The 56,808-nt window shown below is 57.8% G+C and carries 54 protein-coding genes, 1 pseudogene and 1 riboswitch (1 of these 56 only partly in view); of the genes and pseudogenes, 19 read left to right on the forward strand and 36 right to left on the reverse strand.

What is annotated here, in order from left to right:
- The coding region (locus tag PVA01S_RS02995; protein ID WP_164751716.1) for a DEAD/DEAH box helicase at positions 1-2,170 on the forward strand (2,170 nt) is incomplete at its 5' end.
- A 48-nt stretch (positions 2,171-2,218) separates the two neighbouring features.
- On the opposite strand, the gene PVA01S_RS03000 is transcribed toward PVA01S_RS02995, so the two are convergent.
- Positions 2,219-3,415, reverse strand: coding sequence for an EAL domain-containing protein (locus tag PVA01S_RS03000; RefSeq protein WP_164751717.1), 1,197 nt, complete (start codon positions 3,413-3,415; stop codon positions 2,219-2,221).
- A gap of 229 nt (positions 3,416-3,644) precedes the next feature.
- On the opposite strand from PVA01S_RS03000, the gene PVA01S_RS03005 reads away from it, so the two are divergent.
- Positions 3,645-6,581, forward strand: coding sequence for an ATP-binding protein (locus PVA01S_RS03005; RefSeq protein ID WP_127605076.1), 2,937 nt, complete (start codon positions 3,645-3,647; stop codon positions 6,579-6,581).
- A gap of 38 nt (positions 6,582-6,619) precedes the next feature.
- Here the strand turns inward: PVA01S_RS03005 and PVA01S_RS03010 are convergent, their stop codons facing one another.
- Positions 6,620-7,708, reverse strand: coding sequence for a metallophosphoesterase family protein (locus PVA01S_RS03010; RefSeq protein WP_127605078.1), 1,089 nt, complete (start codon positions 7,706-7,708; stop codon positions 6,620-6,622).
- A gap of 179 nt (positions 7,709-7,887) precedes the next feature.
- Between PVA01S_RS03010 and PVA01S_RS03015 the strand changes: the two genes are divergently transcribed.
- Positions 7,888-7,977: a sporulation protein YjcZ gene (locus PVA01S_RS03015; protein WP_127605080.1), complete on the forward strand. Its 90-nt coding sequence runs from the start codon at positions 7,888-7,890 to the stop codon at positions 7,975-7,977.
- A gap of 177 nt (positions 7,978-8,154) precedes the next feature.
- Here PVA01S_RS03015 and PVA01S_RS03020 read toward each other — a convergent pair whose 3' ends face one another.
- From PVA01S_RS03020 to PVA01S_RS03035, 4 genes are all read right to left on the reverse strand, one after another.
- Entirely contained in the window at positions 8,155-10,383 is a 2,229-nt protein-coding gene (locus PVA01S_RS03020; RefSeq protein ID WP_127605082.1) for a methyl-accepting chemotaxis protein, read from the reverse strand.
- 262 nt (positions 10,384-10,645) lie between these two features.
- The gene (locus PVA01S_RS03025) at positions 10,646-12,238 is read right to left on the reverse strand and encodes a UDP-glucose--hexose-1-phosphate uridylyltransferase (protein ID WP_127605084.1); all 1,593 of its coding nucleotides are present in this window, start codon (positions 12,236-12,238) and stop codon (positions 10,646-10,648) included.
- 157 nt (positions 12,239-12,395) lie between these two features.
- A complete protein-coding gene (gene galE, locus PVA01S_RS03030) occupies positions 12,396-13,382 on the reverse strand; it encodes a UDP-glucose 4-epimerase GalE (RefSeq protein WP_127605086.1) in 987 nt (328 codons plus the stop codon).
- A gap of 19 nt (positions 13,383-13,401) precedes the next feature.
- Entirely contained in the window at positions 13,402-14,574 is a 1,173-nt protein-coding gene (locus PVA01S_RS03035) for a galactokinase (RefSeq protein WP_127605088.1), read from the reverse strand.
- Between the two features lie 218 nt (positions 14,575-14,792).
- Here PVA01S_RS03035 and PVA01S_RS03040 point away from each other — a divergent pair, with 218 nt between their 5' ends.
- Complete coding sequence (locus PVA01S_RS03040; RefSeq protein ID WP_054800279.1) at positions 14,793-15,659, forward strand: AraC family transcriptional regulator; 867 nt, start codon at positions 14,793-14,795, stop codon at positions 15,657-15,659.
- A gap of 89 nt (positions 15,660-15,748) precedes the next feature.
- Here PVA01S_RS03040 and PVA01S_RS27695 read toward each other — a convergent pair whose 3' ends face one another.
- Entirely contained in the window at positions 15,749-16,240 is a 492-nt protein-coding gene (locus tag PVA01S_RS27695) for a sensor histidine kinase (RefSeq protein ID WP_372814200.1), read from the reverse strand.
- A gap of 18 nt (positions 16,241-16,258) precedes the next feature.
- A pseudogene (locus PVA01S_RS03045) lies at positions 16,259-17,749 on the reverse strand (7TM diverse intracellular signaling domain-containing protein); the annotation flags it as partial.
- Between the two features lie 209 nt (positions 17,750-17,958).
- Between PVA01S_RS03045 and PVA01S_RS03050 the strand changes: the two are divergent.
- Positions 17,959-18,651, forward strand: coding sequence for a response regulator transcription factor (locus tag PVA01S_RS03050; RefSeq protein ID WP_054800277.1), 693 nt, complete (start codon positions 17,959-17,961; stop codon positions 18,649-18,651).
- A 48-nt stretch (positions 18,652-18,699) separates the two neighbouring features.
- Here the strand turns inward: PVA01S_RS03050 and rluF are convergent, their stop codons facing one another.
- A complete protein-coding gene (gene rluF / locus PVA01S_RS03055) occupies positions 18,700-19,404 on the reverse strand; it encodes a 23S rRNA pseudouridine(2604) synthase RluF (RefSeq protein ID WP_127605092.1) in 705 nt (234 codons plus the stop codon).
- Positions 19,405-19,478: 74 nt separating this feature from the next.
- On the opposite strand from rluF, the gene PVA01S_RS03060 reads away from it, so the two are divergent.
- Positions 19,479-19,883: a hypothetical protein gene (locus PVA01S_RS03060; protein WP_054798122.1), complete on the forward strand. Its 405-nt coding sequence runs from the start codon at positions 19,479-19,481 to the stop codon at positions 19,881-19,883.
- Positions 19,884-20,293: 410 nt separating this feature from the next.
- Entirely contained in the window at positions 20,294-21,067 is a 774-nt protein-coding gene (locus PVA01S_RS03070; RefSeq protein WP_054800276.1) for a Cof-type HAD-IIB family hydrolase, read from the forward strand.
- Between the two features lie 155 nt (positions 21,068-21,222).
- Here PVA01S_RS03070 and PVA01S_RS03075 read toward each other — a convergent pair whose 3' ends face one another.
- Together PVA01S_RS03075 and PVA01S_RS03080 are read right to left on the reverse strand one after the other, a co-directional pair.
- Positions 21,223-21,711 (reverse strand): CBO0543 family protein, encoded by a 489-nt coding sequence (locus PVA01S_RS03075; protein WP_127605094.1) that lies wholly within the window; start codon positions 21,709-21,711, stop codon positions 21,223-21,225.
- 152 nt (positions 21,712-21,863) lie between these two features.
- The gene (locus PVA01S_RS03080; protein WP_127605096.1) at positions 21,864-22,205 is read right to left on the reverse strand and encodes a CBO0543 family protein; all 342 of its coding nucleotides are present in this window, start codon (positions 22,203-22,205) and stop codon (positions 21,864-21,866) included.
- Positions 22,206-22,484: 279 nt separating this feature from the next.
- Here PVA01S_RS03080 and PVA01S_RS03085 point away from each other — a divergent pair, with 279 nt between their 5' ends.
- The 4 genes from PVA01S_RS03085 (at position 22,485) to PVA01S_RS26435 (ending at position 25,914) form a co-directional block, all read left to right on the forward strand.
- Complete coding sequence (locus PVA01S_RS03085; protein WP_127605098.1) at positions 22,485-22,949, forward strand: hypothetical protein; 465 nt, start codon at positions 22,485-22,487, stop codon at positions 22,947-22,949.
- A 189-nt stretch (positions 22,950-23,138) separates the two neighbouring features.
- Positions 23,139-25,463 (forward strand): transglycosylase domain-containing protein, encoded by a 2,325-nt coding sequence (locus PVA01S_RS03090; protein ID WP_244932883.1) that lies wholly within the window; start codon positions 23,139-23,141, stop codon positions 25,461-25,463.
- A gap of 132 nt (positions 25,464-25,595) precedes the next feature.
- Positions 25,596-25,760, forward strand: a complete 165-nt coding sequence (locus PVA01S_RS26430; protein ID WP_164751718.1) for a hypothetical protein — start codon at positions 25,596-25,598, stop codon at positions 25,758-25,760.
- Positions 25,750-25,914 carry a hypothetical protein gene (locus PVA01S_RS26435; RefSeq protein ID WP_164751719.1) on the forward strand — a complete coding sequence of 55 codons (165 nt, stop codon included), beginning with the start codon at positions 25,750-25,752 and terminating at the stop codon, positions 25,912-25,914. Before PVA01S_RS26430 ends, PVA01S_RS26435 begins: the two co-directional genes overlap by 11 nt.
- Positions 25,915-26,215: 301 nt before the next feature.
- Here the strand turns inward: PVA01S_RS26435 and PVA01S_RS03095 are convergent, their stop codons facing one another.
- The gene (locus PVA01S_RS03095) at positions 26,216-26,752 is read right to left on the reverse strand and encodes a hypothetical protein (protein WP_127605102.1); all 537 of its coding nucleotides are present in this window, start codon (positions 26,750-26,752) and stop codon (positions 26,216-26,218) included.
- Positions 26,753-26,944: 192 nt separating this feature from the next.
- On the opposite strand from PVA01S_RS03095, the gene PVA01S_RS26440 reads away from it, so the two are divergent.
- On the forward strand, positions 26,945-27,094 hold the full coding sequence (locus PVA01S_RS26440) for a hypothetical protein (RefSeq protein WP_164751720.1): 150 nt from the start codon (positions 26,945-26,947) through the stop codon (positions 27,092-27,094).
- A 144-nt stretch (positions 27,095-27,238) separates the two neighbouring features.
- On the opposite strand, the gene PVA01S_RS03100 is transcribed toward PVA01S_RS26440, so the two are convergent.
- From PVA01S_RS03100 to PVA01S_RS03135, 8 genes are all read right to left on the reverse strand, one after another.
- Positions 27,239-27,916 carry a DNA-deoxyinosine glycosylase gene (locus PVA01S_RS03100; RefSeq protein WP_244932884.1) on the reverse strand — a complete coding sequence of 226 codons (678 nt, stop codon included), beginning with the start codon at positions 27,914-27,916 and terminating at the stop codon, positions 27,239-27,241.
- 74 nt (positions 27,917-27,990) lie between these two features.
- The gene (locus PVA01S_RS03105; RefSeq protein WP_127605104.1) at positions 27,991-28,893 is read right to left on the reverse strand and encodes a DMT family transporter; all 903 of its coding nucleotides are present in this window, start codon (positions 28,891-28,893) and stop codon (positions 27,991-27,993) included.
- A gap of 216 nt (positions 28,894-29,109) precedes the next feature.
- Complete coding sequence (locus tag PVA01S_RS03110; RefSeq protein ID WP_127605106.1) at positions 29,110-30,327, reverse strand: class I SAM-dependent methyltransferase; 1,218 nt, start codon at positions 30,325-30,327, stop codon at positions 29,110-29,112.
- A 267-nt stretch (positions 30,328-30,594) separates the two neighbouring features.
- On the reverse strand, positions 30,595-31,368 hold the full coding sequence (locus tag PVA01S_RS03115) for a sporulation protein (RefSeq protein ID WP_127605108.1): 774 nt from the start codon (positions 31,366-31,368) through the stop codon (positions 30,595-30,597).
- A 96-nt stretch (positions 31,369-31,464) separates the two neighbouring features.
- Complete coding sequence (locus PVA01S_RS03120; RefSeq protein WP_373423860.1) at positions 31,465-32,163, reverse strand: serine/threonine protein kinase; 699 nt, start codon at positions 32,161-32,163, stop codon at positions 31,465-31,467.
- Positions 32,164-32,457: 294 nt separating this feature from the next.
- Positions 32,458-32,727 (reverse strand): hypothetical protein, encoded by a 270-nt coding sequence (locus PVA01S_RS03125; RefSeq protein ID WP_054798306.1) that lies wholly within the window; start codon positions 32,725-32,727, stop codon positions 32,458-32,460.
- An 82-nt stretch (positions 32,728-32,809) separates the two neighbouring features.
- Entirely contained in the window at positions 32,810-33,856 is a 1,047-nt protein-coding gene (locus PVA01S_RS03130; RefSeq protein WP_127605110.1) for a flavin-containing monooxygenase, read from the reverse strand.
- A gap of 28 nt (positions 33,857-33,884) precedes the next feature.
- Positions 33,885-35,057 carry a cation diffusion facilitator family transporter gene (locus PVA01S_RS03135; protein WP_127605112.1) on the reverse strand — a complete coding sequence of 391 codons (1,173 nt, stop codon included), beginning with the start codon at positions 35,055-35,057 and terminating at the stop codon, positions 33,885-33,887.
- Positions 35,058-35,266: 209 nt separating this feature from the next.
- Between PVA01S_RS03135 and PVA01S_RS03140 the strand changes: the two genes are divergently transcribed.
- The gene (locus PVA01S_RS03140) at positions 35,267-35,623 is read left to right on the forward strand and encodes a DUF3889 domain-containing protein (RefSeq protein ID WP_054798307.1); all 357 of its coding nucleotides are present in this window, start codon (positions 35,267-35,269) and stop codon (positions 35,621-35,623) included.
- A gap of 87 nt (positions 35,624-35,710) precedes the next feature.
- On the opposite strand, the gene PVA01S_RS03145 is transcribed toward PVA01S_RS03140, so the two are convergent.
- Positions 35,711-36,556 carry a DUF72 domain-containing protein gene (locus PVA01S_RS03145; RefSeq protein ID WP_127605114.1) on the reverse strand — a complete coding sequence of 282 codons (846 nt, stop codon included), beginning with the start codon at positions 36,554-36,556 and terminating at the stop codon, positions 35,711-35,713.
- Positions 36,557-36,738: 182 nt separating this feature from the next.
- Here PVA01S_RS03145 and PVA01S_RS03150 point away from each other — a divergent pair, with 182 nt between their 5' ends.
- On the forward strand, positions 36,739-37,602 hold the full coding sequence (locus PVA01S_RS03150; RefSeq protein ID WP_164751721.1) for an EcsC family protein: 864 nt from the start codon (positions 36,739-36,741) through the stop codon (positions 37,600-37,602).
- 191 nt (positions 37,603-37,793) lie between these two features.
- Here the strand turns inward: PVA01S_RS03150 and PVA01S_RS03155 are convergent, their stop codons facing one another.
- Together PVA01S_RS03155 and PVA01S_RS03160 are read right to left on the reverse strand one after the other, a co-directional pair.
- On the reverse strand, positions 37,794-39,149 hold the full coding sequence (locus PVA01S_RS03155; RefSeq protein WP_127605116.1) for a DUF2252 domain-containing protein: 1,356 nt from the start codon (positions 39,147-39,149) through the stop codon (positions 37,794-37,796).
- Between the two features lie 173 nt (positions 39,150-39,322).
- Positions 39,323-39,730, reverse strand: coding sequence for a hypothetical protein (locus tag PVA01S_RS03160; protein WP_127605118.1), 408 nt, complete (start codon positions 39,728-39,730; stop codon positions 39,323-39,325).
- 277 nt (positions 39,731-40,007) lie between these two features.
- On the opposite strand from PVA01S_RS03160, the gene PVA01S_RS03165 reads away from it, so the two are divergent.
- Together PVA01S_RS03165 and PVA01S_RS03170 are read left to right on the forward strand one after the other, a co-directional pair.
- Positions 40,008-41,681 carry a glutamine--tRNA ligase/YqeY domain fusion protein gene (locus tag PVA01S_RS03165; RefSeq protein ID WP_127605120.1) on the forward strand — a complete coding sequence of 558 codons (1,674 nt, stop codon included), beginning with the start codon at positions 40,008-40,010 and terminating at the stop codon, positions 41,679-41,681.
- Positions 41,682-41,800: 119 nt separating this feature from the next.
- Positions 41,801-42,292, forward strand: coding sequence for a DinB family protein (locus PVA01S_RS03170; RefSeq protein WP_127605122.1), 492 nt, complete (start codon positions 41,801-41,803; stop codon positions 42,290-42,292).
- A 197-nt stretch (positions 42,293-42,489) separates the two neighbouring features.
- Here PVA01S_RS03170 and PVA01S_RS03180 read toward each other — a convergent pair whose 3' ends face one another.
- From PVA01S_RS03180 to PVA01S_RS03195, 4 genes are all read right to left on the reverse strand, one after another.
- Positions 42,490-43,755 (reverse strand): MFS transporter, encoded by a 1,266-nt coding sequence (locus PVA01S_RS03180; protein ID WP_127605126.1) that lies wholly within the window; start codon positions 43,753-43,755, stop codon positions 42,490-42,492.
- Between the two features lie 121 nt (positions 43,756-43,876).
- Positions 43,877-44,386 (reverse strand): SRPBCC family protein, encoded by a 510-nt coding sequence (locus tag PVA01S_RS03185; protein WP_127605128.1) that lies wholly within the window; start codon positions 44,384-44,386, stop codon positions 43,877-43,879.
- 156 nt (positions 44,387-44,542) lie between these two features.
- Positions 44,543-45,133, reverse strand: coding sequence for a TVP38/TMEM64 family protein (locus tag PVA01S_RS03190; protein ID WP_127605130.1), 591 nt, complete (start codon positions 45,131-45,133; stop codon positions 44,543-44,545).
- A gap of 343 nt (positions 45,134-45,476) precedes the next feature.
- The gene (locus PVA01S_RS03195; protein WP_127605132.1) at positions 45,477-47,231 is read right to left on the reverse strand and encodes an ABC transporter ATP-binding protein; all 1,755 of its coding nucleotides are present in this window, start codon (positions 47,229-47,231) and stop codon (positions 45,477-45,479) included.
- A gap of 310 nt (positions 47,232-47,541) precedes the next feature.
- Here PVA01S_RS03195 and PVA01S_RS03200 point away from each other — a divergent pair, with 310 nt between their 5' ends.
- Positions 47,542-48,177 (forward strand): DsbA family oxidoreductase, encoded by a 636-nt coding sequence (locus tag PVA01S_RS03200; RefSeq protein WP_054798311.1) that lies wholly within the window; start codon positions 47,542-47,544, stop codon positions 48,175-48,177.
- A 108-nt stretch (positions 48,178-48,285) separates the two neighbouring features.
- Here PVA01S_RS03200 and PVA01S_RS03205 read toward each other — a convergent pair whose 3' ends face one another.
- The 3 genes from PVA01S_RS03205 to PVA01S_RS03215 all read right to left on the reverse strand — a co-directional run bounded on the left by PVA01S_RS03205 (position 48,286) and on the right by PVA01S_RS03215 (position 51,646).
- The gene (locus tag PVA01S_RS03205; RefSeq protein ID WP_054798312.1) at positions 48,286-48,645 is read right to left on the reverse strand and encodes a response regulator; all 360 of its coding nucleotides are present in this window, start codon (positions 48,643-48,645) and stop codon (positions 48,286-48,288) included.
- Positions 48,646-48,683: 38 nt separating this feature from the next.
- The gene (locus PVA01S_RS03210) at positions 48,684-49,658 is read right to left on the reverse strand and encodes an HD-GYP domain-containing protein (protein WP_127605134.1); all 975 of its coding nucleotides are present in this window, start codon (positions 49,656-49,658) and stop codon (positions 48,684-48,686) included.
- 145 nt (positions 49,659-49,803) lie between these two features.
- Positions 49,804-49,886: riboswitch (cyclic di-GMP riboswitch) on the reverse strand.
- A 200-nt stretch (positions 49,887-50,086) separates the two neighbouring features.
- The gene (locus PVA01S_RS03215) at positions 50,087-51,646 is read right to left on the reverse strand and encodes an AraC family transcriptional regulator (RefSeq protein WP_164751722.1); all 1,560 of its coding nucleotides are present in this window, start codon (positions 51,644-51,646) and stop codon (positions 50,087-50,089) included.
- 302 nt (positions 51,647-51,948) lie between these two features.
- Here PVA01S_RS03215 and PVA01S_RS03220 point away from each other — a divergent pair, with 302 nt between their 5' ends.
- Positions 51,949-52,341: a hypothetical protein gene (locus PVA01S_RS03220; RefSeq protein WP_127605138.1), complete on the forward strand. Its 393-nt coding sequence runs from the start codon at positions 51,949-51,951 to the stop codon at positions 52,339-52,341.
- Between the two features lie 68 nt (positions 52,342-52,409).
- Here the strand turns inward: PVA01S_RS03220 and PVA01S_RS03225 are convergent, their stop codons facing one another.
- The 6 genes from PVA01S_RS03225 to PVA01S_RS03250 form a co-directional block, all read right to left on the reverse strand.
- Positions 52,410-52,850, reverse strand: coding sequence for a Dps family protein (locus tag PVA01S_RS03225; protein ID WP_127605140.1), 441 nt, complete (start codon positions 52,848-52,850; stop codon positions 52,410-52,412).
- Between the two features lie 35 nt (positions 52,851-52,885).
- A complete protein-coding gene (locus tag PVA01S_RS03230; RefSeq protein WP_164751723.1) occupies positions 52,886-53,335 on the reverse strand; it encodes a Fur family transcriptional regulator in 450 nt (149 codons plus the stop codon).
- A 322-nt stretch (positions 53,336-53,657) separates the two neighbouring features.
- Positions 53,658-54,488, reverse strand: a complete 831-nt coding sequence (locus tag PVA01S_RS03235; RefSeq protein WP_127605144.1) for a winged helix-turn-helix domain-containing protein — start codon at positions 54,486-54,488, stop codon at positions 53,658-53,660.
- Positions 54,461-54,859 (reverse strand): Fur family transcriptional regulator, encoded by a 399-nt coding sequence (locus tag PVA01S_RS03240; protein ID WP_054798516.1) that lies wholly within the window; start codon positions 54,857-54,859, stop codon positions 54,461-54,463. The genes PVA01S_RS03235 and PVA01S_RS03240 overlap by 28 nt, the downstream gene beginning before the upstream one ends.
- 272 nt (positions 54,860-55,131) lie before the next feature.
- Positions 55,132-55,767 carry an SdpI family protein gene (locus tag PVA01S_RS03245; protein WP_054798515.1) on the reverse strand — a complete coding sequence of 212 codons (636 nt, stop codon included), beginning with the start codon at positions 55,765-55,767 and terminating at the stop codon, positions 55,132-55,134.
- Positions 55,760-56,041 (reverse strand): autorepressor SdpR family transcription factor, encoded by a 282-nt coding sequence (locus PVA01S_RS03250; protein ID WP_174817556.1) that lies wholly within the window; start codon positions 56,039-56,041, stop codon positions 55,760-55,762. The genes PVA01S_RS03245 and PVA01S_RS03250 overlap by 8 nt, the downstream gene beginning before the upstream one ends.
- A 249-nt stretch (positions 56,042-56,290) precedes the next feature.
- On the opposite strand from PVA01S_RS03250, the gene PVA01S_RS03255 reads away from it, so the two are divergent.
- Positions 56,291-56,808: the 5' end (the start) of a stalk domain-containing protein gene (locus tag PVA01S_RS03255; protein WP_054798513.1), read on the forward strand. 1,123 nt of this gene lie beyond the right edge of the window; only the first 518 of its 1,641 coding nucleotides appear in the window; the start codon lies at positions 56,291-56,293; its stop codon lies off the right edge, out of view.

Here is a 56,808-nt window from a genome sequence, read left to right on the forward strand (position 1 = left end):
TGCGTGGCCGCCAACCGATGCGGCGGCAAGCGCGCTGCCGGAGGCGTGGCGGCCGCATATCGGCCGCGCCGTGCGCGATGCGTCCAAGTGGACGCGGATGGTGCCGTGGCTGGCCGCAGAAGGCCAGACGCTGCGCAGCACGCTGACGCCGGACGAGGCGTGGGAGCTGCTGTCACAAGGCAGCCTGCGCTTGATGGAAGCCGGTTATTCCGTCTTCCTGCCGGCCTGGTGGGACCGGATTCGCAAATGGCGTCCGCGCCTCAAGGCGAAGATCAAATCGTCGGTCGGCAGCGGCCCGCAATCGATGCTCGGGTTGAACCAGCTCATGCAGTTCGACTGGAAAATCGCGCTGGGGGATCTCGAACTGACCGAGGACGAATTCCGCGAGCTGCTCGCTCAAAACCGCAAGCTCGTGCAAATTAACGGGCAATGGGTGCAGCTTGACCCGGTTCATCTGGCGCAGCTGCAGCAGGTCATGAATCAGGTGCAGAAGAAGCAGGGCCTCTCTCTGCGGGACGTGCTGGAACTGCATCTGCTAGGGTCCTCCGAAGGCGAAGAGGACCTCGATTTTCATCGCTCGCTAAATATGGAAGTGGAGCTCAACGAGCAGCTGCAGGAGCTGGTCGATCTGCTGAATCATACGAAGCGCCCGCCGCTGCAAGAACCGCCGCTTTCGTTTCGCGGCACGCTGCGGCCTTATCAGATCGAAGGCATCTCCTGGCTGCTCTTCCTGCGGCAATGCGGCCTTGGCGGCTGCCTGGCCGACGATATGGGGCTCGGGAAAACGATCCAAATGATCACGTACCTGCTCCATCTGCGCGAGCAGCGCATCGCCGCCGAAGCGAACGGCCATGCGCCGGCCGCGGCCACGACGCCCACCCTGCTCATCTGTCCTACCTCGGTGCTCGGGAATTGGCAGAAAGAGCTGCAGCGCTTTGCGCCGGACCTGCGGGTTCACCTGCACTACGGTCCGAACCGCGCCAAGGGCGACGCGTTCATGGAGGCGTGCCTGGATTGCGACATCGTGCTGACGACGTATACCTTGTCACACCTGGATGAAACAGAGCTTGCCGCCATCGAATGGGAATCGATTTGCCTGGATGAAGCCCAGAACATCAAGAACGCCTACACGAAGCAGGCGTCCTCCATCCGTACGCTGCAAGGGCGGCACCGGATCGCGTTAACCGGGACGCCGATCGAGAACCGGTTGACCGAGCTGTGGTCGATATTCGACTTTTTGAACCCCGGTTATCTCGGCACGCTTCGGGAATTCACCCATCGGTACGTGAACGCCATCGAGCGGACGCAGGACGCCGAGCTGATCGCTAAAGTGCAGCGGCTTATTCGTCCGTTCCTGCTGCGCAGGGTCAAGAAGGATCCGTCCATCCAGCTCGATCTGCCGGATAAATACGAATACAAGTCGTACGTATCGTTGACGACGGAGCAAGCGAGCGTTTACGAGAACTACATCCGCGACATGTTCGAGCGGCTCGACAAGCTGACGGCCATGGAACGCCGGGGGCTGATCCTGGCCGCCTTGACGAAGCTGAAGCAAATTTGCAACCATCCCGGGCTGATCGAATCGGGGAAAGCGGCCCGCTTGTCATGGAGACACCGTTCGAACAAGGTCGAGCGGTTGATCGAGATGGTGCACGAGCTGAGGCAGGAAGGCGATAAATGTTTGATTTTTACACAGTTTGTCGAAACGGGGTACTTGCTGCAGCAGGCGCTTGGGGAAGAATTCGGGCGGCCGATTCCGTTCCTGCACGGCGGTACCGCCAAAGCCGACCGTGACCGGATGATCGAGGCGTTCCAAGAGAGCGAGGCGGACCATCCGGACGACGCGGGAATCTTCCTGCTTTCGCTGAAGGCGGGAGGGACGGGGCTGAACTTGACTGCAGCCAATCACGTCTTTCATTTTGACCGGTGGTGGAACCCCGCCGTCGAGAATCAGGCGACCGACCGGGCGTTCCGGATTGGCCAAACCCGCCACGTGCAGGTGCACAAATTTGTAACGCTGGGCACGCTGGAGGAGCGGATCGACGAGATGATCGACAAGAAGCTCGGGTTAAGCCAGCAAATCGTAGGCACCGGCGAGCAGTGGATTACCGAGCTGTCGACGGATGATCTGAAGGAGCTGTTCGCTTTGCGGAGCGAATGGGTCGATTAAAATGGCAGCGACCGGGCACGGGACTGTACCTTCGCCTGGTGCGCCCAGTTAAATCGTCAAATCAAAAAACAAATAACAGGCTCCGCCCAGCGGACACGAATAGGTCTGCATGGTCAGAGAGCTGTCAAGATCGGTATAAGGCTGTGACAGACATCCCTGCCGTTGGTGTTTCATTTGCAGCACGGTAGGGATGAAGTACGGCCGCCAGATCCAGTTGGATTCTTGATAACGAACGTCTCGGCTCCAGCTCCCGTCCGCTTCGCGCGAGAAGTTCGAGGACACCTGAAACCCCTCTTCCTTGCAGATGTATATACGGACCACGTTCGCACCGACGTGCGGCAGCAGCTTGCCGATCAGCGCATCGGCGTCTGCCGATGAACGGATTTCTACGGAAGACGGCACCAGGCCGCTCAACCTTTCCGTTGCCGCGAACAAGCGGTGCTGGCGGTCCAGCTCGCTATGCGTAAACACGGCGATACTCTCCCGAAGCAGCCCTTCGTAAGCATCTTCCTGCTGCAGGTCCGCCTCAGCCTGCGAGAACAGATACCCTTGCACGTAGCGCGCCCCCACCTGCAGGGCATGATTCAAATCTCCCTTCGTTTCCACCCCCTCCACGAGCAGCGAAGCGCCCATTTGCGCGGCCAGAATGGAGAATGAGTTCAAGACGGCGTTGTATCCGTGGTCTACGGCGCTTTTTTTCAACAATTTTAAATCGATTTTCAGAATGTGCGGCTTCACACTGGCGATCCGATCATAATTGCTGTAACCGCTGCCGATGTCATCGACTGCAATCAGACAGCCGGCCTCGCGGTACTGCCCGATCATCTCCGACAGCTCGTCGAGTCCGCCCGTGAAATCCTCCTCCGTAATTTCGATCACGATGCGCGAAGGATCCAGCCCGTGACGCCTCATCATCTGCAAGGTCGGCAGCTCTCGCTTCTCCCGGTATATGCGATGGATCCAGGACGGCTTAAGATTGATAAACAGCTTGGCATCGGAATCCGCATTCGCCATGCGCCCGATAGCCCGCGACCGAATAATCCGATCGATCCGCAAATGCTCGGCTTCACTGTACGACGTGTTCTGAAAAAAGGGGCCCAGGCTGCGTACTATGCCGGGACTGACCCGGCGCCCGAGCGCCTCATATCCGATAATGCGCTGCGTCTGCAAAGACAAGACCGGCTGGAAATAAGGAAACGTTTCGGCAGCAGGAGGTAACGGTGCTCGCAGATCCGGATCGATCATACTCTTCATCCTCCATCACCCTCTGAATGTGTTATTTTATTTCACCAAATTATGATAGAGAATATAACATGCAATGATGATTACTAATTCTAAAGCAGCGGCGGCCGTCGTGCAATCAGGAGCTGCGCGTTGCTCCAAAATGAAGCAATCGCTACCCGAGAGGAATTCGCTGTACAATTGTCGAATAATGGGAGATGACTTTTTATTTTACCTCAGGGGTGGTTATGCAATGAATATACTCCGCTCCAAGATGCCTATTGTTTATTCGGCTATCATCGTCTGCCTCGTTACGGTGGTCAGCGTATCCAGCTTCATTGCCTCCGCCAATACCGAAGCCAAGCTGGAGAACCTCGTCAGCGGAGTCATTCCCCTGAACAATCTGGCTGAACATCTGCTGGTCGACTTCATTCATATGGAGACGGGCTTGCGCGGGTACGAAATATCGGGCGACGACAAGTTCCTGGAGCCTTATCATGCCGGTAAGGCGCAACTTGAGCTCGATCTCCGCGCGCTGTCCGATTATCAACAACAATACGATCGTCTCGATACTGTGATGACCGTCGAGGCGCTTCCGTCGATCCGGCAGTTGCAAGATTATTACGCCGGGCAACTTGATTTGATAAGAGACGGCCGGAGAGACACCGCTCTACAGAGCGTATCGATCGGCAAGACGTATATGGACCGGTTTCGGGCCGCACATGGTAAGGTGATGGACGAAATCGATCAAATCGCCCTCGACGCGCATCAATCGGCCCATAACGCCAAACGTCTGGCGCGCATTATCCTTGTGATCGGAGGCGCGGCCGACGCTATTGCCGTCATCCTCTCCGTCATTATCTTCAGACGCGCCGCCCGGGCCGAGAAGGCGCTGCGCCACAGCGAGGAGACGTACCGCTTCATGGCGGAGAGCCTGGAGACGCAGAACGAGGAAATCATCGCGCAGCAGGAAGAGCAAGAGTCGACGCTGGAGAAGCTGTCCGAGCGCGAACGCGAGCTGGAAGCCATTACCGGATATCAGGAAAAGCTGACCGGAGCTACACATTTGGACGCGTTCCTGAACACCTCCGTGCCCGCCCTGCTCGAAACGCTGCAGCTCGATGCCGCCATGCTCGTCGTCAATAAAGCGGCTTTGGACGAAGCTCGAGGCGGCCACAGCGACAGCGATAATCCTAGCGATACGGCGGGCAATCCTTTATTTGAAACGATTTACGCCATCGGCTATCCGTCCAGCCTTCCCGCTTCGCGTCAAAGCGAATTATACGGCACCGCTCGGCGCGTTCTGCTGGAGAAGCGGATGCTGGAATCGGTCCGCAACGTGTCCGAGCAGGAACGCGGGTTCCACCTGGGCATTCGGCAAGCTGCCGATTATTATTTCCCGCTCCTGAACGACCGGCAGGAAAGCATCGGATTTCTGCTGTTGACCGGCTACCTTACGTCCTCCTCCAACCAGAAGGTACGCCTCGCTCAGGGCTTAATCCGCCAGTTCGGGCTCGCCTTTATGGCGCAGCAAACGAATGAGGCGCGCCGGCGGCAGAGTGTGAAGCTGGAGCAATTAAACGAACAGCTGCAGCAAGAGAAGCGGATGATCGAGGAGCAGCGCGACTTGATCGAGAACATTTTGGAATCCGCGCACGAAGGCATGATCATGTGCGACAGGCATGGTCATATCCTATTTCTTAATCAGCGCATGAAAAACTTCCTCGACATCTCGCATGAGGTCGGGGAATCCATCGTCACGGCCATTCGAATTTGGAACGACACCCCGACGAGCGGCCAAATCTTGTCTTCCGTGGAAGGATTGCTGAGGGGCAGAACGGAAAATATTACAGAACGCTTCTTCTATACGACCGACGATGGCCAGATGCGCCACGTCGAATTGTACGCCACGAAGATGGGCGATTCGTCCAAACGGCCCGACTCCGGCTTCCTCTTCGTCGTACGCGATCGTACGGAGGAAGAGAAAATCGACGAGATGAAGAACGAATTTATAAGCACCGTCTCGCATGAACTGCGAACGCCGCTTTCCAGCGTGCTGGGCTTCATCGAAATTATGCTGCATCGCCAGCTGACGCCGGAGAAGCAGCGCAAATATTTGCAAACCGTGTACAAGGAAGCGGGCCGTTTGTCCACGCTTATTAACGACTTCCTGGATTTGCAGCGGATGGAATCCGGCAAACAGGCCTATCATTTCGTTCCCGTCGAATTGGGCGCGCTGCTGCGGGAGGTCGCCGAGCCATGGAAGGCGGAGCAAACGCATGAAATCCGGCTGCACAGACCCGAACGGGAGGTGTGGGTGCGGGGCGACGCCGACCGGCTGATGCAGGTGGCGCACAATCTGATCAGCAACGCCGTCAAGTATTCTCCCCAAGCGAACCGTGTTGACATCACGATACGCGAGAACGGGAGTACCGTCAGCTTCGAGGTACAGGACTACGGGCTTGGCATACCGGAAGAAGCGAAGGGCAGCATGTTCACCAAATTTTTCCGCGTAGATAACTCCGACCGGCGGCAGATCGGCGGTACCGGCCTCGGTCTGTCTATCGTCCGCGAGATTATGGACGCCCATCAAGGCTCCATCCATTTCGAGTCGACGATGGGAGAGGGCAGCGTGTTCACCGTTACCTTGAACGCTTATCAGGTCGGAAATGCCGAAGGCAGTATTCTGCTGCTGGAAGACGATGACAATGCCGCCAAGCTGATTCAAGTCGCTTTGATGAAGCTGCAAATCCCGACGATTCACGTGCGCTCCGCCGAAGAAGGGCTTCTTGCACTGGAACGCGTCGATCAATATCCGCCGCGGCTGTGCATCGTGGACATTCATTTAAAGGGGCCCCAATCGGGGTGGGATTTCCTGACCGAGCTGTACAGGCATCCCAAGTTTCACCGCACGCCGGTTATCGTCTCCACGGCGCTCGAGCCGCCGCACGACTATTACGAGAAGGATTCGGAGAAATATTTGCGCAAGCCGTTTACCGTAAATAAACTGCTTCAGGTCGCCGAGCATCTCATGTTTCATAACGATCGCCGCCCGGCATATATTTTCCCGCCGCAGGACGAAAGCCTTATTCGCAGCCGGCTGGCCCAGAGCGGCATCGAGATTGAATCGATTACGACAGGCAGCGATCATATCCAGATTGAACCGACGCTGAAGCAAGGCACGGTTTGACGCGCAGGTCAAATAGACGGTACGCATGTTCGTACCGTCTATTTGGGCATGTCCGGTGCGGCGGCTCGCCACATGCCTCGCTCAAAGCGGCACTCCGTCCGGGTTATCCAACGCCCCTGCCGGAAATCGCGGCCGCGAATGACAACGTGGTCCTGCTCCACACGTACGACCAGCCCCTCGCTTCGGTCGTCGGCGCTTCCGGAAGCTTCAGCCGGTCCCTCATATTCCGGGCGGCTGACCGATGACCCGGCTACGGACAATAGCCGGTCCGCGACGACAGTCCCGGACTGCCCCAGCCCCGCATGCGTATGGCCGGAGAACACAATCACCCGCGGATGCCGCGACAGTATGTCCCGAAGCTCGCGGTGCTGCACGACACCGCGCCCGCGTCCGCTTCCGGCTACCGTATTCGGCAGCGGTTGATGCAGAAACACGAAGATCGGCTGTCCGGAAGGCTCCTCCGCCTGCAGCCGCCGCTCCAGCCAACGAAGCTGCTCCTCGCTAAGGAACGCATCTTCACCGTAAGACGGATCGGATAGCCGGTATCGCTCCGAACCCAGGAATAGAAACAAGCGATCGTGCAGGCTCCGTTCCCGGCACACCTTCGGTTGGCCGGTGAAGCGCAGAAACCGTCCGATGGCCGCCTCTTCCGTCTCTCCGTTCGGGAATCCTTTCGGCCGCCATTGCCGATTGGCCCCGTGCCACATCCGGTAAAACTCGTGATTGCCGAGCGTGAAGTGAATTTCGCCCGGATGCGGACGTTCGGATAACAGCCGCTGCAGCGTCCTATAGTCCTCCGGGTCGCCGTCGCCCAAATCGCCGTTCAGCACGAGCGCCTCCGCTTCAGGCGCCGCACCGTGCAAGTCGTCGAGCGCCCGCTCAAATTTCCGGATCGCCTGGCGATCCCAGCTCTGCACGTGAATGTCGCTTAGCACCGCGAAGGTCAGCGGCGATGAGCGGCCGGCCGCGGGCGGCGTGAGAGATCCGGGTGCAGCAGAATGCGCATTCGGGCCCGCAGCCTCCCAAAGCTCGCCTGAGCGGCCGGCCGCCATGCTTCCGGCTGCGGGCTGTGCGCCCAACAGCCAGACGCAGACGGCCGCGCGAAGCAAGCTTCCAAGAAAACTCACAGCTCATCCCTCCCTTTCATCGATATGCCTCTAATATGCGATATTTCCCCAGTTTTTAGAACCGCTATAGGCATCCGCTGAAAAATCAGGGACGGTGACATTGGCCCAATCCGCTCCTGCACCCCCGACATAAGATGTATGGTGTGAAAGCACAAAACCACCTTAAGGAGGAAACAACAATGTCACATGTAGGTCACGGTTTCACTTCCACGGGCGTAATTCTGGTACTCTTCATTCTGCTGGTCATCGTCAGCCGCGCGTTTTTATAATTGATAAATGCGGTTCGGGCCGTCACAGGCCTCGGGCCTTCTACCTAATCGGCCACAACAACGGTCAGGAAGATGTACGGAGCTCTACTGCGCAGCGCTCGATTGACCCCCCAAAAAAGGCGTCCGGCTCATAAGAGCCGGACGCCTTTGCCTAGCGCTGCCGTAAATGTCTTCGCGCTAGCGGATGCGCGTATCGTTAAGCCGGAACTGATTGACGAGGTGCTCCAAGAACGCCGTAATCGCTTCGACACGTTTGGACGTCAGCTTCACCTGCACCGTGTCCGTAATCAGCTCCTGGACATTCCCCTCGACTTCCCGGGAGATGACGCGGTTGTCTTTACTGATTTCGGCGATCCGCTCCATCAGCTTCACCACTTCGTCGATAACCTGCGTTTTCAACGAATCGTTGCTGGAGGCGCTGTTCAGCAGCTCGGAAGCGGCCGCTACGAGCAGACTCCCTTCTTCCACCACCTTGGTGCCTTCCCCCATCGAAATAAACGCCTGCTCCGCATTGGTGTAAATATGCTGTACCGTCTCATGGATTTCTTCCGTTGAACGCCGGGTCAAGTCGGCCAGCTTGCGGATCTCGGTAGCGACGACGGCAAAACCTTTGCCGTGCTCGCCGACGCGGGCGGCTTCAATGGCGGCGTTCAACGCCAGCAGGTTCGTCCTGGATGAAATTTCCTCAATAACCTGCAGTACGTTTTTAATTTGCTGGGTCGTTTCCATGAACGTCGAGATCGTCCGATTCGTCTCTTCGACCTTGGCGGAAATGTGCGCCATCTTGTCCCCGATCCGCTCGACCTCGTTCTGCGCGACGGCGATTTGACCCGAAGCGTTAGCCTCGATGACGCGCAGCGTCTCCTTCATCTCTTCAACCGCATCTTTTGCTTGGTCGATATCGCGCAGCTGCTTGCGAAGGCTGCCGATCATATCATTAATCTTGCCGCTCATTCGATCCGTCGATTCCGCCGTCGTATCCGTCGATTCGTTCAGCAGCCGCTGGCTCGACAGCACGTCGGCCGCCGCCCGTTTCACTTGAAGCATGACCCCCTCGAGCGAGTCGATCATGTTGTTGATCCACTTGGCCAGCTCCCGGGATTCGTCGCCTTGGAACATCTCCGGCTTCAGACGCTGCGTCAAGTCGCCCTTCCCTTCGGCGTTCATGCGGATAAACCGCTGAATCTGATGTAAATGCCTCGCAAGCGGCGCGCTTCCTTTGCCATAGATCACCCAGGCCGTCACCAAACCGATCGCCAGCTGCAGAAGCCCTGCGGCCGCTCCCGCAAGCCAGAACGGGACGTCCGCGCTTGCCGCCAGCCAACCGATCAGCCCTGCGGCGGCCACACAGCCCGACACGATCCAAGGCAGTTGAAGACGGAACATCCGCCAGTTCGTGCCCCGAACCCGGTATACTTCCTCCAAATCGCCTTCGCACATCATCCCCCAGAGGTCCGGGCAATGCGGCAGCCGGAACGTGACGCCTTTACCGATAACCGGAATGTGCCGATAGTCCGAATAACCGGGAAATTCAACGAATAAATTGCTGCCGTTCTTAATCGTGTTCGCTACGCCGGGATGAAGATCGCCGGTCGCCGGATCGGTAAACCGCAGCTCCAGCTCGGTATGCTCCTTCACCGTCACTTGGCCCCAATCCGTGGTGACGCCGTCCTTCAAATTTTCCCCGTGCGTAAACGTCCGGTCCTCGAACCGGCTGCGCGAAAGCGCCGTGCCGGGAGCGATGTGCGTCTGCAGCCCGGCGGAAGCCATGAACAAATAGTTATCGCCCGAGTCGGGGTACACGTGCCCGGATTCGCGTTGAATCAAATCGCCGATCACGTCGTTAGGCACGCGTCCGCACAAGGCGCCTCGCCATACGCCCGACTCGACGATCGGCACGATAAACAGCAGGGTCATGGCATCGTGAAACGACGAGGTGCTCGGTCCGATCTTCAGCGTCGTCGGGTCGCTGTAAGGGCCGAATAAGCATTTGCGCCCTTCCACTCCGGATCCGGCATAACTGAGCCCCAGACCAATCACGCTTTGCTCGCCATAGACCGTGGTACGATGTGCCGGATACGTGGAGAAGACCACTTCATTTTGTTCATTTAACAGAAAAATTTCAGAAAAATCCGGAGCCCGCTGACGCATCGAGGTGCAGTGACCTTCCCATTGCTCCGGCTCCGGCTGCCGCCACAGCGGCGTCTCCGACGCTGCGGAACCCTGCAGCAAAGCAAGCAAGCGGTCCAAATGTCCCCAATATTCATTAGCCCAATCAATCAACAACTCTTTGCGGGTAGAAGCGATGCCCTCGAAAATGTCCTCGACATCTTTCTTTAACCCGCGATTCAGACGATACGACCACCAAAGCGGAAGCCCTTTTTGAAAACCAAGCCAATCAAACATATGCACCCTCCAAATCCTCAACTAGAATGCTTTTCTCTGTATGTCATATATCATAACATAAATAATATAACTTTCGTCGCATTATATGTGAAATTTATACATAAAATTTTGTGTTTTCTTCCCCCCTACCCAGACCTTTGACTCTGCCGCCCCTACACGCATAGTGCCTTGGAACCAAGAGCCCGCTGCATGCAAAGAACAGGACCCGGCGGTGCATGTTGCCGTGCACGACCAAGTCCTGTTCCCTGTTTGTTTTCGCTGTTTAAGCCTCAAAGCCGAGGTGCCGAATAAATCGTCGGAACCCTTCCCGGCCCCGTTCGCCGTACTTGTACACGCCCGCGTCGCGAAGCACAGCCTCGAACTTGCGGCCGACTTCCTCGCGCAGCGCCTGCTCCGCTTGCCCGCGGGACAGGCCTTTCCCGTATTTCGCCGCCAATTCGGCCAGCCACGGCGCATGCTTATGCAGCGGATGGCTTTCATCCCCCTGGATCCGCTCATCCAGCTCCGCTTCGCCGGTGAATAGAGCCGCCGCTTGCTCAAGCTCGTCCTTGAGGCGTCCCGGCAGTACGGCGAGCCCCATCACTTCGATCAGCCCGATGTTCTCCTTCTTGATATGGTGCAGCTCCCGATGCGGATGGAAAATGCCGTCAGGATGCGCTTCGCTGGTCCGGTTATTGCGAAGCACCAAGTCCAGCTCGTACTCCCCCGCTTCGTTGTTGCGCGCGATCGGCGTAATCGTGTTGTGCGGCACCCGCGTCCCGTCCGGCGCATCGCTGAAAGCGAGAATGTCACAGTCCGGATCGCTGTAAACGCGCCATGCGTCCAGAATCGCACCGGCCAGTTCCAGCAGCTGCACCCGGTCACGGCTTGATATGCGGAGGACCGACATCGGCCACTTCACCACGCCAAGCTTCACCCCGCCGTAGGACGGATGCCGGAACCGCTCTTCCACCGGGGCCAACTCCATCGGAAACCGGTGCCGCCCGCCCTGAAAGTGATCGTGGCTCAAGATCGACCCGCCGACGATCGGCAAATCCGCATTGGACCCGACAAAATAATGCGGGAACCGCTCCACGAAATCGAGCAGCCGCTCGAACGTATGCCTCGAGATGATCATCGGACGATGCTCTTTATCGAAAATGATGCTGTGTTCGTTGTAGTAGACGTAAGGCGAATATTGAAAACACCATGGTTCCCCGGTCAGCTCAAGCGGAATGACGCGCAGGTTTTGCCGAGCGGGGTGATTGAGCCGGCCGGCATACCCGATGTTCTCGACACAGAGCAAGCACTTCGGATAGCGGCTTTGCTTCGCATTTTTGAGCATTGCGATTTCCTTCGGGTCCTTCTCCGGCTTGGACAAGTTTACCGTAATTTCCAGGCTGCCGAAATCGGTCGAGGCGAGCCAGTACAGATTCCTGCGAATGCGGTCCATACGAATATAGTTCGAGTCGATGCTCAGCCGGTAGAAATCGGCCGTCGCGCGCTCGATTCCGTCCCGCTCGGCCGTTGCCCAGAAGCGATGAATCAGCTCGGACGGGCGCGGCATGATAACGCCCATGATGCGGGCGTCCAGCAAATCGCGCAGCGTCGTGTTGTCGTCCTCGAGCATACCGGCTGCGGCTGCGTAGTCGAGCAGCGGCTCCAGCAGCTCGCTGACGTCTTCGCCGGGCGCAGCCGGCAGCTCCCCCGCATACGGCTCGTCAAGACGCAGCAAGTCGAGCAGCCCGTTGCGCGCCGCATACAAGTCCGGCGGCTCCAGCAGCTTGCGCCGGAGGCCGAACTGCAGAAGCCGTTCCACATCGCAGGATGCCTTCCGGCGCAGCGCTTCGATCTCTTGTTCGCGTTCGTTTTGCATGTGCTCTACACCCCTAGGTAAAGTCTTAAAGCCCATCGCTTCACGGCCTCCTGGCGAAATAGCGGAGCTCCGATTAACTCCGGCACGGCACGGTATTTCCGGGTTTACAGCTTGCCCGCCCCCGGGCGCATTTCCAGCACTCCCCGCGTCCGGACGTCTACGCCTCGTAGCCGGTCGGGCGGCTTTGGTGCCATGCCCACGCCGAAGCGATGATGCGCTCCAGCCGGTCGCGCTTTGGCCGCCAGCCGAGCTCCTCGCGCGTCCGTTCGGACGAGGCCACAAGCACCGCCGGATCTCCGGCGCGGCGCGCCTCCACGACCGCCGGGATCGGATGGCCGGTCACCTGCCGGGCAATCTCAATCACTTCCTTGACCGAGAAGCCTATGCCGTTGCCGAGGTTGTATATGCGGCTCTCGCCGCCCCTGAGCAGCTTCTTCACCGCCAAGATATGCGCGTCTGCAAGATCGGACACGTGGATATAATCACGGATGCACGTGCCGTCCGGCGTCGCGTAATCTTCGCCGAACACCGAGATGTGCGGGCGCTGGCCGAGCGCCACCTGAAGGATGATCGGCACCAGATGCGTCTCGGGATCGTGATCTTCCCCGATCCGCCCGCTTTCATGCGCGCCGGCCGCGTTAAAATAACGCAGCGATACGTACTTGATGCCGTGTGCGGCGTCAAACCACTTCATCATGTTCTCCATCGCCAGCTTCGTTTCGCCGTAAGCGTTCGTCGGCAGCGTGCGGTCCGTCTCGAGAATCGGAATGTTCTCCGGCTCGCCGTAGGCCGCCGCCGTAGAGGAGAAAACGATTTTGTTCACGCCGTGCTCGTTCATCTTCTCCAGCAGACACAAAGTGCCGTATACGTTATTGTGATAATACTTGGCCGGGTTCTGCATACTTTCCCCAACGAGCGAGTTCGCCGCAAAATGAATGACCGCGTCGATCGCGTTCTCCCGGAACACCGTGTCCAAGAAGTCCTTATCCCGGATATCCCCGACGTACAGCTTACCTCCGAGCACCGCCTCGCGATGGCCCTGTTCCAGGTTGTCGACGATTACAACCTCCTCGTTCTTCGCCAGCAGCTCTGCCACCGTATGCGAACCGATGTAGCCCGCGCCGCCTGTCACCAATACAGCCATGGTCCTCTTTGCCTCCTGCTTATTCGATTTCTTTCACGCCGTCCCCGATGTCACCTACGTAAAAGCTGGCTTTCAAACCGGTCTTGTCTTCATACAAACGGCCTACTTCATCGATAAACCGGTCAATGCTGTCCTCGTGGACCAGCGATACCGTGCAGCCGCCGAAGCCCGCGCCGGTCATCCGTGCGCCAAGCACGCCGGGCACCTGCCAAGCCGCCTCGACCATCGAGTCGAGCTCGAAGCCTGTCACTTCATACAAATCGCGCAGCGATTCGTGGGAACCGTTCATCAGTCGGCCGAACGCCGCCAAATCCCCACGCTCCAGCACTTCGATCGATTGCAGCACGCGATCGATCTCTTCCGCCACGTGGCGGGCGCGCCTCTTCACAACTTTGTCCGCAATCAAGTGCTGCGCTTCGTTGAACTGCGCGAGCGTGAGCTGTCCGAGCAGCGTGAGCTCGGGATACCTCGCCTGCAGGTCGCGCACCGCTTGCTCGCACTGCGAACGGCGCTCGTTGTAGGCCGAATCGACCAACCCGCGCTTTTTATTCGTATTGCCGATCACCAGCCTATACGCACCGCTTTGGAAAGGAACGTGCTTATATTCCAGCGTATCGCACATCAACAGCACCGCATGATCCTTCTTCCCCATCGCTACCGCGAATTGGTCCATAATGCCGCACTTCACGCCGATGAAGTCGTTCTCCGCCTTCTGAGCGAGCCGGGCGATCTGTACCTGATCCGTCGGCTGCCCCTCCATCGTCAGCAGACCGAAAGCCGTGACGACCTCGATCGAAGCCGAGGAGGAAAGACCGGCCCCGTTCGGAATCGCTCCGCTGAACAGGATGTCGTAGCCGCCGACCGCAACGCCGCGCTGCTGCAGCTCCCGGATCACGCCTTTCGGGTAGTTCATCCAGCCGTCCTCCGGGTTGTTCTCCAGCGATTGAATGGAAATATGTTGGTGTCGTTCAAAGTTGGTCGAGGCGAATCCGACAAGCTCGTCGTCCCGTTTGCGGAGCAGCATCGTCGTGCCGAACGTCAGCGCCGCCGGAAACACGTACCCTCCGTTATAATCGGTGTGCTCCCCGATCAAATTAACGCGCCCCGGCGCGTGAAACACACGGATCGGATGCGGATTTTCCGCCCCGTATAAAGCTACAAACCGTTCTTTTAACGCTTCAATATCGGCCATCGCGGCTCACCTCAGGCGATTAGAATAGGGTTGCTGTGCAAATTTCGCCGAATCGCGGCATACAATCTTGCATTCATTGCTTTTAGTATAGCCAGGCCGGACGCGGGAAACTATGGAATGATGTCAGCTGGATATGGAAAAATGTTAGATTCCCATGGTATACTTACGGCGACATCGGAAGTCGGCCCTTGTCCGACTACCCTGAAGGAGGGATCGCGGTGGCCGCTTACGACAAACGCGCCGATAGCTACTACGTCGTATCCAACCCGAATGCGTCTCAGGAACATGGCGGTCTCGTCGTCCTATTCGCCGGCAACAGCCAGACAAAGCCCGGGCACAGGCCCGGGCCGAAGGTCGTCGATTACTATTTGTTTCATCACGTGCTGTCCGGGCGCGGAACATATATGTGCGCGGGGCAAACACATGAACTCGGCGCAGGCGACACGTTCCTGATCGAGCCCGGGACACTGATCCAATATATGGCAGACTACGATCGCCCGTGGCATTATCGCTGGATGGCCTTCGATGGCCCGGAAGCGGCGCGGATGCTTGCCGGGATCGGCCTCAGCTCGCTGCAGCCGATTGTGCGGACGGGCGGCAACCGCGGCATCGCGGCCTTGTTCCAGCAAGCGCAGGAAGCGTTCCAGGCGCGGACCCCCGGGGCTGGACTGAAAGCCACGGGCTGCCTGCATCTGCTGCTGGCCGAATTCGCCGAGACGCTGCAGCCCGCGGAGCCGCGTCTCCCGGACACGGCGACAGGCGGCGAACGAACGGTGCGGCAGGCGCTGCAGTACTTGTCGGCCCAATACGCGGAGCCGATTACCATCGAGCTGATGGCCGAGACGCTCGGCTACAATCGGGCCTACTTGTCCACCTTGTTCAAGGAGCATACCGGCGTCAGCCCCGTCACGTTCCTGCTCCGTCTGCGGCTTGACAAAGCGCGCCGCCTGCTGCGCGAGCGGCCCGAGCTCACCGTAGAGCAAATCGCCTCCTCGGTAGGCTTCCAAGATCCGCTTCACTTCTCTAAACAGTTCAAGCGCCAGTACCAGACGTCTCCTTCCGAGTACCGCCGCTCGCTCCTTTAGTCGGCGGCCCGGATCATCGCGGACATCTGCGCTTCCTGCCGATCAGCGCGCCCGGGGCCTCCGCGCGAAGCAGCCGCCGATCAAGCGGTTCACTTGACCAGCGGCAGCATGAAAGCGATGCACGCCCCTTGACCGAGCCGGCTTTGAGCCCAGATGCGGCCGCCGTGGAAATCGACGATTTCCTTGGCGATCGCAAGACCGAGACCGCTGCCGCCGCCGGACGTATTGCGCGACTTGTCCTTTTTATAGAAACGGTCGAAGATGTACGGCAAATCCTCGGGCGCAATGCCCGTTCCGTTATCCTGCACCTGCACCACGAGCGAATGCTCGTCCACGATAAAATGCAACTGGATCAGCCCGCCCTGCGGCGTATGCTTCACCGCGTTGTAGATGATGTTGGTCAGCACCTGATCGATCCGGTTGGTGTCGACCTTGACAAGTGCCGGCCGGCCGTCTCCCGGGTGCAGGATATACGAAGCGGTCTCGAAGCGAAGCCCGCCTCCGGCCAACTCCAGCTCGTACCGCTCGTCGAAAAAGCGGAACAGCTCGTCCGTGCTGACCGTATGAATGTCGAATTCCATCTGACGCGCTTCAAGCTTCGACAGCTGGAACAAATCCTGGATCAGCCGATTCAATCCGGTAATGCGGTTGTGGATCAGCTTCAAATATTTCTGCTGCTGCTCCTGCTGTACGACACCGTCCATCAACGCTTCGACATATCCTTGAATGAGCGTCATCGGAGTGCCGAGGTCGTGCGAGATGTTGCTGAGCAGATGCCGCCGGGATGTCTCCATCCGGGCCAAATCCTCGTTCACCTGCCCCAGGCTGCGGTTGATCCGTTCCAGCTCAGCCGTGCGGTCGCGAATCTTCTGCTCCAGGCCCGCGTTCATCTCGCGCATCTGCCGGGACAACGACTCCACCGAGGCGATAGCCTTCGTCGACCGGACGCTAAGCACGAACGAAGCCAGCATCGCGCCGGCGAATAAGCCGATGAACGCCACTTCCCCGGTATGGAGGTATTGAGGATCGAACCACTTTTTGACGGACACCGCCGCGATATATGCGGCGGTACCGAGGATAACGAAGGTCGCCCCTTCCCGCCCGCGATAGAGCGCTACAGCTAAGCAGAAGACGATATACACGCCGGAGACCATCGTCGCCAACTCGAAATACGGCACCATATAGGTCATCCAAGGGACGGGCAGTACGATGACAAGTACCGTGCACGTCATGCCGAGTCCGAACATCAGCCGAACGGCGGCGCGTTTCACTTCCTGCGGATAGAGCAGGTGCACGAACATGACGATCGCCGGAATGCTGAGGAAAAAGCAAACCGATTCGATCTTCTTCCCGACGAGCCAATCCAGATTCGGCATCCAGTAATAAATGACGCCTGCCTCCAGGAATGGCGCTCGAATGCCTACAAGCAGGCAAAACAATCCGAAATAAAACGATTCCCTTTCCTTCCTTCGCAGCAGATACAACACCATGTAGTGAATGCCCATGGCGAGCAGCCCGCCGACCATGATCGTCTCAATCGACAAATTCGTCTGCAGCTCCGCATCGATCCGCTCAGGAAGCCCTAATATAGGGGAATCCTGCATGCCCCCGCTGAAGCAATGGAAATTGGACACCTGTACGACCAGCTCCAGCGTCGGACCCGGGGAGCCGATCAGCAGCGTCCGCGGCGAAAACTTTGGCTGCGAGCCGTTCGCATCCTTGCCGACCTGACCGACCTGCCCCAACAGCTCGCCGTTCACCCATACGGTATAGGCCGTTTCGACATAAGGCATTTTCAACGCATACGTTCTCGGTTGCCCATCCAGTGCGACCATCAGCCTATACGTGCCGTACCCGCTGCCGCTTGCTTTCCCTCCGTTCACGGCTGCACCGTTCCAGGCGCCAGGCACCCGGATATAAGAAGACTCCGGCCGTTCCCCGGCGTGAAGCTGATCAGGCGTCAGCAGAGCCCCCCAATAGAACTCCCACTCGCCCTCCAGCCGAACGTACGGCCCGCCTGCCCAGTCGTAGCCGCTCAGCGATAATTCGCCGCGATTCGCCTGTCCCGCATACTCGTTGGACGCGGCCATAGGCCGATAGCCGGATACCGACGTGAGCAGGGCAAACAAAAGTATGGAAATAAACACCCGAAACCATTTATAATAAAAGATGTTTCTGGAAATCGATACCACTTTCTTTCTTGTTGGTTATTGCCAATTCTGTCTATTATCGTATATGAAACCACAAGTTTTGGGAATGGGGAATTCAACAGCGGACGGCTATTTGGAGGAGAAACTCGATGTCTGGAGAAAAAATATTAATCGTAGACGACGAAACGGAAATTGTCGAATTAATTACACTTTATTTGGAAAAAGAGGGCTACGAAGTATTAAGCTCTTCGAACGGAGCGGAAGCGGTCGAGATGGTGCAGGAGCACCGGCCCGATCTGGTCATCCTCGACATCTTGCTGCCCGAGCTGGACGGCATTGAAGTATGCCGGCAAATCCGGAAGCACTACACGACGCCGATTTTGTTCCTGAGCTGCAAGAGCGAAGACATGGACATCATTCTCGGCTTCAGCATCGGCGGCGACGATTACATGACGAAGCCGTTCAGCCCGGGTCAATTGGTCGCCCGGGTGAAGGCGCACCTGCGCCGCAGCCATCTGTTAGAGCAGCACAAGGAAGAAGCCCAATTTCTCTCGTTCCCCGGCCTTGAGATGGACTTGCTCAGCCGGACGGTCCGCGTGAACGGCCAGCTTGCGCCGCTCTCGTCGAAGGAGTTCGACCTGCTCCTGCATCTGGCCCGCACGCCGGGCAAAGTGCTGTCGCTGGAGCAGCTGTACAAAATGACCTGGGGCGTCGACAGCAACGGCGATACGCGCACCCTGCTTGTCCATATCAGCAACCTGCGCAAGAAGATCGAGCCGAATCCGGCCGATCCCCAATATATTTTGACCGTTCGCGGGATCGGCTACAAATTCAACCACTGATGCGGAATGCCCGGCAGTCGGGGATTACGGCGACCGGCTTGCCGCCAATCACCGCGAAGGCTCATGATCAATGCGGCGCAGCAATTCGGCCAATTCGTCCGGCGCCAGATCGCGCCACTTGCCTACCGGCAGGCCGCCAAGTTTAATGTTCATGATGCGCGTCCGCTTCAACCGGCGCACCTCGTACCCGAAGGCGGCGCACATGCGGCGAATTTGGCGGTTGAGCCCCTGCGTCAAGATGATGCGGAACGTCCGCTCGTCCATCCGGTGAACGACGCACGGCTTGGTAACGGCGCCTAAGATATGGACCCCGCCGGCCATCCCTTGCAGGAACGAAGCCGTAATCGGCCGATCGACCGTGACGATGTATTCCTTCTCGTGCTCGTTCTCCGCGCGCAAAATTTTGTTGACGATGTCGCCGTCGTTCGTCATCAAGATCAGACCTTCCGAGTCCTTGTCCAGACGGCCGATCGGGAAGATCCGTTCGCGGTGTCCGACAAAATCGACGATATTGCCGCGTACGTGGCGCTCCGTCGTACTCGTGATGCCTACCGGCTTGTGCAGCGCTATATACACGGCCGGCTTCTTCGCACGGATCGGCCTGCCGTCGATGCGCACATCGTCGCCCTCGCCCACCTGGCTGCCCAGCTCCGCCTTAACGCCGTTGATCGTGATGCGCCCGGCCTCGACCAGCTTGTCCACTTCTCGTCTGGAACAAAGCCCGGTTTCGCTAATATATTTATTGATTCGCATACCGTACTCTCGCTTTCCGTTTTCGATCGATGATCTATTTATCTATCATACCATGGTTGTGGGGGAATGCTGGAATGACGTATCCGGCCAAAACCGTATTTTACTTCAGCTTTTACATGTTTGCGCTCAGCTTGACGCTGCTCTTGGCCCCGGGCCTGTTGTCCGGTCTGCTCGGCTATACGGCGGAGAGCTATATTTGGCTCCGGCTGATCGGCCTGTTCCTGCTGTACCTGGCGTTCGATTATTTCCAGGCGGCGCGGGAGAACATGCGCGGCTTCTTCTACCTGACCGTGTACACGCGGGCTTCGATCCTGTTGTTCATGATCGTCTTCGTGTCATTCGGCTGGCTGAAGCCGATTTTCGTTGCGCTTAGCCTGATCGACTTCAGCGGAGCGGTCTGGACGTGGAGAGCCTTGAAACGAACGGAACGTCATCGCTCTCGCCCGTCTGAACCCGTCAGGACCGCAGATGGCGCATAAGGCGAGCTCGCTGGCGGCCGCCCGCTACACCGTCCTCCGCTCCATCAGCCGGTAAGAAGCCCGTGTGTTTCGGCTTGGTCCGTGCGGCCGGTGACGCGATCGTGCAGCAGCCGCGGGTACGGTCGTGACGGACACGCCGGCCGTGCGGGCGATCTGTTTGATGTTGGCCATAGCCAAGCCCCATGTAGAGCCGTTCTGCGAAAAAATCGCTTGACATGAAATGCATTTCACAAGATAAGCTGATTTTCGAAGCGCAAAGCGGCCAGGCTCGCGGATGCGCTTCGCCAGGCGGCGGGACAGCGGGACAACGCTCGGCCTATAGACGATGGGGGAGCATTTTCAGGATGCCCGCTTCCGAGGCCAGGCGGGACGGCTGCCGCACAATGCCATCACCCGGAGGTGTATAAACCATGAACGAGACCATCGTATTTTTCGATATCGACGGCACGCTGCTTGACGAGCGCAACCGTCTGCCCCAAACGACCAAACAGGCCATCGGGCTGCTGCAGCGCAGCGGTATCCGAACCGCTATCGCAACCGGCCGGACGCCCAGTCAATTCGAGTGGATCCGCGAGGAGCTGAACATCGACACCTACGTGTCGGCCAACGGCCAATACGTCGTGTACGAAGGCCGTGAGATATACGCCCACCGGTTGCCGCCGGATCGGCTTCGCGACATGTGCGAATTCGCGGAGGAACGCGGACACTGTCTGGCGTTCAGCAGTCATGCGATGCTGTGCGCATCCCATGCGGCTCATCCGCTGATCGACGCCAGCTTCGGGGCGCTCAGCTTGGAATACCCGCCTGTCGATCCGCTCTTTTATACCCATTCGCCCGTATATCAAGCGTACCTGTTCTGCCCGGTGGAGGAAGAGCCGCTTTATACGGCCCGCTTCCCCGAATACCGGTATCACCGCTGGCACCGGTTAGCAGCCGACGTCATGCCCGCAGGCGGCTCGAAAGCAGTGGGCATTCAGAAGCTGCTGGAAGCGGTCGGCGCTGCGCCAGCCCAATGTTACGCCTTCGGCGACGGCTTGAACGATAAAGAAATGCTTGCTTGGGTAGGCACCGGCATCGCCATGGGCAACGCCTCCGACGAAGTGAAGGCCGTCGCCGACCGTGTCACCGCTACCAGTTCCGAAGACGGCATTTGGCACGGGTTAAAGCAAGTCGGTTTAATCTGATTGTTCATCATCATTATACCTGCTGTCCGGGCCGCCGTTCAATCGTACGCGACCGCAGGACCGACGGCCGGTCGGTTGACCGAAAGAGGCCGCTGCAGCAGCAACCGAACCATCGGGCTGACGCAGCGGCCTTACCTGTACCTGTACATCCAAGCTTATTTCACCGGTTTGACCGGTTTCCTGTCTTTGAAAAAAAGAACGGCGGCCCGTCGCGTAAGCCAGAACACGAACGCTTCGGAGACAAAGGTCCAATACCAGTCCCACAGACGGACGTACCGAATCAACAGCGTATATTTTTGGATCATATATTCGGCTATCGTCAATGCGGAACAGAACAGCACATAGTAGCCGATTCGCTTCCAGACCGGTGCGCCTTCCGGATACCGCGCAGTAAACAACGCGCACAGGACCGGCAGCGCCAAGTATTCGAAGATAAGGCTCGTTCGGTTAACTTGATGCAATTCCCGCACCGGGTATTCGATGAGCCCGAGCTCAACCACCAGCAGCCCCAAAATCCAAGCCGGCAGACCCGCAAATAGAAATACGAAATTCGCCTTTAATCGCTGTTCCTTCGGAATAAGCCAAATGATGCCAAATGAGATCATGACGACGGTAATTAATATTAAACGTTCCAGCCAATACATAGGACACCTAGCTTCTCAACGCTTCAAATTTCCCGTGAAACCAATTTACGTACCGATAGACGAGCGCATATTCCAGCCCTACGATTAGCGTCACCGTCAGGGCGTTGATCGACAAAAACCCCACGGTATTCGTATACCGGGAAAGCATCGATTTAAAAAAGCCCCATGGTTACCGCGAATATCGCGTATTGCATCCATTTGCGGCTTCGTTCCCTCTTGTGAGGATAAGTCATATAAAAAACGGTAAAAGCCGCCGGGCTGAACAAATAACTGAATTCAAAGCCGTTGTCCGTCGCCCGGGAAAAAAAGTGAACCGGATACTCCGCCAGCTTGAACAGAACGATCAGAAAGTCGATCCCCCACGAAAGCGTTTGGTACGCCAGGAATGCGGCAGCCGCCTTGCGAAAGTTACCCCGACGGAGAACCGAAGCCAGTAAGGCTACCGATAGCAACATGATCCCCCATTGGACGATCACGTCGAATTGCAGCAGCATAGGTCCCTCCTATTCGTGAATGAAGAGGCGCCAGACCGGTCTCCGCTACTTATACTGTTGTCACCGCTCCGTCATTTTATTCAATTTTTTTGGAAATAAAATGAAGAGTGACTCGCGAATAATCCCGGTTTTTGGAAAAAATACAGGTATTTTGGCCCCTTTCTCCCCTAACCTGGTTTCATGCTTGTCCATGACGGGTAAATACAGGGTACTCGGTTCCACAGCGGTCCTCAGGGATCAAATGAGGGCGCCGAAGTTTCTATCGAAGGAGTGTTCCGTATGTCCCGTAAAAAAACGCTGCCGTCGATCGCCAAACCGTTTGCCCATGTGCACAGCATGCTCGCTGTTGTAGGCTTTACCGAATCGTCCGCTAAAGAAGGCACCGTCTACGAACTGTCGTTTCGCGACCCTGTGACATTGAAGGAATATCCGTTTCGCGTTTACGCGCATACCCTGGAGAACGGGATGACGCACATCAATTTGAACGAAGCGGCCTTTGCGGCCCGGGGCTATGTTCCCGATCCCGTGGCGGACGCAGCTGATGACATTATGGTCGATCTCGCGCAATATTTGGAGAATGGCCCGGTCAAGAAGAAGTCGGCGTCGACGTCGATTGAACACGCCATGAACGGGCAGATGGCAGGCAATGAGGAAGATGTCAAGCGACTGGGCCATGTGATGGCCAAGATGCCGACAAACGCCCAAGTGCGCGAGAATGGTATGATTCCCGACCCGATTCAGTAATAAGCATTGTTGTACACGCACGCCAAGAGCCTCCGCCGGATGGAATTCGGTTTCGGGGGCTCTTTTTGCAGTTCGTCCACCTGCACAAAAGTGTCGAAGCTTGCGAATACATTAAACAGACGCCTGAAACGTGCGTGGAACCGTTCAATTTTACGCCAGTATGGCGCATCACATATAGGGGGCAGATCTATGAAACCACCCCAGCAACCCGACTCAACGCCCCACACGGGCCAATTGCGGAATGACTCGCCGGCGCGAGCGATGCGGGCGACCTGGCGCTCCGCCCGTGACAAGGACGCCGGTACCGCGGCGCAGGCCGAGGCTGCAACCGGGGCGCAGCGCGGCAAGGCGGCCCGGGCGGATGCGGGCGCGCCTCGCGACAGCGGCCCGGCCGAGGCGGGCGACGCTTCCATGGCCGGGTGGCAGAGGCCGCTCGCCAGCCCATACCATCCGATCCCTGTCGCCCCACGCAGACGGTACCGGCCATGGTTGTGGGCGGTCTTGTTCGGCCTGCTGCTTGGTGCGCTCGGTCTGGGGCTCGCTTCGGCCTGGATCAGCGGTCTCGATATCAGCAAGCTGGAGCATCCGCTGCCTGAAGCGAGCTTCGTGCTCGACGCAAGCGGCCAGCCGGTTTCCGAGCTCTCGTCGTCCAAAATCGAGCCGGTGCCGCTAGCGCAAATGCCGAAGCATTTGCAGCACGCGATCGTCGCGGTCGAGGATCGGCGCTTCTACGAGCACCGCGGCTACGATCTGCGATCGATCGCCCGCGCATTGATGCGCGATCTTCAATCCGGCTCTTTCGACGAAGGCGGCAGCACCATCACCCAACAGCTGGCCAAAAATATGTTCTTGTCCTCGGACAAAACGCTAACCCGTAAAATAAAAGAGCTCGGCTACGCCATAAAAATACACTTCGCCTACAGCAAGGACGAGATTCTCGAGCTGTATCTGAACAGCATTTATTTCGGTGAAGGACAGTGGGGCGTCGAGGGGGCCGCCCAGCATTATTTCGGGAAGCCGGTGAACAAGGTGACGCTGGCCGAAGCCGCGCTGCTCGCCGGGCTTCCGAAAGCCCCTTCCCGGTATTCACCGGTCAAGCATCCCGAGGAAGCATTGACACGACGAAATCTCGTATTGTCCTTAATGAAAGAGCAGCAGCTGATCGAAGCGGCCGATTACGGGCAAGCGGTTGCCGAACCGATCCGGCTGAAGGCGGAAAGCGGCGAATCGCTGAAGGGGAAATTTCCGGCGTTCGTCGATTATGTGATGGATGAAGCGGAAACGAAATACGGCTTCACCGAGCAGCAATTGCTGACGATGGGGCTGCGCATCCATACGACGATGGACCTCACTGTGCAGCAGTCGGCGGAAGCCGTATTCGCCCGGCAAGAGCTATTCCCGGCAAGCCCGGATCAGAAGCTCGTCCAGGCGGCCGCCGTTGTGCTCGAGCCTGCCAGCGGCGCCGTGCGGGCTGTGATCGGCGGACGGGGCGAGCAGACGTACCGCGGCTTCAACCGCGCCACCGAGCTCAAGCGCCAGCCGGGCTCGACGTTCAAGCCGCTGGCCGTGTACGGACCCGCGCTGGAACACGGCTATACGCCCGACTCCATGCTCTTTGACGGCGAGCTCGATATCGGCGGCTACCGGCCGCGGGACTGGGACGGCCAAACCCGCGGAGAAGTGTCCTTGCGCGAAGCCGTCACCCGCTCGTGGAACATTCCCGCCGTCTGGCTGCTGAACGAAATCGGCCTGAATACCGGGCTCGATTATTTGAGACGGTCGGGCATCACGCTGCCGGCTGCCGATAAGCATCTCAGCCTGGCGCTCGGCGGGCTGTCCGAAGGCGTCTCGCCGCTGCAGATGGCGCAGGCCTACGCCGCCATCGCCAACCAGGGCGTCATGCAGGAAGCGCATGCCATCACGCGCATCACCACCAAGGACGGCAAGCCCGTGATCGAGGCGCACCCGCAGCGGACGGACGTGACCGCGCCGGTCCATGCGTATACGCTGCGAACGCTGCTGCAGGAAGCCGTCACGTCCGGCACAGGCCAGGCCGCGCTGCTGAACGGGCGGCCAACCGCCGGCAAGACGGGAACGACCCAGCTGCCGGCGACGCAGGAGTTCGCCGCGGTAGGCCAGAACGGCGCCAAAGATGCATGGTTTGTCGGGTTTACACCCGAATTGGCGGCCGCTGTCTGGGTCGGGTACGACCAAACCGACCGCAACCATTACTTGACGACGTCGGGAGGGGCCGTGCCGGCGACGCTGTTCAAGGAAATGATGACCCGCGCTTTGCAAGGGGTGCCGGTGAAAGATTTTCCCGTACCGGAAGAAGTGCAGCGCGCCATCGAGCAGGCTCGCAAGCAAGCGGAGGATCAAGAGCGTGAAAGACAGAGAAAGTCGGAGGAAGATATAGAAAAGCCGGATAAACGTGACTACAGGTTTTTCGAGAATAAATACGACCGCAAAGAGGACAAGAAAAAAAACCGCAAGCACGACGACGATGACGATTAAGCCGCGCTTCCTCCCGCATACCGAAAGCCCCTTACCCTTACGGCGAGGGGCTTTCGGTATGCCCCCGTCACCCGGCGGGAAACCTATTTGCGTTCCCTGTGGAACGGAATAACGAATCGAGGGAGGCCCCGTATGAAAATCGAAACGAACCGATACGAAGTTGCTTCGCTGCCGCAAACCGACGAAGCCGTTCGTATCATTCGGCAAGCCGAATCGAAGCTCGCCGAGCTGACCGGCGATGAGATTACGCTTATCGCTTATGCACACGCGGAAGGAGGCGAACGGCATGACGCATGACGACGCCCCGGCGGCGCATCCGCATGAACCTACCGTCGCCCCTGGCATGAACACGCACGATCCGCTGGAGGAGAAGGCAACGGAACAAGAGGTGCGGCAGGGGGAGTCAACGCCGGTCACCAGGCTGTTCGTGGACCGTACGCCCGACGATTAATTCCCGCCACCGCCTACCCGAATGAGCCCGCCCGGTGACTCCCGGGCGGGCTCTCGTATTTGTCGCCAGCTTGGCTTGACTCCGTCAGCGAGCCTATTCCGCAAATAGCGAAACTATAGCTCGCTATTCACATCTTCTTCCGGCCTGTCATCCGAACATCGTTCGAATAAGGCAACATCGTTCCATTCTCTCCGCAGGACGCCTTCCCCCTCGCCCGATCAAGCGCCATCCCTCCACTTTCTGTGCAAGCGTCCCCGGCGCAGACAAACGGGCCGCCGCTTAGCCCGTCCCCCGCCGCCTTCTACACCCGCTCCCACCGGTTCGAGTGCTTCTGCAGCATCGGATGGGCCGAGTAAAATTCGCCGCTGCCACCGGCTATGAACATGCGCACTTTTTTGATCCACGGCTCGAAGCTCTCGTAACCGGCCAGCCTGCCGGCCATCGCTGCGCTCACATACACGAAGTACGGGGAGGCGTACTTTTCCTCCAGAAACCGGAAGGCCGTGTCCATCGGCGTATATTTCTTCCGCTTGCCTTCGAACCGCTCAATCGTCCAATCCACGCCCGATTCAGCCTCATCCAGCAAAGCTTCCAGCGCGTCCACACGCCGGTAGTAAGGCTCGACCGGCTCTTTCTCCATGCGGCGCACGGTCTCTTCATGCAGCGGATAAAACACCAGCTTCGCGATGCTCCGTTCTTCGGCCAACCGAAGAAGCGGCTGCAGCTCCTGCAGCGAATAGTCCGCGAAGCTGTCGTACACCCACAAGCTGCCGCGCTCCGATTCCCGCGACTTCGGGGGTTCGTAACCGAAAGGCACCTTCACGTTTTGCTTGGCCATCGCCATCATCCTCCTCGGGTTTCGAGCGTTGGGGATCTTTTTGGTTTAGTATACCATGCCAGGCATCCGGCATTCGCCTCCGAGCCGCGGCCCGCCCCGCCTTTGCCCGCAGTCAGGAAGCATATTTTGCAAGCAGGCTGCGCACGTTAATAATCGAAGACCGATCCTATGGGGAGAAAGGAGGATCACGCCATGTCCGAGAACAAGAAGCATCAAGGCAACTACGAGGGCACCGCTTCCATGTCCGCCGAGAATCAAGATCTGGAGTTCGTCAACGATACCGTAGAAAATGTGAAAACCACGAAAAATTTACCCGGCGCGACGCAAAAGGAAAAGAAATAACCGCACCCGGCCGTCCTGACGGCTGCACCGAAAACAACCGCAAAACGCCGCCCCTCGGGGCATGGCGTCTTGCGGTTGTTCGCCGTGCTTGCCGGCCTCGGCGGCATGGCCCGCTGGCTGCGCGGCCGCCTTCAGGCTGCCGGCTCACCGCCGGCTGCCGCCGGGGCGCCCGAGCTCCAGCCAGGCGTCCCGCACCGGCTGCCAGGCATCTCGCTTCGCTTCGAAGCTCATCGCCCGGGCCGGGCTGGACGACGGCAGCGTCCGGTACGTCCTGCCGTCGCCGGCCGGCAGCTTCGGGCGGACATGCCGCCGGAACAGCTCGGCCGCCGCGCTGCCGTTAAAAAACACATGCCGGATGCGCGGATGCATCCCGAACATCGCGGCGAAATCGTTCGCTTCCGGCCGGCGGATCGCCGCGTCCAGACTGCCCTCGCGCTCGCAGGTGCGCAGCACGTCCCACAGCGCCACGCCGCGCGATAGCGCGAACTGTACGCGCGCTTTATAGTCCGCATCCGGCTCACCGCCGTCCAGCAGCGCATACAAGAGCCGCCAAAAATGATTGCGCGGATGCCCGTAATACTGGCCTGCCAGCAGCGAAGCTTCGCCAGGCATCGAGCCAAGGATCAGGAGACTCGACGCGTCGTCGGCGAAGGGCGCCAGCCCGGTAAGGCGGGGGCTCCCCAACTGGGCATGCGTCCGGTCCATGGCTCCGGGCTCGTCCCCGGCGGGGCCTTGCCGCGGCTGCCCGCTCCCGGCTTCGCCGCGTGCCGGTGACAGTTTCCCGACCCCGCTCTCCGCTTCGCCGTCTCCGCAATCCTTCACCCGAATCCCCTCCTTCCATCGGACTTTCAACAGATTTCAACAGACTTTCATCCGAGTTTCAACCGGCATCAAGCCTATCCTCCATCCGATGCTTCCAGCCCGCCCGCTTGACGCACTTTAGCCGGCCGCATCGGTAAGTTCAGCACCAGCAGCCCGACTACAAAAATCGCAGCGCCGCCCAATATGTACTCCGTAATCGGCTCCCGAAAAAATAAATACGACCATAAGATCGAAAACAATACGCCGCAATTGCTAATGATGACGGCTACCGGGAAAGAGACTACGCGGAGCGCCTGCGAGAACCAGTAAAAGCTGAGGCCCGTAATAACCCCGAGCAAGGCCAGCGCCAAGATGGGGTACAAGCCGACCGGGCCCGTTAAGGATGCCTGGAACGGAAGCGGAAGCGCCATCAGCAGCGAGCACCAGAGAAACACCGAGAAGTTCATGTTGCCCGCATCCATCTCCTTGATCAGCATCCGCTGGCTTAACACGTGAAACGCCGTTCCCAAGCCCGAAATCGCGTAAAGCACCGTCGTCCACGCCCCTCCCTGCAGCAGAAGCGCGAGCGGCAGCCCGTTCCAGCTGATCAGGAGCACTCCGGCAATACACAGAAGCGCTGCCGCCCAAGCCCGGACCGTCAGTTTCTCTTTTAGCCAAACGGCGGAAACGACCAGCAGAATGATGGTTTGTATCGGCGTCACCAAAATATTTCCGTAAGAATACCCGATAGATAACGCGATATTTTCAAAAAAATAATTGCAGCACTTCCCCGCCGCCCCCAGCCAAATCCACTTCATATCGAAACGAATTTTGATTGGATGCCTTTTGATCCACAGAAATCCGCCCAGGAACACAACGCCCAACGCGAACCGCATGAACGTAATCGTCATGCTATCCAGCATCATCGAGGCCGTCTTTACCAGTATACCGACGAAGCTCCACGACAGCGTCGCGAGCAGCAGCAGCACGTATCCCACGCCATAGCACCTCTTCCCACTTTAAGCAACAGCCTCATTGTAGCATATTTACGTCGGTCACCCCGCTGCTTTTCTTCGCCCGCCGCAATAAAAAGGAGCCGCCAAGGCTCCGGCCAACCGTATGAAATTCCCCTGCATGCGGAGCGCTCGCTATTCGCCGCAAACTTTGGATGTGTAACCGCAAAGTCGACGAATAAGATCCCCTCGCCTGCTTGCCTACAAAGCTCCGTCTTGTCCGGAATTTCTAGTCAACGCAGGCAGCTCCGACGCCAAAGCGCGCTCCAAATACGGATCGGCATGCAGAAAATCCCGAAAACCGGCATACTCCGCCGCCAGCTTTGCCCCTTCGTCCGGCGAGAGCGCGGCGGCGTTCTTGACGGCGCGGATGAGCAAATTTTTGGGCGTGTGCTCCAGATCGATGAACTCCAGCAGCTGCGTCTTATAACCGGCCAGCTCCAGCAGCTTGGCGCGCATCGCATCGGTCGCCAGCGCAGCGAAACGCTCCTTCAGGATGCCGTGCTGCAGCAGCGGCGCGAGAGCCTCGCTCTTGACTTGACGGAACAGCTCGTGCTGGCAGCAGGGTACCGACAAAATAACGGACGCTCCCCAGCGGACCGCCTTGTCGAGCGCGGCATCGGTCGCCGTATCGCACGCATGCAGCGTAACGACCATATCGACTTGACGCAGCTCGTCATATTGGGCGATATCGCCCACCAGGAAGCGGAGCCGGTCGAAGCCGAGCTTGTCCGCCAATGCGCCGCAGAACGCGATTACATCCTCTTTCAGATCCAGGCCGACGATGCGCAAATCCATTCCCCGCATCTCGTGCAGGAAGTGGTACAGCGCGAACGTCAAATACGATTTGCCGCAGCCGAAATCGATGATGTTCAAGGTTCGTCCTTGCGGCAGATGAGGCAGCACGTCGGCGATCATCTCGAGAAACCGGTTGATCTGCCGGAACTTGTCGTATTTCTTGGCCAGCACCTTGCCTTCGGCGTTCATAATGCCGAGCTCCACGAGAAACGGGATCTGCGTTCCCTCTTCGAGCACGTAGTTTTTCTTGCGATTATGCTCCGGCGGCCTTGCCGTATCGGCCTTCTTGGTCGGCGGCTTGCGCAGCACGGCCAGCTTGCCCTTCTTGCTGAGCAGCGCCTGATAATCCGCCTCGACCGCTTGCAGCAGCCCTTGCCTGAAGTCGTCCGTCAGCCACTGGACGAGCTTGCCGGTCGTTTCCGCCGGGGATACGTTCTCGTGCTTCACCTTCGGCCCGAAGAAGGCGCTGAACTGGTAATGCAGCTCCCCCTTCAGCATGACGGGCTTCACCGTCACCTTCGAGCAGCCGTCCGGCTCGTTGCGGCGGGGCTGGCTCAATGTCGCTTGAATTAGCGTGTTTTCTCTGACCAGACGGTCAACAATCTCATAAAGCTCCTGCATAGGCTGTCGTTATCTCCATTTCCGGATGTTCGTCGTTACTCATTATACCCCGGATGCCCTTCCTTCGAAAACTTCACGGTACAACAGTCCCCTCGTCAGCTTATTTCGTTGCCTGCTGGTGAGTCTGCCGTATGCAAACCCTGACATTCAAATTCCGGTCGGAGGCATCCCGTCCCTCTTGCAAAAAGTCCGCCTGCTTCCGCAGACGGACTTGTTTCGCGGCCTGCCTGCCTTCATGCAGGCGGGTCGGTTAAGTTTCGGTGTCCCCTAGCTGTATCGAGAGATCAATTCTTTCAATTTAGACGCGACCGTTTGCGCACCGTAACGCAGCTCGCTGCCCGGAATCGTCAAGCGGACGAAGCTCTCATCCAGCCCCAGCTCTTCGGCAAACATGCCGCGTAAGCCTCTTGCCCGGCGGTCGATTTGGAGGAACAGCTCCAAGTCGCCGCCTTTCGGGAAGAAGAGCACCTCCAGCTCATCAAGCTTCCCGCGGAAATGCGTCGTCGGCACGAATTCGAACTCCTGCACGAACGGCAGTCTTCCGCCGAGGCGCGGCGCATATTCGTTCTCCACCTCGCGCAAGCGGAAGCCGAGTACATCCAGCGCGTCCAGTACCGTTTGCATCTCCTGGCTCGGCGTCACTTGAATATAATCGCGGTCGGTCGGGTTGACAGCCATCTCGATATCCAATCCGGTTTCGACCCATACCGGCGCGTTGCGCAGCGTAACCGGGGTTTGCTCCGGCAAGCGGAAGCTGAACGGAATTTCTTTGCGCTCATCCGGCCGCAGCAGGAACGCGTCCGTCAGCAGAAACTTGCCGATTTCGGCTTCCCGTGTAACTTTATGGTCGTTTTCCTCTTTGACGTAGCTTGTTTTGATATACAAATAAATACGGTCGACCTGCTGCTCCGTGCTCCCGCCCTGTACGCGAACGACCCCGCTGATTGCACCGCCCACACTCACCTGCGACGAATCCAGTTCCGTATCCACCTTGGCGGATCCAATTCCTACGCTTGCCAGCATTTTCTTAAAAAAAGACATCGAGCAAAGCCTCCTCATCGTATATATCGAACGGCTGCCGCATGGACTGCCGATGGCCAACCTTAAACGTTCATACGAGCCACCCAAAAGTTGGTTTCACCCTTTGCGGCAGACTGTGCGCTTACACTTTTTCCAGACGCGGTATCCTTTGCGAACCGAATTCAACAAAAAATCGGGAAACTCCACACGCCGCACCCAAGGAAAATAAAAGCGATAGTAGGCGCGCTTCAGATCGTCCCACATCTCGCACGGCTCTTCTTTCAAAAAATCCGAAACGTCGACCACTTTCCCCCGGCCGTCCTGCTGCATCACATTTTTCCCATGTACATCGTGGGGATTCAGCCCTTGCTTGCGCGCATATTTCAACGCTTCGTCGATATCCTCGATCACTTGTCTTGGAATCGGGATCCCCCGGCGCATGCAGTTATACAAGGTGATGCCCGTCAACCGGCGCAGCACCAGATACCCGGCCCCCGCATGCAGGCATTCCGAGTACGCCGGATGCCGGCCCAGCCGCCGGTACACTTCCGCTTCCTCTTCCAGCCCCGGACGCCCCGGCGCATATACTTTCACTACCCAATCGGGCCAAGCCGGATGCAGCAGCACAGCCGCGTAATTACCGACGCCAAGCGTCCGCCAAGGTCCGGGCACCTCATACACGGTGACCGGTTCATGCTCCCGCTCGCTCGCAATGCGCAGCCCGGGGAGCAGCTCCTGCTCAATGCACTCGATCAAGGCCGCATGCTGCATCCGGTTGTCCTGTTCTCCCGCACGTATGCGTTTGCCCTCCTTCATAAGCGTACGCGTCTTCCTTTCCCGCCAATCCGCCTGGCGCCGTTACACGAATATCGTTCCTGCTCATTGTATCATACGTGCGAAATCGGCGGCAGTATGAAATCGGTGTATGGCCCATCGGTTAACGCCCAAGCCCCTTTGTCGAACAAGGTTGTAAGCGCAACCAACATTTCGGAGGGGGCCTCGCGATAAGACCAAAGACCGTTGGTTCGCCTTGTCCTGACAAAAAGCCGCCGCGGCGCAAAGCCGCGGCGGCGGTCTCTTGGTCGATGTCGGCGACGGTACGCCGAAGCCTCAGGATTGCGAAGGCTTCACGCTTTGGAGCGCCGCTTGGTCCTCTGCGAGCGACTCTTGCGCCAGCTGCATCGGCTGCTCTGCGTGCTCATGGCCGACGGCTTGCGCAATGGAGCGCTGCGCTTTGTCGACAGCCGTCTCGGCCTGCTCGATCATCTGCGCGGTCGGATGGGACTGGGCTTGCGTGACGGCATGGTGAGCTTTCTCCACTGAATTTTGCGCTTGGGAAATCGGATTTTGCGATTGTAAGCTGGAATCGTATCTGGACATCTCACACGCCTCCTTTCCACATTAATCGCTGTTAATGTGGGACAATTGGCGGTGTTTTATGCGAGCTATGGAACAATCTGCGCTAGATGCATATGCGTTCCACGACAAATTCCGCATCTTCTCCCACCCCGCCCACCAGTGCGGAGCCGCGGGAATGCTGCCAGGGCAGCCCGACATAGTACAGTCCCGGATGGGCGCCGATCCCTCGCTTATGTACCGGAAGCCCCTGCGCATCCACGGCACCCGGGATGAGGATCCAGGCGAAGTCCGGCCGAAAGCCCGTCGCCCAGACCACGTTCGCCGCGCGCTGCTCCGATCCGTCCTCGAACCGGATGATGTCGCCTTCGGCGCTGACGGTTCGAGGCATTAAGCGCACGTTCCCTCGCTTGAGACAGCGGGCAAGCTCTCGGCCGAATATGGGATCCTTCCGCTTCCGAAGCCAGTTCCCGATCCTCGAGTCCCGCGGTGCTCCCAGAATGCCGAGGGCGTCCATCCAGCCGAATACGCTTCGGCCGAGCACATCAAGCGGTATAAACTTGAGCGCGTGCGCCGCAGAGAATGCGACTTCTCGTCCGGATGCTGCGAGCTCCACGGCAATTTGGGCCCCGGAGTTGCCTCCGCCGACAACCAGCGCCGGCCCGGGCTGCAGCTGCTCCGGACGCCGGTAGACGCTGGAATGCAGCTGCACAACCGAGGCGGACAGTCCGCCCGCCAGCGGCGGCACGGCAGGTCGTTGAAAGGGCCCCGTCGCCACAACCACCTGATTGGCGGTAATTATGCCTTGATCGGTACGGATCTGATAGCGGGCGCCGGCGGTCTCAAGCGCTTGTACGGAGGTGCCAAGCTGAACCGGAAGGTCGAAGTCCGTCACATACGCCTGCAAATAATCGGCGATCTCGTCCTTCGAAGGGTAACCGTTCGGGTCCCCCTCCAAGCTTCGTCCCGGCAGGGCGCTGTACCATCGCGGCGTAAACAGCACGAGCGAATCATACCGATGCCGCCACGCATCGCCGACCGCTTCGTTACGATCGATGCAAAGGAACGATATACCCCTTTTTTTCAAATAATAGGCAACTGCAAGTCCAGCTTGACCTGCTCCAATGACAGCCACATCCACCGACTTATTCATGCATGACCGCTCCTTCTTCTACGCTGCGTTATACCTTCAACTCTTCGTGTCGAATGGTCGAGTTTTCAATCTGAATCGTCGCATGCCCGATGCCGAACCGCTGCTCAATGAGTTGTATGGCCTGCTGCAGAATATGCTGGCCGTCCGCCTGATCCTCGACGACCATATGGCAGCTCAACGAATCGAGCCCAGAAGTAATCGTCCAGACGTGCAGGTCATGGACGTCGATAACGCCGGCAATGCCTTGCAGCGTCTGCTGAACGTCCGGCAAACGGATCCGCGAGGGCGTACCCTCCATCAAGATGTGCACCGTTTGGTTGATGACGCCCCAGGCGCCTTTCAAAATGAGCAGCGCGACGACAACGCTGATGATCGGATCGGCCGCGTACCAGCCGAACGCCCACATCACGAGCCCGGCGACGATCGCTCCGACCGACCCGAGCGCATCGCCGAGAATGTGCAGATAGGCGCTGCGCAAGTTCACATTCTCGTGCACGTTTCCCTTGCGCATCAGCGCCAGGGCGCTTAGTAAATTGGCGAGGAGGCCGATCGCGGCGATGCCCATCATCGTGCCGCTGGCGACCTGGGGCGGATCGAGGAGGCGTTCGTACGCTTCCCACATAATAATGCCGGCAATGACGAACAAGGTTACCCCGTTGAACAGCGCCGCCAAAATTTCAAAGCGATAAAAGCCGAATGTCTTCGCCGGGGAAGCCGGCTTGGCCGCGAAGCCGATAGCGATCAAGCTTAAGACAAGCGAGCTCGCGTCGCTCAACATATGCCCCGAATCGGACAATAGCGCCAAGCTGCCCGTCCACAAGCCGCCGAAAAACTCCAGCAGCATAATGCCCGCCGTAATTATCAGCGCGATGGTCAACCCTTGCTTATTGCCTTCGCGCCCGTGGTCATGGTGGCCGCCGATACCGTGGTGGTGACCGTGGTGATGGCCGCCGCCGTGGGCATGCCCGTGAGCGTGACTTTTCTCGTGCCGATGGTCGTGATTGTGTGCGTGATCGTTGTTGTGTTCATGCTTGTGTTCATGGTTGTGTTCGTGATCCTGATCGTGTTTACACGCTTGATCGTTTGTATGATGGCCTTCCGGATCGTGACGGTGTTTCCCGTTAGCGTCTTCCTCCTGCCGGCACGCGTCGTTCGTTTTGCCGCTCGTCCCTCCGGACCGAGGAGAATGCTCATTGCCCATAAGATCAGCCTCCCTTGCTCCGTAGCTTCTGGTCACAGCATATGCAGAATCATTACCACTACATATGAGCATGTATTCATATATTATGATAAGAGGATATGGCTTCCCTGTCAAGATATACCTTCACATCCACGCTTGCAAAGAAGTATCCAGCTCCTCGCGCATGGATTCGGATCAAGTATTAAAAAATAGAAGTGGAGGTGCATCCTATGAAATCTACCCGTCTGTCCCTGCTGGCTTTGCTCATGGCCGCTATCCTTGTTCCGGAGCGGGCCGAGGCGACCCGCATACTTGAACCTTTCTTGCCGTCGTCCGTATCCGTAAGCCAGGAGCCGTCCTATGCGAAGTGGAGCCGCTTGGCCGTTCAGGAGGCTCAGAAGCGGCAATATCGCGTACTCGATTACCGGTACATCGGCCTCAAAGAACTGTCGCCTTACGCCGCGGAGCAGCAATTCAAACTGTGGGTGCAACAAAACGAAGAGCCGTTCTCCCTCTACGTCACCGTTCGCTACAACCCGAAAAGCGACAAGCTCATTCGGATCTCCACCAAAGAATCGCATCCTTAAGACGGCGGCATGCCCAATAGCCTGGCCATGGGCCAGGTTATTGGGCGTCTATGGAAGTCGCTCGCTCATTGACATGCACGGGCACACCTAAAACAAATCGAGCTGGCGCGGCGCAAGCGGCTCGGTCGGCATGCCGAGCAGCCGCATCAACTCCAACGCATTATGCGCGGCGTCTCCGCCGGAATTGTTGTTGAAGATGACGCAAATTTCCTTCGTCTGCTGCTGCAGACCGGTCAGATGCGCCTTCCACTCAAGCAGCTCGGACTCGCTGTAACGGTACAAATACCGCACTTCCCGCCAGTTTGGACCGCCGCCCTGATTCCAGTTGGCCGCGTTCCGGCCGTGCATCCGAACGATCGTCAGCGCGTCGTCGGTCGGCTGCAGCACCGTCGGGATGGACCCCACGCCGGCTTGAGGCTCGTCGCAAATACTATGGACCCAGCCTTCCTTCTTCATGAAGGCAAGCGTCTTCTCGCGCATGTCCGCCGTAAACCAGCTTTGATGGCGGAACTCCAGCGCCAGCGGGAGATCGCCCATCAGTCTTTTCGCTTGCCGGAGCAGCTCTACGTTCGTTCGCGTACAATCAAACCACGGGGGATACTGGAACATCACGCAGGTCAGCTTACCCGCTTCGACCACCGGTCTTATCGATTCGCAGAAGGCGCGGAACATCGATGCCGCGTCCGGGTAAGGGATGCTGCCCCTCGCGTGTCCCGTCATTCCTTGATACGCCTTGATAACGAACGTGAAGTCGGGAGGCGTATCGCCGACCCAGCGCGCAAACTGGTCCGGCGATTGAACCGCATAGAACGAGCTGTCCACTTCGACGGTCCGGAAATAGCGGCTGTATACTTTTAGCTTATCCAGCGCTGCGGCGCCCTGTTCGTACAGCACGTCATGGTCGCCCCAGCCTGCAAGTCCGATTCGTATCATCGTTTCGCTCCTTTCCAAGGGCCCGCCCTCCGGTAACGGGACCGCCGTAATTAGCCGAATTCATCCGTCGCGTCATAACTTCTTCCTGCTCATATCGACGCTTGGGACCGATTCCATGTTCAGCGCATCCGGCTCCGCGCTATTTCGTAGTACTCTGGTAAGCAAAGGAGTGTGTATGTATCATGACGACCGATCCGATCCAGCCCTACCCGCATACCCCGGAATCCCGAGAAGCGCTGATCGCCATGCTGAACGATATCGCGACTTGGGAGAAGAGCCAGAAAGACCTGTGGTTTTGGGAAAAAATCGGGCGCTTGCCCTTTCAGCTGCTCGACCGCTTAACGCCCCAAGCCATCCAGAAGAAACTGGCCCAGGCGATGGACGAAGTCGGCAGCTACGTGCAGAGCGGAGGCCGGTATCTCGTGTCGGAGAGCGGGGTTCTGAGCCGGCTTCAGGAAGAGCTTGCAGCATCCGATGAGGCTCGCGGAGAGGCGAAGGAAGCGCCGCTCACGCTCGCGGACGTTCCCGGCCTGCCGCTTGCGGTCATGAACCGCGCCGCGGCGAGCCTCACGCACAACCGCATAAAGCTGGCGACCGCGCAGGGCGCGACTACCGGCTTCGGCGGCCTGTTCACGCTTGCCATCGATATTCCCGCCATCCTCGGGCTGTCGCTCAAGACCATCCAGGAAGTAGCCATGGTATACGGCTATGATCCGAAGGAGAAACCGGAGCGCGTTTTCGTCATCAAATGCTTGCAGTTCGCTTCCGCCGACATCGTCGGCAAAAAAGCGGTGCTCGAGGAGCTTGCCGACTACGGCAACGAAAGCCGCAAGCCCGAATCGCTCTCGCAGCTGCAGGGCTGGCGCGAGGTGGTCGCCGCCTACCGTGACAACTTCGGCTGGAAGAAGCTGTTCCAGCTCGTTCCGATCGCGGGCATGCTGTTCGGCGCGGTGCTCAACCGCAGCACCCTGCAGGACGTCGCAGAGGCGGCCACGATGCTGTACCGCAAGCGGCGCATACTGGAAAGGCTGCGGCAGCAACAATAACGATGATCTAGGACCGTCCGGACACCTGCCCGCGGACGGTCCTTCTCCGGTTGCGCAGCGGCCCCGCTGAAGGGCGGCAGAAGGCTCATGGATACTTTCAAATCGCGTACAGCCGTTCCGCTATGACCACGCGTCATCGTCCCTCCACTTGTGCGGCTTACATCATCCCCCCGCCCTCGCCCCGCACCGCCTTACTCCTGCGCGGCATACACCGCCGTCCGCTCCTGCGCCCATTCCGCGAACAAGCGATAATCGGCTTCCACTTGATGCGCGTAAGCCATCGACCAGTCGGCCGCATAATCGCAGAACGCCTCCACATCGTTCCCGATCGCAGCCGCGATCTCGTCCTCGCTGTGATAACGCATCAGCCCATGGTCCACATCCGCGTCCGCCCGGGCGTGCAGCTTCGCGGTGATCCGCCCCATGCAGTCCAGCACATCGAACAGCTCGTCGGCGTTAACCAGCTTCTCAGCCTTCAGCTTCTTCTTATACGGCGATCGCTCGCGCGCGTAGAAGTGCCTGTCGTTCATCGTCATATACCCGAGGAACGGATCGGCTTCATGGTGCATCGCCTGCTGCGTCATCGTCACCCGCTTGCCCTGATGGCCGAAATAAGCCCAGAACGCCTCATGATACGGCAGAAAATAAGCCGGGACCGGTGTGCGCACTTCCTTCACCTCGATGACGTGATCGTCTGGAGCATGCTCGCCGCCTTCCCCTTCGATCAACACGTAGTACCGGTCGAGCCCGATGGAAGCTGTCCCGGAGCCATGCTTAAGCGCCACATCCTTGATCGCGTAGTAGCCATCCGGCCGCTTGGCTTGCTCGCTGAGCGTCTGCAGGTAGCCGGGCCAAGCCGACTCCAGCATCCGGCGCTCCTCCGCGGTCGGAGCCACAAGCTCCGCGGATTTCGTGAAGCGGCGGGCGGAACGCGTCAATGTCGTAATGCCCTCCAGAAATTGCGAGGCCGCCCGCTTTTCCGACTTTTTCAACAGCTTGCGAATCGGGCCATGCGTATGCTCCTTATCGAAAACGAGCGTACGCGGATCTTCCTTCCGTTTGGCAAACCGCCGAATCTGCTTGTCGTATGCGCCCGCATAACGGACAATCGCTTCGTGCTCCTCTGCGGGCGTCAACCCCTTCATCCGGCATACGAGCGAGATGCTCACGGACATCCGCAATATATCGTACAGGTACGAGCCCCGGTACCCTTCGTCAAAATCGTTCACATCGTAAACAAACCGGCCGTGCTCGCTGCGGAATACGCCGAAATTTTCAAAATGCAGGTCGCCTTGTATCCATGTCGGACGATCGGCGGGCGTATGATAAGGGAACCACTCCCGGGTCGTATCGAAATAAAACAGGTAAGCGCTGCCGCGAAAAAAAGAAAAGGCGCTGCCCGCCATTTTGGCGTACTTTTGCCGGCGCCCCGCCTCTCCTATTTGCATCAACTGTCCGTCAAATTCGTCGAATACCCGCTGCAGCATATCTTTGCGCAGCCGCCCGTGCGTCTCTTGAACGCGAGCGATCAATCGTTCAATCGTCATGAATAGGCTCCCCTCCGTTTCAGGCTATCGTAGCCGATGCTTCATCCTGGTGTCAATGCAATGCGGCAATGCCGTCTCATGCTCGCAACCCCCGGATCCACGCATCCAGCCCCTGACCGGCGGCTTCCCGCCCACACCTACGAAACCGCCGGTGCTCCCGGCGGTTTCTGGCCTTACATAGCAGACCGCAGATTCCGAATTGCTTCTTCAATCGTATCCGTCAGTCGGTTGACGCTGTTGGTCAGCCGCTTCAGCTCGTCGCCTGCCGAAGCCAGTACGCCGGTTTGCTCGCGCAGTGCCCCTGTTTGCTCCTGCACGGCACGGCCGACGCCGTCCATGCTCCCGGCCACCGCCCACAGGGCGGCGACGACCCCTGCGATCCCCAGCAAAGCGACAAGCAGCCACAGCCAGCCATGCCGGTACCACGGCTTCCGGTAGGTTTGGCTGCGGATCGGAAGCGGGGCGTACGGGTGCGACGGTCGTCTCGTCTCGTGAAAATAGGTTGAATCCGGATGCCTCTCATATTCGAATGGCAGGTCTTCCTTGCCGGGCTGCCCGTTCGGTGTTTTATTCATAGTCAAGCGAATCCCTCCTCGGTAATAGCGTTCGCAACGGTACGGGAGTGTTAAACCGTTCGCAGGCCTCCTCCGTTTTTCAGGGGATGTGATGGAAAATTCAGGATTTCCTTTTTCCGTTTCACAAACCACGATTAGCCGGTACTCTTCATTCACCGCGTTGATTTTCATAGAAACCGGTTTCATCCGGATTCATACGGAAAAACATTATAATTGCCGCCGATTTTGTGTATTATAAGTAGTAATAGTTTTGGCATTTTTTCAGAGAAAGGTTGATACCACCGTGGAGACTACGAAACCGGCATCTGCTTCATCCACTAATTTCATTAAACAAATTGTGGCCGACGACCTGAAAACGGGGAAAGTCAGCGAAGTCGTCACCCGCTTCCCGCCGGAGCCTAACGGCTACCTGCATATCGGTCACGCCAAGTCGATCTGTTTGAACTTCGAGCTGGCCGACGAATTCGGCGGTCGGACGCATTTGCGTTTTGACGATACGAACCCGTTGAAGGAAGACACCGAGTATGTCGAATCGATCAAGGAAGATGTGAAATGGCTCGGCTTTGATTGGGAGAAGCTGTTTTTTGCTTCCGACTTTTTCGAGGAAATGTACGACCGGGCGGTACTGCTCATCAAGAAGGGCAAAGCCTATGTCTGCGATCTGACGGCGGATCAAATCCGGGAAACGCGCGGAACGCTGACCGAGCCCGGCCAAGAAAGTCCGTTCCGCAACCGCAGCGTGGAAGAAAACCTCGACCTGTTCCAGCGGATGCGCAGCGGGGAGTTCCCGAACGGCCAGAAGGTGCTGCGCGCCAAGATCGATATGTCCTCCCCGAACATCAATATGCGCGACCCGGTGCTGTACCGCATCTCCCATGCGCAGCATCATAATACCGGCGACAAGTGGTGCATTTATCCGATGTACGATTATGCTCACCCGCTGGAGGATGCGATCGAAGGCGTCACACATTCCATCTGTACGCTTGAGTTTGCCGACCACCGGCCTTTATACGATTGGGTCATCCGTGAATGCGAAATGGAGTGCGTCCCGCAGCAATACGAGTTCGGCCGCCTGAACATTACGAATACGGTCATGAGCAAAAGAAAGCTGAAGCTCCTCGTCGACGAGAAGGTTGTGGACGGCTGGGACGATCCCCGGATGCCGACGATCTCCGGCTTGCGCCGCAAAGGATACACGCCGGAAGCGATTCGCGAATTTTGCCGCGAGATCGGCGTCGTGAAGAGCAACAGCACCGTTGACGAGAAGATGCTCGAGCATTTCATCCGCGAGGACTTGAAGCTGAAGGCTCCCCGTACCATGGCTGTGCTGAACCCGCTGAAGGTGGTCATCACCAACTACCCGGAAGGGCAGACGGAAATGCTGGAGGCGGAAATTAACTCGGAGAACGAAGCGATGGGCGTTCGCCATATTCCGTTCTCGCGTGAAATTTATATCGAGCAGGACGATTTTATGGAGGAACCGGTGAAAGGCTACCATCGCCTGTTCCCGGGAAATGAAGTGCGCCTGAAGCACGCTTATTTCATCAAATGCGAGGAAGTCGTGAAGGATGCGGCGGGCCATGTGATCGAGCTGCGCTGTACGTACGATCCGGCAACGAAAAGCGGCAGCGGCTTTACCGGCCGCAAAGTGAAGGGCACGATTCATTGGGTCGAGGCCACGCAAGCGCGCCCGGCCGAATTCCGCCTGTACGAGCCGCTTATTTCCGATGCAACGGCCGGGGAAAGCGACGACTTCCTAAGCAACCTGAACCCGAACTCGCTGGAGACGGTGCACGGATTCGTGGAAGACAACATGAAGGATGCGAAGGCCCATGACAAGTTTCAATTTTTCCGCCACGGTTACTTCAATGTCGATTCGAAGCACTCGGACGCAAACAAGCTCGTGTTCAACCGGATCGTCTCGCTGAAAAGTTCCTTCGATGTGAAGGGCAAATAATTTTTAACAAAACTTAATGCGTTGTTCCCCTTTCTGCGAAAGGGTTCCGGGCGTTCTTATGGAAGGTAAACAAGCAGGGATCTTCACCAATCATTCCATGAAACGGGAGAGTGGATTGCATGTTTATTCAGAGCATTTCCGCCTTTGAACAAGAATGGAAGCACGAGAGCGCCTCAACCTTGAAAATATTCCGTGCGCTGACGGACGCCTCGCTTGCACAGGAAGTAGCTCCGGGACACCGCAAGCTCGGTGAACTCGCCTGGCACATCGTGACGACGCTCCAGGAGATGATGTCGAGAACCGGCCTGAAGTTCGAATCACCGGACGAACACACGCCCCAGCCTTCGTCCGCCCAGGCGATCGCCGACGCTTACGAGCGGGCGAGCCAAGCGCTGCTTGAAGCGGTGCTCGGGCAATGGACAGACGCCTCGCTGCAGGAGCAGGTCAATCTGTACGGCGAACCGTGGCCGAACGGGGTGACGCTGCACATTCTCGTCAACCACGAGGTGCATCACCGCGCGCAGATGACCGTCCTGATGCGTCAAGCCGGCTTGAAGGTGCCAGGCGTTTATGGGCCTGCGAAGGAAGAATGGCAGCCGGCTGCGCAGTAAGCCGTGCTTCCGGGTAAGGAAAACTTGCAAATCACCAAAAAAACCAGCGCCGTTCCTCGGGAATCGGCGCTGGTTTTTTTGGTGAGTCAACGGCAGTACACCGCACGCGTCGCAAGAAAGCGGCGGGCATGGGCTTTCGCCCTTGCAAGCGGTGCCGTCCCGACGCAGCCGAGACACGGCCCGCTGCGCCGTCCTTCTCAGGAGACGCCCGCATCTCCGGGCCGCCGCCGGCGCATGCGGTTCGCTTCGCGAACCGCCAGCCATCCGGCTAAAGCCAGCGACAGCACGCCGTACCACAGCACCATCTGCCGCAGCCCGATCGTGTCGAGCAGCAGGCCGGTGCTGAGCAGCACGGCTTGAAACATGACGCGGTCGAGCATACTGCGGAACGAGAAGAAGCGGCCGTGGTACGCTTGGGGGACGTCCCGTTGAAACAACGTCGCAGCCGCAGGAAAGAAGCCGCCCACCGCGAAGCCGAATACACCGAAAGCGAGCAGCGACCACAGCTTCACATGCGCGAATACAAGCAGCAGCTCGGCTCCGGCGACGAACAGCGCGAACAGGAACAACCGGCTAAGAAGCGAACCTTTCCGGGCGAAGCGTTTCACCAGAAAGCCGGTGAGAATGATGCTGGTGCCTTCAACGGCGTACAGCCAGCTTTTGACCCCGGGATCGTGCTGCAGCTCGCTGATATTGATGACCATCAGGTTGAAGCCGCCGATAAACACCGTCGGGATGATCGTCAGCAGCAGCACCGTCAAGACCGTCGGCTGCGTGCGCAGCAGCGGTACGATCGCTTTAAAACCGCGCTCGGCCGGACCTTCCGCCCGTTCGTCCATGGCTTCAGCCTCCCGCTTCCCTGGACCCGCCGGAATCCCGTACTCCGCCGCTGCCGGCGTGTCCCGCTCGCGCACCTGCAGGAAGAAGGTAGAGACGAGCAGCAGCGCATATGCGGCCATCGCCAGCATGTACAGTCCATACAACGACATGACCGACAGCAGAAGTCCTGCCAGTGTCGTGCCCAGAATACGCGCCAGTGTGCCGGCATTCATATGCACGCCGTTCAGCGCCAGCAGATCCCGATCCGTCACGATCAGCGGAATAACGGACTGCAGCGCGGGGAAATAAAACGCCGCCGAGGCCTGCAGCGACACGAAGAACACGACCATCCAGCCGATCGAATCCTGCTGCAGGGCGATGAACATGAAGCAGACGCTGAGCATGCGGCCTGCACTTGCGTACAGCAGCACCCGTTTCTTCGAGACGGTATCGATCACCCGACCGGCCAGAGGGCCGAACGCGACGCCCGCCAGCAGCCCTGCAATCAAGATCAACGATTTCACAAAATCCGAAGGCACCCGCTGCTGCATAAACTCGAGATTGGCAATAATCGACATCCATAAGCCGAGTCCTGCGATAAATTCCCCTGTGAGCACGATCCATACGTTCCGGTTTCTCCACATGATATGTTCATCCGCCCTTCCATGACTGCCCGACCGCAAGTCTGTACGTCCTAGGGTACCATAAACTCCGCTCCGCAAAAAAGCCCCGACCCGCCGTTTACGCCAGGTAGGGACTTCCTTGTCAAAAGGGACGCTTTGAAGAACGCTTCATGTCGCTATGAATTTTCTCTGTCGCCACGACCTGCTCCTCCGCCAGCCGCTTCACGACGGCATTGCGCTCTGCTAATAAGCGGCGCATGTACCGCTCCAGAAACCATGCGTCCGCCAACCAACCGAGCGGGCCGCAAGGCGACGTATAGTCGAACGTATCCGTCATCCGCGTCCCCTCTGCCTCGGGCATAAACGTATGCTCGTGGTAAAATCGCGCAAACGCCCCCTTCACCATCTCGTCGACGAACCGGTGCGGCTTGTCCATCTCTGTAATCTTAGCCGTCAATTGCTGACGCACGCCGAAGTGGACGGCCTCCCACGTCACGGTTTCGCCGAGCTCGATCAAACCGCTCGTCCTCCCGCCGATTGCCCGTTCTTGCGACCCCGACATAGACAGCATATGAACGTCGATGCTGCGGGCCAAATCGAAGCAAAGCTCCGGTGGGGCTTCGATAAACAATTCCATCCGAATGACCGGCATTCCCCTTGCCACCTCTTTTCCTTTCTTACCCGGCGTAAGGCGGAAGCCTGAAGGCGGCGATCCAGACGCACACCCGGCCCTCGTCTCCCCCGCGCCGGCTCGCGATAACGAAACGCCCTCCTCCTGACCGATCGGCCGACGGAAGAGGGCGCTTGCTCATTTCATATATTTAGACTCGACTTTTTTGCCAAGCAGCCACATGAGACCGAACACGCCCAAAATAAGCGCGATTTTCCAAGGCTGCTTAAGAACGTCGGCCAAGTCGTTGCCCGCCAGCGAAACCAGAAAAATCATGACCCCTTTACCTAAGGCGGTCGCCGTGAAGAACGTATGGAACGGCATCCGCGATAACGCCGACACGACGGTGACGACAGCCGACGGCGTAAACGGGAAACAGGCAAGCAAGAACACCGAGGAAAAGCCGTGCTTCTCCAGCCAATGAATCAACTGGCCCGTTCTCGGCAGCTTCCGTTCCAACAGCCCGCGCAGCCGGCCTCCGAACGTCCGCACGACAGCAAATACACAGGACGCTCCGCCTACAACCCCAATCCACGAAAGCAGCACCCCTTCGCCCAATCCGTAAGCGTTGACATTGGCAATCAAGATCGCGACGAGCGGCAGCACCGGGAAAAACGACTCGACAAGCGGCGCCAGGATGCCCGGAATCGGACCGAGCGCCTCGTACTGCTTCAACCACCCCTGAATATCTTCCCATGTCAGCGCGGATATCGCTTGCGTCCACTCCATGCCCGTTACACGACCACCTTCTGCTTGTACTACTTTACAATATAGCCGAAATTCGCGCCGAATCAAAGAGGCGGGATGTTGCCCGGACAGGGCGTCACGTCAGGGTCAGCCGCCGGATCAATCGGTCCAGGCGGTCTTCCGGCTTATGAGAGTACGCCTGCCGTAAACCGCCGTTCGCCGCCCCGAATACAGGCTTGGCACGAATGCCGCGCACGGAGCGACTGCTCTGCCGCGTGAATCAGAGCTTCTCCGCGCTGCAGGCGAAGCCGCATGCGGCAGCGACTGCCATGGGCGGTCCGGACCCGCCTTCAGCATGCGCCAGACTCCCTTCCCGGGCACCCGCTCAGCTCGGCCGGTCCTGCAAACGCAGCTGCTGCGAAGCGAATTCGCGGTACAGCGGGTGCGAGGCGAACAGCTCGTCGTGCGTCCCGACGCCGGTGACCGTCCCCTTCTCGACAAAAACGATTCGATCGGCGTCAATGACCGTAGACAGCCGATGCGCGATCACGAGCGTCGTTCGGCCCCGCATCAAATTGTGCAACGCCTGCTGCACCACGATCTCCGACTTGCTGTCGAGGCTCGACGTCGCTTCGTCGAGCATCAAAATTTGCGGGTCGCGCAGCAGCGCGCGAGCGATCGCGATACGCTGGCGCTGGCCCCCCGACAGCTTGAGGCCGCGCTCCCCGACCTCCGTCTCGTAGCCGCCGGGCAGCTGGCCGATAAACTCGTCGGCATACGCCATCTGCGCTGCCCGGTCGAGCTCCGCCGGCGTCACTTCCCGATCCAGCCCGTAGCTTATATTCTCGCGAATCGTTCCCTCCACAAGCGGACTCTCTTGCGAGACGTACCCGATCCGGCTGCGCCACGAAGGCAGCGCGTACCGATCGATCGGAACCTCGCCCAGCTTAATCGTCCCCCCAGTCGGGCTGTAGAATCGCTCCAGCAGCGAGAACAGCGTCGTCTTGCCGCTCCCGCTCGGACCTACGATGGCTGTAACCTTGCCTGGCTCCGCCGTGAACGTCACCTGTTTAAGCACAGCTTCGCCGCCCTTGTAAGCGAATGACACGCCTTCCAGCACGATCGGCAGGTCGGCTCTTTCAAGCGGAAGCCCCAAGACGGACTCCTCTTCCGCCTCAAGCGTCTCGATGATGCGTTCGGTCGCCCCTTTCGCCTTCTGGAACTGTGTGAAAAACTGCGTAATCTGCGTCGTAGGCAGCACGATTTGGAACAAATACAGCAGGAAGGCCACCAGCGCTCCCGCCGTCAGCGCGCCGGACGATACCCGAAGGCCGCCGTAACCGATGATCAGCACGAACATCAGCATCATGACAAAGGACATGACCGGCGCGATCCCGGCCTGCACCTTACCTTCGCGGATGCCGTAACGGAGCAGCTTCAATATGCCGCTGCTCCCGTTCTCAAACTCCCGCGTTTCCGCGTTAGAAGCTTTCACCAAGCGAATTTCCGACAGCACGCGGGTCAGTACGGACGTGAAATCGGCCGTCTCATCCTGCAGACCTTTGGAAATTTTGTACATTTGCCGGCCCAGCGGCACCAGGACGGCGGAAGCGAGCGGAATCGCGATGAGCAGGAGCAGCGTCATTTTCCAATCCAGATAGAACAGCATCACGAGCGAGCCGACAATGGAGATGATGCCCGTGAAAAAGTTGGCCGAGTGCTCGGTGATCAGCCCCTTCAATACCCCGGTGTCGTTGGTCATGCGGCTGATCGTTTCGCCCGTCTGGTGTTCGTCGTAGTAGGAAACAGGCAGCTTGAGCAGCTTCTGCCACAATCGGTGCCGCAGATTGGAGACGATTTGCTGGCCGATCCGGCTGAGCAAATACGTGGAAATGCCGGCTGTAACCGCCTGCGCGATGAAAGCGAGACCGATGCCGGCCATTTGCACGGCATTCAGGTTCGCGAGCGAGAAGTTATCGACTACATGCTTCGTCAGCAGGGGAATCACGAGTCCCGAGAGCGTCGTGACGAGATTGAGCGAAAGCGCCAGCGCGAGCAGCGTCTTGGACGGCTTCGTCTGTAGAATAAGCCGGACGAACGGTTTCCAGCCGGCTGTCGATGGAGAGGTTTCTTGTGTCATATAAAGGAAATTCCTCCTTCAGATCGGGTGCTGAATGGTGCGGCGCTCTTAGTTCGCCCGATGCTTCCAGTGTACCAGTGCGGCGTGAACGATATATGAACAAGGCGTGCCGTCTGTCCGGCAATCGGCAGCAGACTGTGCGCGGGCGCGGGTGGGTAAATGCTACTCCCTAGCATGCCATACTCACGGTCGAAACACAAAACGCACGAACGTGCTTCTGCTTGTCCCTGATTCTAATCTTATATTGCCATCCGCCCCTAAATGTCCCATACTAGAGTTACTTATGAAATTAAAGTGGAGGTGCTGCTTTATGCAAATAGACGTCTACTCCGATATGGTGTGCCCTTGGTGCCGGATCGGCAAGCAAAACTTAAAGGATGCTTTGGCCGCATGGTCCGGCGGCAAGGAAGCGACAATTCGCGTCCGCTCGTTCCAGCTTGATCCGTCGCTGCCGCCCGAAGGACTTCCCTTCCACGACGCGATGGGCAAAAAGATGGGCGGTCCCGCCGGGGTAGCGCAGGTGACGGAGCGCGTCACGCAAGCGGGCGCGGCGGTGGGCGTCACCTTCCGCTTCGATCGGGTGACCCGGATGCCCAGCACGCTGCTGGCGCATCGGCTCGTCGCGCTGCTGCCGGAGGATCGGCAAGCTGCGCTCGTAGACGGGATCATGAAGGCCTACTTCGAGGATGGCCAGGATATCGCGCAGCTGGAGGTGCTGCTGGCTATCGCCGCAGCCCAGGGACATGCCCCCGAAACGCTGCGCAGCCGCCTGGAGCAAGGCGAAGGGGCCGAGCGGGTGAACGCCGATCAGGAAGAAGCGGCTCGCATCGGCGTTACCGGCGTTCCCTTCTTCGTGTTCGATAACAAGTACGCGCTCTCCGGCGCTTATCCCGCTGAGCAAATGATCAAGGTGATGGAGCAAATCGTCTCCGAAGCGCAAGGCTAAGCCGTTAGCCAGGCGCAGCCGTAAAACAAAAAAGCAGCCGTCGTTCCCGAAGGGAGGCTGCTTTTTTCCGTTATGAAAATCAAATCCCTTGTTCTGGCCGGCGATGCGCTAGCCCAAAATTTTGGAGATCGCTTCGCCTACCCGATCTTTCTGAAACGGCTTCACGATAAAATCCCTCGCCCCTGCTTGAATGGCCTGCAGAACCATCCCTTGCTGCCCCATTGCCGAGCACATGATGATTTTGGCGCCAGCGTCTATGCTCTTAATGTTCTTAACGGCTTCGATCCCGTCCATATCGGGCATTGTAATATCCATCGTCACCAGATCCGGGCGAAACTTCTCATAAGCCGCAATGGCTTCTATGCCGTTCTGCGCTTCGGCCACCACCTGGTGCCCGAACTCGGTTATCATCTGCTTCAGCATCATGCGCATGAAAGCTGCGTCATCCACGATCATAATGTTAGCCATCCGTTGTCTGCTCCTTCGAAATTAAAATGAACTGCCGATCAACAGCAGCCGGCAATCATGAGCGTAGGGTTGTCGGCTAATGAAACTTCTTGTCCCGTCGTCAGGTAGCGAACGACCGGCCGCTGCATATGATCGGTGATTTTCGTCACGATCGCGTTATCGCCGGTTTGCATCCGAATTTTCGTTCCTGGCGGGTACGAGGGAACGGCTCTTACGAAAGCCTTGACCACATCCGCGTTATAGTTGATGCTGCTCGTAGCCATGATGCGTTCCATCGCATCGTGAGGAGCCGCATCCTGCACCGAGATCAGGTTCTCGTACAGATTGCACACGCCGCAAATTTGCGCATACTCGTGAAAGGTTGCCCCGGAGATGCCGCGCGGGTATCCATGGCCGTCGAGGGTTTCATGATGTTGATACGCAATATGCGCCGACAGCAGACTGAATTCGCGAATGCCGCGGATCAGGTTGAAGCCGGCCTCGGGATGCCCCGTCTCTTGTTGCGCCGTCACTTTGCCGATATCGTGAAGCAAACAGCCTACCGCCAAATCGCGAAGCATCAGGTCGTTGTAACCGAGCGCCTTGCCGACCTGGAGCGCCAGCAAAGCCACGTTGACGGCATGAGCGTAAGGCTTCAGCTCTTCCGCAAGCGTTCTCGAAGGCACCGGGATGACGACCGGCCGGCTTTGAACTTCTCTGATCAGACGGCTGACGCCTGTCAGCACATTTCGGATGGGAAAAGCTTTTTTCGCCTTGACGGCGGCATAAGCCTCCTGCACGTTGTCGATGACATCCATCCAGGTGGGCATGTCCATCATTTCTTCCAAGGTGATCCCCTTGGACTCGGCGTCCTCAATGATCAATTGCTTGATGCCGACCTGGATCAGCTTCTCCAGATACCTCGGATGAATGGTGTTGTTGGCCGCAAGCAGCATGCGCCGCTTGTTGTCGTATACGGGCTGAGCCAGCATCATGGCTTGTTCGTTGTATTCGGTAATCGGGATAAATCTCATCAAGCTCACTTCCCTTTTCATCAAAGTCGATTGGTTTGTCCGATGCGCCGCCGTTGAAGTTCCTTACCGCTGCTCCTCGTTACTCGACCTTCAAAAAAGAAACTACCTCAGCCAAATATCAGGTAGTTTGTCGCGATCTAGCCTCGATGGCAGCCCAGCCGTCATAGCTTCCGCATTAGACCTGTGGCTTTGCGTCCTTATCTTTCAATAAGTTTGCCTTTACATAGGTTGTTAGAACTAATTTCCATATAAACTCTTAGCTCAGCATAGCACATACGAACTAATATTGTAAATAATGATCACTTTTTGTCGAACAAAAAAACCGCCCGAAGCGTCGGACGGTCCTGCCGTATAAAACTTATGCGTTCGCACTTTTGGTTTTTCTGCCTGGAGTCACGAATTATGTTGCGTTTCTGGCAATCGCCGGGTCAGGTATACTGCACCAAGTGGCTTACCATTTGGTCGACGAGGCTCTCGTGCACAGCGGCGTTGTTCATCAGCGGTTGGCGGGTGCGGATGAAGAAGCAGTTTTTCTTCGGGCGGTCCCGGTTCAGGCTCCGCCAGTGATGCTCCAGCTCCGCGCAGCGATCCTCCGAATCGGCAATATCGACCAGGAACACCACATGGTCGCTGTCAAGCTCGGACAGCTCCTGCACCGAAGCGACATCGAGAAAGCTCATGTTCCGGACAAGTGCCGGTGGCGTCACCTGCAGATCGTCGTAGAACAAATCTTTCATCTTCCGCATCTGCATGCCGAATACGCGAAACCCCAGACCCGAAGCGTTGACAAGCAGCACCGACTCGTCCCCGAGCCGTTTGCGCACCAGATAACGCGCATTCTCCGTCTTCACTTCGAAATAGGACAGCCAACGCTCGGCTACCGTCGATATGTCGAGCGCCCGGCTAATATCGAGCAGGCGTTCTTTCCAGGAATAACGCTTCCAGTCGAGCATGACGACCGGAGCGATGCGGGACAAGGCGCGATGCACATCATCCGTTACCGGCGGGATGAAGATGAGCTCCGGCGCCTCCTCCGCTACCTTGCGCAGTCCCTCCTCCGGAGCTTCCCACCACCCGCGTTCCAGAACGAGATGGGGAGTAATGCCGAGCACGGACAGATCTCCGAGGAAGATCGGCGCCAGACAGGCGATCTTCCTTCTCGCCGACAACGCATATTCGGTCGGAGACATCCCCATATGCTTCTTGAACAACCGGCTGAAATAGTACTCGTCCGGATACCCGACCGAATGCGCCACATCAAGGATCGGCAGCGAGGAATCCGCGAGCAGCGACAAGGACATGTCGAGCCTGATTTTCGTCATGTATTTGTGCGGACTCAGCCCTGTATGGCGGCGGAACGCCTGATAAAACCGGCTCGATCCGACCCCCGACAAACGCGCGATCTCCTCCATATCGAAAGGATTGTTATACCGCTCCACCATATACTGACGTGTCTGCTCGACGTAATCCAGCAGCTCCGCCTCCGGCTGTTTCGGCTTTTGAATTGTCGTCATGTAGGCCGCGGCTAATCCGTACAGATGCGATTGCAGCTGATAATAATGAGCCGCGTCGTCGCCGGAGTCTCCGATGAAATCTTGAATCCAGCTCCGAACTTGAGGAATGCGGAAGCGGATCAGCTCCAGACGTTCCGCGAATATCGGCAGCGGTGAAGCCGGTAAGACGTGGAGCTTCTTCGGCACGCATTGGAAGCGGATGACGACCAGAGCGGCCGTATGATTGGCCGACAAGTTATCGAACGTGCATGCGCTGCCCGGAGGAATGAGGAACAAATCGCCGCCGAGCACGTTGCCCGAAAGCCGCTGACCGCGAGCGCGCAGCGTGACGCGAATCTTATCCTGCTGTACGAAGCCGAAGGCGTATTCGTCCCCTGTCGAGACATCCGCTTGCGAACGGCATGGGATTTTCAACTCTTCCGTGCTCATATATTCGAACAAAAGCTGGTGCAGTTGGGTGCTGTCGTACAACATTCTGCATTCACATCCTTCCGCGTACATAGAAAATAGTAGTGATAATAAAAATCATTGTCAACAAGCTGCTAAATGTTACCTGGAGGGGCAGAAGACATGGATCACGATCGGCACGACAGTTCGGAGCGATCCCTGGCCCCTCGGCCTCGGGCAGCCAAGGAACGCTTCTGCCCCGCTTCCGGCTCCCTATGTGTTATGATTGATCATACCTACGCTCGAACAAGGAGACGATGCCGATGCGATGGAAGGCCCTATGCGCCTTGTTCCTTATCCTAGGGTCAGCGATGCTCGGAGGGTGCAGCGTGACACACTCCGTGTCTACCCCTGCCGTGAAGGAGCTGCGCCAAGATCTGCGGCAGCTGAGTCCATCGGTGCAGCGCGTTCACGTTGCATTCACGCGCCCCAACCTGACCATCCGGGCCGACACGGCAGGGTTGCCGGACCCGGCTGTGCTCGAAGCGATGCTTGAGCGGGTGAAAGCTTTCGCCACTGTCGAGCACGTCAACGAAGCCGCCCGTTCCGTGAAGTGGGAGCTGGAAGTGTCCTACGTTCACTTCACGGTGAACAGCGACGGCAACGCGGAGACGGCGGAAGCCGCCTACTTCGCCCGCTATTTCCGAACGTCCGACGCCTCCGACGATTCCCCGGACAACATCGAAGCCTATCGGACCTGGTACGAAATGAAGAAGCCGTAAGCGGAGCACGATGAAATCGGCTTCGCTTACGGCTGGCTGCGGGGCTCGCCCCCGTCAAACAGTAAAGCTTATTTGCCCAAGAACGAATTTAACATCCAAACGTGCTTCTCAAGCGCCGAGTGAATACCGAGCAGCAAATCGCCCGTCGTCTCGTCCTGAATCGATTCGGCGTATTCCATGCCCAGCTTCAATTCGCCGATAATCAGGCTGAAATCGTTCACGATCACCTCCACCATCTGTTCGGCCGATTCCTCTCCGGCGGCTTCCCGGACCGATGCGATTTCCAGACTCCCCGTCATCGTTGCGACCGGCTTGCCCCCTAAGGCGAGTAACCGCTCGGCCAGTGCGTCGACGTGCAGCCCAGCTTCTGTGTACAGTTCCTCGAACTTCGTATGCAGCGTAAAAAATTGCGGACCCTTCACATACCAATGATAGTTGTGCAGCTTTACATACAGCACCGTCCAGTTGGCAATTTGTTTGTTGATCATATCCGTCAGTTGGTTTCTCATTTAAAATTCCTCCTCTTATTTTTCAAATCGGCTTCTTAGATCGCAATGCCTCGCTCCGGCCGCTGCAGGACGGCACATGCCTTACAGGTACCCGTTACTTCCAGGAAAATACTGTGCGCCTGAAACCCCGGACTCACCTCGATGGACGGCAGGGACAGCGCCCCCGTATAATCCGTCACCCTTCCGCATCGGACACAATACAGATGATGATGCGGAAGCACGTTCGTGTCGTAACGGGCGATTCCGGTTTGACGTACATAAAACTCCTTCAATAAGCCCAAATCGCGCAGCACCCGCATATTTTTGTAAATCGTCGTAATGCTGACGACCCTAGGATAATCGGCATAAATGGCTTCATATAATTCCTCGGCCGAAGGATGGGACAACCTGGCATACAGGTAATCCAAGATGAGTTCACGCTGCGCCGTCATCCGGATACCGGATGCTTTCAAGCGCTCGACCGCTTCTTCGATCGTCACGTTCATGGTATCCCGCCTTTCCATTCGCAATTGCTGTTACCCTCCCGGTGTCATACGGCTTTCCGATATCGATACCCCGTTCGTCGGCCAATGGCACACTTTATCCCGAATCGGCCCGGTAGAAATTACAGTGATCTGCAGCAGGCGAGCCTTGATTCGAAGTTAGTCCAGGTTGTTGCGTGTTCATGGTTCCAACCTCCTTTTATATTTAGACTCAGTCTAAATCTATAAATTGATAATACCATCGAATACCCGTCCGTTCATGAAGGAAAGATGATGTTTTCATGAAGATAGGATGAAGATCCTGCTAACAAGCGTTAGCGGACGATTACTCGTCCGCCAACCGGTAGCCGACACCGCGTACGGTGACAATATAGATCGGAGCCGCGGCGGGATCGCCGAGCTTTTTACGCAAGCTTTTGACATGCACGTCGACGACGTTGCTGCCGCCGAAATATTGACTGCCCCAGACGCGATCCATAATTTCCTCGCGGGTGAGAACGGCTCCGCCCTCCTGCATCAGCAGAAGCAGCAGCTCGAACTCTGTTTTCGTGACTTCGACGCGCTTGCCGCCGCGGGAAAGCGTCATCTTCTTCGGATCGAGGGTCAAATCCTTAAACGTGTAGACGGTGCTGTTACCATTAGCGGTTGCAACCGGCGTCGTCACGGCTTCGGCTTGCGCCGCCGACAGCAGCTCCTCCACCCACTGTACGGCATCGGAAAGCGGCATCGGCCAAACGATCGTTTCGGCATTGGCCAAATCCGCAGCCGGCGCATTCTCCTGCACGAGCCACAGGAAGCGCGCGCGGATGCGCGTATCGGCGACGGCCGCCTGCAGCTCGGCCAGCTCGCCCGCTTCCGCAGCCGCGGCGGCGTCAATGACGACCAGCTCAAGCGGCAGTCCGTCCATGACGGCCGGATCGAAGCGGTGAAAGACGAGCACATCCAGGCACCGCGCCGTCAGTTCGCCAACCAGTCCGCGCAGCCTCTCGGGGAACAGACTGATGACCGCAACCCGCTGCGTTTCGCTGCAATAAGCGCCAATGGCTGTTTCGACGGGTCGCCCCATCTTTTCTGCCGCTTGGCCCGGTGATTTGAACCCCGGATGCCCGATGTCCAGCGACGCCCGCTTTATGAATGAATTGTCGATTTTCTGCATGTCGGACACACCCCTTCGAACACCACGTGCGAATGATCGACCAAGTACGCCGTTTCCTGCTCGACCGCCTGAACCCAGGCGGCAGGCGTCTGGGCTAACACTTCATCGACGCGGCCGCATCGCTTGCATAAGATATGATGATGATCGTCGGTCCGGGCGTCATATCGGCTGGCTGCTTCCCCGAGCTTCAGCTCGCGAATCAACCCCATATCGGACAAATAGCGCAGGGAGTTATATACGGTGCCGTAAGCAAAGTTATGGCCTTTGTCACGCAGCCGTTCGATCACCTCCGCCGCCGTCGGGTGATCGTCGCTATGCTGCAATATATCATAGATCGCTTTACGCTGCGTCGTTAAATTGAGCTTGGTCATTAGCGTTCATTCCCTCTGATTATATTTAGATTTAGTATAAATCCATAGTGGAATAAGGTCAATACACACCCGGCCGCGCGTGCCCCACCACTGGCGCCGAACGCTGATCGCAGCGGCAGAAAGGCCATGCCCCATCAAGTCCGATCGACTTGAGAGCATGGCCTTTCTGCCGCGCATTTACTAGCGGGCACCCGCCGGACGGGCGCTGATGGTTTGCGGGCTTCTCTGCTTCACCTTCCGCCAATGAACCCGGGTCGAGGCCGGCAGATCTGCTAGCCTCTTGACTTTCTGTAATACATATAGGACCCGAGATAAGGGACGATCGTCGTCAAAGCGATGAGTCCGATGAAGAAACCGAATTTCACAGCGTCTGGCAGGAAAACGCTTAGCAGCAGAAGTACGCCGCCTGCCACAAATACTCTGCCGCTCAAATAGTGGGTTTTACGCCAAACCTCTTCGCTCGCAAGCGTCCAGGGGGTGCGGACGCCCATGAAATAATTCGTTTTGAACCGCGGCATATAGTTGCCCAGGACGATGAACACAATTCCTGCAAACGGCAGCGCAACATAGTTCATATTGAAGGTGAATCCGTATCCGTAAGCAATTGTAAAGGCATGCAGCACCAGCAGCCCGATCATAATCACATTCCGGATCACATTCACCGAAGACTGGAATTTGCCGTAGTTTTCTTTCTTCGGATCCAATTTCGGCAAATACGTAAGCAAGCTGTGGACAACGATCAAAATGCCAGGGACGAGAAACAAAGCAACCGCCTTGTGCGCATAGTTGTCCGGCTGTCCGTCAACGCCCCAATGAATCGGCATGAGATCCGGCCTCGACGGATACAGAACAATGCCGGCAACAATAGACGCCGCAAGAAGCAGCCAAATAAACCATGGTTTATTCATGATGATCCTTCCCTTCCGGTAGTTGTTGGAATTGCAGCACCCATTTCAACAAATCTTGAAATACCGTCGTGTTCAGCGAGTAGTAAATATGCTGGCCTTCACGTTCGTCCCGGACCAGATCCGCTTGCTTCAATAAACTCAGATGGTGGGAGATGCTCGGTTTCGTCATCTGAAATTGATTGGCGATCTCGCCGGCCGTCAAATCCTTTTCCTTCAGCAGGTCGAGAATTTTCCTTCGAGTCGGGTCGGATAACGCTTTAAAGGCTTGATTGATCGACATCGGCACACCTTCTCTTGCAATTTAAAGTTAAATATTTAGATAAATATCTAACTATCTAGCTGTTTTTAGTATACCTTTTGACGTCCAGCCTTGTCAATGCAATAAAAGCCTACTCTTCTTCCCAACTCCGAATCCCCCGGCAACCCCCGACTTTATTCCTAATTTATGAGGAGATAAAAGGGGTTTTTGCGTAGAAAAGCGAATAGATAACAACATATGAAGCCAGTCACACAGGAGGTTCACATGAAACCGATGTTACGTTCATTGAAGCTGCTGCTCGTCTTTGGTATCGCCCTCGCTTTATTCGCAGTCGTTCCCGCCCCGGCCCAGGTCAAGGCGGAAACGTTCTATTACATCGCCTATCCGAAAGGAACCGTTGGTCTGAAGAAGCCGACCGTCGGGTTTGCCATAACGGACACCGAAGTCACGATGCTGCATGACATTTCGCTGAAGCTGGACGGTCAAGAGGTACAAGGAACGTTCGACCCGAAATCCATGTCCTACCGCTATACGCCGGCCGGCAACTTATCCGTCGGCGAGCATACCGTCAAAGTTTCCGTCAATTTCACGGGATACGAGCCGATCGAGCAGCAATGGACATTTACAGTTTCCCCGCTCGCCATCGATGAGCCTCCGTCCGACTACTCGGACAAGCAGCTGGAATTGGTGAAAGCCGTCAACGATTATCGGACCTTGTACGGCTTGCCGCCCTTGCAAATCAACCGCCATTTAACGATGGCCGCCAAGATGCACGCCGAATA

This window comes from Paenibacillus validus NBRC 15382 (genome assembly GCF_004000985.1).
Lineage (GTDB): Bacteria > Bacillota > Bacilli > Paenibacillales > NBRC-103111 > Paenibacillus_G > Paenibacillus_G validus.

What these genes read in the sequence shown, in the direction of transcription:
- PVA01S_RS03090 (WP_244932883.1), top strand. Translation starts at nt 23,139, where the DNA reads ATGAAACCACCCCAGCAACCCGACTCAACGCCCCACACGGGCCAATTG.
- PVA01S_RS03215 (WP_164751722.1), bottom strand. Translation starts at nt 51,646, where the DNA reads ATGTTGTACGACAGCACCCAACTGCACCAGCTTTTGTTCGAATATATG.
- PVA01S_RS27695 (WP_372814200.1), bottom strand. Translation starts at nt 16,240, where the DNA reads ATGGAATTCGACATTCATACGGTCAGCACGGACGAGCTGTTCCGCTTT.
- galE (WP_127605086.1), bottom strand. Translation starts at nt 13,382, where the DNA reads ATGGCTGTATTGGTGACAGGCGGCGCGGGCTACATCGGTTCGCATACG.
- PVA01S_RS26430 (WP_164751718.1), top strand. Translation starts at nt 25,596, where the DNA reads ATGAAAATCGAAACGAACCGATACGAAGTTGCTTCGCTGCCGCAAACC.
- PVA01S_RS03180 (WP_127605126.1), bottom strand. Translation starts at nt 43,755, where the DNA reads ATGTGGAGAAACCGGAACGTATGGATCGTGCTCACAGGGGAATTTATC.
- PVA01S_RS03060 (WP_054798122.1), top strand. Translation starts at nt 19,479, where the DNA reads ATGACGTATCCGGCCAAAACCGTATTTTACTTCAGCTTTTACATGTTT.
- PVA01S_RS03225 (WP_127605140.1), bottom strand. Translation starts at nt 52,850, where the DNA reads ATGAGAAACCAACTGACGGATATGATCAACAAACAAATTGCCAACTGG.
- PVA01S_RS03230 (WP_164751723.1), bottom strand. Translation starts at nt 53,335, where the DNA reads ATGAACGTGACGATCGAAGAAGCGGTCGAGCGCTTGAAAGCATCCGGT.
- PVA01S_RS03210 (WP_127605134.1), bottom strand. Translation starts at nt 49,658, where the DNA reads ATGAGATTTATCCCGATTACCGAATACAACGAACAAGCCATGATGCTG.
- PVA01S_RS03080 (WP_127605096.1), bottom strand. Translation starts at nt 22,205, where the DNA reads ATGCTGCTGCAATTCGACGTGATCGTCCAATGGGGGATCATGTTGCTA.
- rluF (WP_127605092.1), bottom strand. Translation starts at nt 19,404, where the DNA reads ATGCGAATCAATAAATATATTAGCGAAACCGGGCTTTGTTCCAGACGA.
- PVA01S_RS03235 (WP_127605144.1), bottom strand. Translation starts at nt 54,488, where the DNA reads ATGCAGAAAATCGACAATTCATTCATAAAGCGGGCGTCGCTGGACATC.
- PVA01S_RS03050 (WP_054800277.1), top strand. Translation starts at nt 17,959, where the DNA reads ATGTCTGGAGAAAAAATATTAATCGTAGACGACGAAACGGAAATTGTC.
- PVA01S_RS03020 (WP_127605082.1), bottom strand. Translation starts at nt 10,383, where the DNA reads ATGTTTGATTGGCTTGGTTTTCAAAAAGGGCTTCCGCTTTGGTGGTCG.
- PVA01S_RS03130 (WP_127605110.1), bottom strand. Translation starts at nt 33,856, where the DNA reads ATGAATAAGTCGGTGGATGTGGCTGTCATTGGAGCAGGTCAAGCTGGA.
- PVA01S_RS03240 (WP_054798516.1), bottom strand. Translation starts at nt 54,859, where the DNA reads ATGACCAAGCTCAATTTAACGACGCAGCGTAAAGCGATCTATGATATA.
- PVA01S_RS26435 (WP_164751719.1), top strand. Translation starts at nt 25,750, where the DNA reads ATGACGCATGACGACGCCCCGGCGGCGCATCCGCATGAACCTACCGTC.
- PVA01S_RS03070 (WP_054800276.1), top strand. Translation starts at nt 20,294, where the DNA reads ATGAACGAGACCATCGTATTTTTCGATATCGACGGCACGCTGCTTGAC.
- PVA01S_RS03025 (WP_127605084.1), bottom strand. Translation starts at nt 12,238, where the DNA reads ATGCAAAACGAACGCGAACAAGAGATCGAAGCGCTGCGCCGGAAGGCA.
- PVA01S_RS03200 (WP_054798311.1), top strand. Translation starts at nt 47,542, where the DNA reads ATGCAAATAGACGTCTACTCCGATATGGTGTGCCCTTGGTGCCGGATC.
- PVA01S_RS03115 (WP_127605108.1), bottom strand. Translation starts at nt 31,368, where the DNA reads ATGTCTTTTTTTAAGAAAATGCTGGCAAGCGTAGGAATTGGATCCGCC.
- PVA01S_RS03245 (WP_054798515.1), bottom strand. Translation starts at nt 55,767, where the DNA reads ATGAATAAACCATGGTTTATTTGGCTGCTTCTTGCGGCGTCTATTGTT.
- PVA01S_RS03135 (WP_127605112.1), bottom strand. Translation starts at nt 35,057, where the DNA reads ATGGGCAATGAGCATTCTCCTCGGTCCGGAGGGACGAGCGGCAAAACG.
- PVA01S_RS03085 (WP_127605098.1), top strand. Translation starts at nt 22,485, where the DNA reads ATGTCCCGTAAAAAAACGCTGCCGTCGATCGCCAAACCGTTTGCCCAT.
- PVA01S_RS03075 (WP_127605094.1), bottom strand. Translation starts at nt 21,711, where the DNA reads ATGTATTGGCTGGAACGTTTAATATTAATTACCGTCGTCATGATCTCA.
- PVA01S_RS03005 (WP_127605076.1), top strand. Translation starts at nt 3,645, where the DNA reads ATGAATATACTCCGCTCCAAGATGCCTATTGTTTATTCGGCTATCATC.
- PVA01S_RS03195 (WP_127605132.1), bottom strand. Translation starts at nt 47,231, where the DNA reads ATGACACAAGAAACCTCTCCATCGACAGCCGGCTGGAAACCGTTCGTC.
- PVA01S_RS03150 (WP_164751721.1), top strand. Translation starts at nt 36,739, where the DNA reads ATGACGACCGATCCGATCCAGCCCTACCCGCATACCCCGGAATCCCGA.
- PVA01S_RS03205 (WP_054798312.1), bottom strand. Translation starts at nt 48,645, where the DNA reads ATGGCTAACATTATGATCGTGGATGACGCAGCTTTCATGCGCATGATG.
- PVA01S_RS03185 (WP_127605128.1), bottom strand. Translation starts at nt 44,386, where the DNA reads ATGCCGGTCATTCGGATGGAATTGTTTATCGAAGCCCCACCGGAGCTT.
- PVA01S_RS03125 (WP_054798306.1), bottom strand. Translation starts at nt 32,727, where the DNA reads ATGTCCAGATACGATTCCAGCTTACAATCGCAAAATCCGATTTCCCAA.
- PVA01S_RS26440 (WP_164751720.1), top strand. Translation starts at nt 26,945, where the DNA reads ATGTCCGAGAACAAGAAGCATCAAGGCAACTACGAGGGCACCGCTTCC.
- PVA01S_RS03035 (WP_127605088.1), bottom strand. Translation starts at nt 14,574, where the DNA reads ATGGCCGATATTGAAGCGTTAAAAGAACGGTTTGTAGCTTTATACGGG.
- PVA01S_RS03000 (WP_164751717.1), bottom strand. Translation starts at nt 3,415, where the DNA reads ATGATCGATCCGGATCTGCGAGCACCGTTACCTCCTGCTGCCGAAACG.
- PVA01S_RS03120 (WP_373423860.1), bottom strand. Translation starts at nt 32,163, where the DNA reads ATGAAGGAGGGCAAACGCATACGTGCGGGAGAACAGGACAACCGGATG.
- PVA01S_RS03190 (WP_127605130.1), bottom strand. Translation starts at nt 45,133, where the DNA reads ATGGAGTGGACGCAAGCGATATCCGCGCTGACATGGGAAGATATTCAG.
- PVA01S_RS03155 (WP_127605116.1), bottom strand. Translation starts at nt 39,149, where the DNA reads ATGACGATTGAACGATTGATCGCTCGCGTTCAAGAGACGCACGGGCGG.
- PVA01S_RS03170 (WP_127605122.1), top strand. Translation starts at nt 41,801, where the DNA reads ATGTTTATTCAGAGCATTTCCGCCTTTGAACAAGAATGGAAGCACGAG.
- PVA01S_RS03140 (WP_054798307.1), top strand. Translation starts at nt 35,267, where the DNA reads ATGAAATCTACCCGTCTGTCCCTGCTGGCTTTGCTCATGGCCGCTATC.
- PVA01S_RS03095 (WP_127605102.1), bottom strand. Translation starts at nt 26,752, where the DNA reads ATGGCCAAGCAAAACGTGAAGGTGCCTTTCGGTTACGAACCCCCGAAG.
- PVA01S_RS03015 (WP_127605080.1), top strand. Translation starts at nt 7,888, where the DNA reads ATGTCACATGTAGGTCACGGTTTCACTTCCACGGGCGTAATTCTGGTA.
- PVA01S_RS03145 (WP_127605114.1), bottom strand. Translation starts at nt 36,556, where the DNA reads ATGATACGAATCGGACTTGCAGGCTGGGGCGACCATGACGTGCTGTAC.
- PVA01S_RS03110 (WP_127605106.1), bottom strand. Translation starts at nt 30,327, where the DNA reads ATGCAGGAGCTTTATGAGATTGTTGACCGTCTGGTCAGAGAAAACACG.